The organism is Pseudoalteromonas marina, from assembly GCF_000238335.3.
GTDB classification, from domain to species: Bacteria; Pseudomonadota; Gammaproteobacteria; order Enterobacterales; family Alteromonadaceae; genus Pseudoalteromonas; species Pseudoalteromonas marina.
Window position 1 is genome coordinate 1211102 of the sequence record NZ_AHCB03000005.1, and the last position, 57671, is coordinate 1268772.

The window sequence follows — 57671 nt, forward strand, 5'->3', positions numbered from 1 at the left end:
ATTTAGCGTTAAAAAGCAAATTACCGATTTACTCAATAGTGATAATCAATTTGCGTTCAAGGCGTTTGAGATCACACCTAAATACGCAGTCAGGCTTGCTCAAGCAGCTGATTTAGTTAAAGAGCTTGAAAGCATTTCTATATTGCTAGTCGGTCATACCGACTCGATGGGAGAAATGGCCATCAACTATGAACTTGCGTTAAAACGCGCTGAAACGGTTAAGCATTGGTTAGTGGTTTATGGTGTGCCAGTGCAAAGTATTACAACGCTTACTCAGGGCAGCTTAAAACCTTACAGCGATGAGCCACAAACCGACTCAGTGCGTCATTCAGACCGCCGTGTAGAGGCCATAGTACTTGACGCCAACACCAATAATTTACAGGACAATAAAGCTAAATCGTTAGTGAGTTGGACCAAAATTATTAAAAGTAAGCAGGAGTAGGTTATGAGATATTTACTAACAATCGCATTATTACTTTTTTCTTTTCATGCTTTCGCAGCGACTAACGCTGATGACGATACGGTGCAGGTAGGCAATAAATTATTTTTGTATATTCCTGGAGAAGTCGATTTTGATAAAACCTTTGAAGTTGACAACAAAGGGCAAATTAATTTGCCCGAGGTTGGGCAATTTGTTGTAGCTAACAAAACTATTTCACAAGTTGAGCTAGAGCTTACTCCAGTGTTAGGTGGCTTATTTGTAGCAATGGATGACTTTTATGTAGAGATACGTAGCAGAGATATTTTTATTAATGTTATGGGCTACGTTAATACGCCATCGCAAGTGAGCATTCCTGCAGAAGGTAATATCCAAATGGTGATTTCGAAAGCAGACGGTTTAAGACCCGGGGCTCAGCTAGATAGATTGCAAATAAGACGTGGCGAAGAAATTATTGAGTTTGATTACAAAGCGTACCTAGATTCGGGCAATATTAGCTTATTACCTGCGCTTAAAAGCCAAGATACCGTATTTGTGCCCGTTTCACCGTTACTGGGTAATGTGCAAATAGACTTTGATGCCCAAACACTCAGTGCAACTGGAGATGCCAACGACGGTAATGCAGTGACTATTTTAGGCGAAGTACATAACCCGGGAAGTTTTTCATACAAAGAAGAAATGACTATTTTAGATGCACTTATGCGCGCTGAAGGGGTTACGCGTTATGCCGATGTTACTAAAATTAGGGTGATTGTAGATAAATCGCCGGTTATTTTTGATTTAAAAGCGTATTTAGATAAACCATCAGGTAGCACTATGCAGTTATTGCAGCCGGGTTCGACAGTATATGTGCCTATTATGGTTGATGATGTAAACACGACTTCTCGTACCGTTTATATTATGGGTGAGGTTCAAAAACCAGGTGCTTATGAAGCAGCAGACAGTACCAACTTTTTGGATATTTTAGCGAATGCTGGTGGCCCAACTCGATTTGCTGAAACCCGCCATATAAAAATACTAACGCCAGAAGGGGAAAGCATTTTATTTGATTTACAAGGCTACAGTGAAGGCATGGTAACCACAAAAGTGCCCGACTTAAACCCAGGCGATGTTATTTTTGTTCCAGAAAAAACAGACGTCAATGAAAAAAGCTGGCTTAAAATTCCGACCAAACGCGCCATTAAAATAATTGGTGCTATTACTTCTCCGGGCAGGTATGAGTGGAGTGATGAAATGGACTTTACCGATTTATTAGCACACGCGGGCGGACCTACCAAAGGCGCTAATATCAACGATATAAAAATACTTAGAAACGGTGATGTAACCCAGCGTTTCGACCTTGAAAAATACACCATAACAGACGGTGAAACACCATTGCCAAACCTAGTGGCCGGAGACACTGTCATTGTAGAGGAACTCCCCGTTGACCCTGCTGATAATAAATCGCAGTGGATACGTCAAGAGTCAAGCAAGTCTATTTATATTATGGGGCAGGTTGGTTCACCTGGGCGTTATTCGTTCAACGAAAACATGCATTTTATCGATATTTTAGCGGCTGCTGATGGCCCAACAGGGACTGCAGATATTCGTAATATTAGAGTAACTCACAGAAACGGTAATAGAGCTAAAGTGAGTAAGTTAGATTTAGCGATGTACTTTGAAACCGGTGACGAAACATTATTTCCTAATGTATTACCAGGAGACACTATTTTTGTTCCAGAAAAAAATAAAGACTGGCTACGCACACCTAAAGAACGCGTAGTACGCATTATGGGGGCGGTGCAAAAGCCTGGTAGATATAACTTTGACGACACAATGAGCATTTTAGATGTATTAGCTGAGGCCGGCGGCCCTTCAAACTCTGCACTCATTGATAAAATAGTTGTGGTTAATCATTCTTGTTGTAAAGAGCAATCAAGAGTGTTTGATTTAGAAGCCTTTATTAAATCGCCAAACTCAGCAAATATTCCAGTACTTAGAGCAGGGGATACATTATATGTTCCTGACAAAGGGCAAGATTTACTAAGCCAGTTTAAAGAAAATTTCCTCGATGTAATTACCATACTTGCGTTAGTGGTGGGCTTATGAAATTAATACCAAGTCAATATCATGAGTTAGAAGTGATATGTAATACCATGATTGATAACGATGCGCGATGCGTTACATTTATATCTTTATGTGGGGCTGAGGGGGCATCTACCGCATGTGTGAGCGTTGCAAAACGCTTACAAAGCCAAAATAAGTCGGTGCTTATCATTGATTTAAACCCAATTAATACATTTAACCCAGATGATAAGTTACCCGACACGTGCAGCCCGTGGCGCTTTGATGATATTTCGTGCCAGTTAGGTGTTACCAATTACCAAGAAGTAAATTTGCTCACTATTAAGCATTTAGCAGCTATTGAGCCTGCTAAAAACAAGCATGTGTTAAATGACGCGATAGCTCGCTTAAAACAAGAGTATGACTATATTTTAATAGATATGTCGCCGGCATTAAAACTAAACAGAAACAATGTACCGCTTCATTCACTAAGTTTGTGTAGTGAATTAACCTTTGTAGCCGTGGCACTTGGTGTAAATGACGAGGAGTCATTATGTAAAGGTATAAAAGAGCTAAAGCAAGCCGGTCATAGCAATATTAAATTACTAATAAGCCAACATAACTTTGCTCCACTGGGGGAGCGTATTATTAGTGTTTTAAATAAGCATAAAAACAAATGGCCTAAATTATGTAACAACCTTAAGTCGAAAATTAATAAACAAAGGTGGTTGTTCGAACACCATTGAGGGCAATATGGATATTTTATTTGAAAGACGTTTTGAATTGCTTTGGCCAACGCTTAGCGAGATCAGATTGGTTCTTAAGCATGTTTTAAGAGCACTTAACGTAAAAAAAGATGAAGTAGATGCTGCGGGTTTAGTTGCAACTGAATATTTAACTAATTTGATAAGGCACAACGAGGGATCAGAACAGCATATTTTTTTGCGCATAAGCCAAGCGCATAACGATGGTTATACACTCACATTTATTGATGAGCTTACGCCTTACAATTTATTTGAAAAAAATAACTCTCAGTGGAAACTAGGCTCAGGTAATTTGGTTGAAGGTGGTATGGGAGTTGAACTGATTCGCCACTACTTCAAAGAGGCCGAGTACGTATCAGATAAAGGTAAAAACTATTTTACTTTCCCACTAGAGCACATAGATAAACGACCCACAGTTATATACGTTGACGATGATGTTACCCAGCTCGCACTTATGAGCGCCTATTTAAAAGATCACTTTCAAGTTGTTCCTTGCGAAAGTATTGAAGCCGGCTGGCAAGCAATTTTAACTGCCGATGCACGAATATTGCTGCTGGACCACAAGCTAAAAAACGGAACGTGTGAGCCACTTTTAGAAAAGCTCAATCAGTCGAATTTAAAGTCACAGTTATCGGTTGTTATGCTAACAGGTGACGATAGCGAAGAAGTAATAAGTAAAATTAATCGGTTAGGTGTAGATGACTATTTAATTAAGCCAGTTAAAAAAAATAAACTGCTGCAGAGCATTGAACGAGTAACACACCGTTTTGCTTACTTATCGTATCAAACAACTTTTGAATCTACACCGTCTAAAATTCATTTACAAAATGATAAAAGCGCGCATCTTTTTGGGTCTATTAGCTTGGGAAACGGTGGTGACTTTTTTATGCCCATTAATGATGAGTGCAGTGCATTTGTGCTTGGCGATATGATGGGGCATGGCTTGCAAGCGCTTAAAGAAAGTTTTGCGATTAAAGGGTTTATAAGTGGTTTTTTGGCCACCGGTTTGCCTTATCAAAATATGTTAGCGGCGCTTAATAACGCTTTGTATAAGCAGCAACTTTGTAAGTCTAGTTTAGTCACGCTTGTTATTTGTTTTATTGAGAACAATAAACTATTTTGGTTAAATGCCGGGCACCCGCCGCCAGTTGTAATACTCAATAATGGCAAAGTACACCAATTAACAGGCACAGGACCACTGTTGGGCCTGTCAAAAGAGCATAACTACACACTATACGAAGCAGGGCTTGACGATGTTGAACATATTTTGTTGTACACCGATGGCTGGACTGAAAATCGTTTCACCGATAAAGATGAGATAGGTGAACTAACTAAAATTATTCCTCAAGATTGCAAAACGTCTGAAGAGTTTGCACATTGCTTGTGGAAAAACTCACAAGTTACCCTTTCTAAAGAAATTGACGACGCATCATTAATTATAATTAACTGAGTTTGCATTACTTGACACTTTATAGCTATATTAAAGGCATATATTCTATCTGTTTGAATTTATGGCAACTTGCCAACTGAGACGACTTTATGCCACCTACAGTTCTAATCGTTGAAGATACGCAGTCTTTAGCAATGATGTACCAATCCTACTTATTACCAACGGGTGTTAATACACTTGTGGCAAGTGATGGCCAAACGGCCATGGATATAATTAATAAGGTTCCCCCCGATTTAATTGTACTTGATGTTATGCTGCCAGATATGAATGGACTTGATATTTTAGCGACATTAGAACCCGATAACTCGCCTCAAGTGGTTGTATTAACTGGTCATGCAACAAAAGAAATGGCTATTCAGGCAATAAAACTAGGCGCGAGCGACTTTTTAGAAAAGCCAATAGAAGCAGACCGCTTTAGAATAACGGTTAACAACGCGCTTAAAATTAAAAACTTAAAGCAAACCGTTACTCAATACAAAAACAAATACGAAAACGGAAAGTACTTTGATTTGATTGGCAGCTCAAAGCAAATGCAGTCTGTTTATCAAATTATAAGTTCGGCGTCTGCCAGTAAGGCCACTGTTTTTATAACAGGTGAAAGTGGCACGGGTAAAGAGTTGTGCGCACGAGCTGTTCATCAAGCGTCTAATAGAGCGAATAAGCCTTTTGTAGCCTTAAATTGTGCAGCAATACCAAAGGATTTAATTGAAAGTGAAATTTTTGGGCATTTAAAAGGGGCGTTTACTGGCGCCATTGCTAATAGAGTAGGTGCTGCAGGGCAGGCTAACGGCGGGACGCTGTTTTTAGATGAATTGTGTGAGATGGACATTAATTTGCAAAGTAAACTTCTGCGATTTATTCAAACAGGGAGCTACCAGCAAGTGGGTAGTGAAAAAGAAGTAAAAGTTGATGTTAGATTTGTTTGTGCAACTAATAAAGACCCGCTTATTGAAGTTGAAAACGGCCGTTTTAGAGAAGATTTATATTACCGACTCCATGTTATTCCTATCGAGCTGCCACCTCTAAGAGCGCGCGGAACAGATATTATTGAAATTGCCGAAGCCTTATTTGTAAAATTAGCGTTAGAAGAAAATCATCCTTATAAAAGTATTTCAGAAGGCGTAAAACAGTTGCTTATGCAGTACAGTTGGCCAGGCAATGTAAGGCAGCTCGAAAATGTGATCCGTAATGTATTGGTACTTCATCCTGAACAATATATTGATACCGATATGATCCCCGCATTACCGGTCAGTACAAAAACGCAGGCGCAACACACGCCAATTATTACTGAGCAGCCAGTAAGTACTGAAACACCCGCCTTTGATATGGCAACATCACAAAGCGAAGTTAAACCCCTATGGCTTGCAGAAAAAGAATACATTGAGCACGTTATAAAAATATGCGTGTCGAATGTGCCTAAGGCTGCATCACTGCTCGATGTCAGCCCTTCTACACTTTACAGAAAAATTAAAAGCTGGGAAGAGCTCGAGTAACTTTATGTACCTGTGTAAGCTTTTTGCAAGAGCAAAAATTGTTGTTTTCCCGAAAATCGCTCCTCAAGGATGTTATACGCGTTATTGATAATTCTTTTAGTCTGTTCTTCAGGAAGTAAAAGCAGCTTTTCGACCTGATATTGGCAGTGCTGTGCATTAGCTTCTAACATTAAAAAACCTGTTTCATCGTGTTTGATAATGCTAGGAATGGCACCAACAGCACTGCTAATTATAAACTTTTGCTCAGAAATAGCCTCAAGCAATGCCATGGGAAGTCCTTCTTCCCTAGAGCAAATGAGCAACACATCAATTTTGCTCCATATATCATTACGTTCAACAAGGCCATGATACTGAAGATTGCGTAAGTTCGGTACCTCACCTTTTAATGGTCCATCTCCAAAAATATGAAACTTAATGTCTAAATCTTGCTGCATGTTTTCAGCTAATCTACAAAATATATCCGGTCCTTTTTCAAAAGATAGTCGCCCCACAAAACCAATATTTAAGGTTTTATTATCACACCGATTAAAGTGACTGTTAGAAGAGTTTATTGCGATGAAGTTTTCGAGCAAAGTGGCGTTTCTTAATGATGCTTTTATTTGCTCTGATACGGCAAAATTGGTCGATAATGGAGAAAGTAATTTATCTAGCTTATTGTAAATTTTTAACTTACCGGTACCCGCTTCGCCAGCATGATAGGTACTAATACAGCGATGCTTTGTTACTTTACATGCTAAACGGCCAAATATTCCTGCTTTGTAGCCGTGGGTGTGAACAACCGTTTTTGAGTCAAACGTTTTTAACTTTTTAAGTAAGCTGCTTAAGTTTCCTTTTAAAAATTCATACCTTATATTTTCTTTATTAAGCAGAGCATAAAATGCTTGATTTTTATGATCCTCATAAAACATAATGTTATTGCTAATGCGGTTTTGAGTAAGAAGCTTTGAAAGTTCAACGAGGTGTGTTTCTATACCACCGAGCATCGAAGAGTCGACAAATAAAACAACGTTGTAATCCATAACTGACCCCAAAAGATATATATGATTAATTACTCAACAATTGAACAGCTCAAAAGTGATGTAGGCAACGAGTTAGCAGTAGAGCTGCTAAAAACGTTTATAAACGAATCTAAAAAAACAATTGATATTTTGATCAATACACAAAACCTCAGTGAAATTGAAATTAGTGCGCATAGTCTTAAAAGCAGCGCGTACAGTTTTGGCGCTTCGGGTCTTGGAGACACGTGTAATTCAATCGAGTCCATTGTAAAAATTGAGCATAGCGCTGAGGAGCTCAACAGTTTGTTAAAAATAGCTGATGAGCAAAGCGCAGAGACGTTTAAACAGCTAGAATCCATTATCCAAAATATTTAAAAATGATTACTCAATTGAATGGGCATTTTTAGTAATCCAGAAAACACATTGTTTAGCTCATCTATGTCATGCAAATGAGCCCTGTTCTTAATGATGTTTTTGCTGCCCTGTAATATTTCTTCAATTGCAGAAGGCGGAATGCTCAAGTCGTACAACTTAAATCCTAGTTGCTCTGCAAGCCAATCCACACCAGCGGTTTGGGTGTTTTTCATTACGCTTTTTTCTTCTTTTGAGTTTTCAATAAAAATACGACACGCCGATGTTTTTTGAATAGCTGCCGCTATATCATTAACTAAAAATGCGGGTAAAATACTTGTGATAATGCTGCCTGGGCCAATAATAATTAAGTCGGCTTCTAAAATGGCGTTTACACAGCCCGGACCTGCAGGAACATTTTTTGATAGTGATACACTTTTAGGTAAAGAAGTCAGTGAATCAATTTCACATTCGCCCATTACTTTTTCATTGTTATTCAATTCAGCAACAAGGTCAGTGGGTACTTCTGTCATGGGTAAAACGGTTTCTGTATTGCCAAGCATAATATTAAAATGCGCAATGGCTTTGGTTGCAGATCCGGTCAGCTCCATTAAACCAAGTAGTGTTAAATTACCTAAACAATGATCAGCAAGTTGCCCTTGTGTAAATCTATGTTCGTAAATTGCGTTGAACGTAGATTTTTTACCTGCAAGCTGCAAGCAGCAACGGCGTATATCTCCAAGCGCAATGGTTTCTTGTGAAGCTCTAATTTTACCTGTGCTACCACCATTGTCAGTGGTTGCGACAATAGCGGTTATATTACTACTCATTGGCTTAATTGCGCTTAAAACCTGAGCTAATCCGTGTCCGCCACCAATACACACTATTTTCATTTTTGAGCCTTTGTATTTTTATTTATTTCACATGTAAGCTGCATTTATTATTCCAAAAGTTTTATAACAATTAACATGATGATTTATATTGTTTTTTAATCTATATTTAATTGAGCAAGGCCCGTTTAAAATTTCTCTTTTGCAAAACGCGATGCATATTGATGAGGAAAATGAGTGTGAATAAAACAGAACATCTGTGTGTATCTGAATTACAAAAACATTTAATAGATTTAGCTAATTGTGAGTACGGCGCTGATTTGTTGAATCTGTTGAGATCGGTATTTGAGTCAAGGCTTAAATATACTGACTGTATAATCATCAATAGTTACAAATATAGGTATTACGAGACAATAGCGACCACGAATGACCAGTTTAGTGACAAAATGTGGTCTGAGTGTTCTTTGTTTACACAAACAGCTGAGCACGGTTATGTTATATGCCAATACCCTCAACAAATTGAAGAGCTCGAGTTTTCGATTTTATATTCAATTCAAACATTAAAACTAAAAAATTCTTTATTGTTTAGTGTGAACACACAATTTGATAAAGGCATATTTATTTTTACAAATGTAGATGCACAGCAGTGCGAACAACTTGTTAATTCAGACACAATAAAAATATTGTTGCAGCAGGCGTTTTTTACGTTAATAAGTCAAATTAAGTTAGCTAAACAAACGGACAAAGCTTTATCGCTTATACATAAATTTACGACACTCTCTAGCCTATTTAAAGAGTATGGGTCAGAGTGGTTTTGGCGATTAAACCCGCTAATGGTATTTGAAAGTATTAATAATATTGAAACTATAGGGAATGTGTACGATCAGCTTTTTATTGGTCATAAAATTGAACACATCATTACAGATAATGAAAAGCAAAATACAGAAAAATGGCAGCAATTTAACCAGCTAATTGATGACCGTGACGATTTTCATAATTTTGAATTTGAGATTGAAGCCGATAAAAATTTTTGGGTCATATTAAGCGGTAAACCTCTTTATAATAAGTTAGGACACTTTTTGGGTTACATGGGGCTTGCAAAAAATATTACTACTTCTAAACAGCGCGAGTTTGAACTTCAGGCACAAACCTTAAAGGCAGAAGAAGCAAGCCAAACAAAATCTAAATTTTTGAGTGTGATGTCTCATGAAATTAGAACACCTATTCATGCCGTTATGGGTATGATTGAGTTACTACTTGATACAGAGCTTAGCCCCGAGCAACAGCAACTTGTTAATTATGCTAACTCTAGCACTGAGATCTTATATGGTCTAATAACTGATGTGCTCGATTTTTCAAAAATCGAATCAGGCACGGTTTCATGTCTAAAAAAACCATTTGATATAAAGCTACTAACTGAAAATATAGTAGGGCAGTTTAATATTATTGAAAAGTCAGATGATATTCTTTTTACAACGCACATCGATGAAAGCATCCCACAATACGTTGTTGGAGATCAGTACCGATTAGGACAAGTATTATTTAACATAATGAGTAACGCGTTTAAGTACACAACACATGGTCAAATAAATTTAAATGTAGTTTTACAAAATGAGCAGCTCGTTATTGAAGTGAAAGACTCGGGTATTGGTATAGCTAAAAAGCATTTAGATTTAATTTTTAAGCCATTTAGCCAAGTGAATGACAGCATAAACCGCAAAAGTGAAGGGGTTGGTTTAGGGTTAAGTATTTCAAAAAATTTATTGGGCATAATGGGAGGAGACATAACAGTAGATACCCAGCTTGGCTTAGGTAGTACGTTTACTATTTCTATTCCATTTGAAGAGGCCCACACAAGCGATATTGTTGATAATGTAATTTATACACAATCGGCACTGGCTATTTTAGTCGCTGAGGATAACAAAACAAATCAAGTCCTTATTAAGGCGTATTTAGAAAAGCTAAATCATAAAGTTACGCTTGCTAATCATGGGCGTGAAGCGATTGACTTATTTTCGCGTAAAAAGTTTGATTTAGTATTAATGGATATCATGATGCCTGAAATGGATGGTTTAACAGCAGCAGAATATATAAGAGATGAATTAGTCAGCGATGTACCAATTTACGCATTAACCGCTAATGCAGAAAAAGATAATAAAGCATCCTGTTTTAAGGTGGGAATGAATAAGGTGCTTACTAAACCAATTAAATTTCAAGAACTCGAAGCTGCTTTAAAAGGGGTATTTCCACGTTGAAATAACGTAATTGATGTGTAGACACTATAAAAAATAGAACTTAGGATAAGTTAAATTTTATAGTTTACGATGATTTGTATTTTTAGCTTTAGCCCAACCCACTATTTAATTATTAACTTGCTGTTTGCTAATAAATTTATAAGGAATATTATGTTTTTTGCCTTTTTCAGAGTTTTTATTTCAGCCCTTGTTATACCAGTTATACTCATCTTAACTGCAACCAAAAGCTATGGGGTGGGATTTGAAACGTTGCCTAAGAAACAATTTAATGTCCTTTTATTCACAAAAAACGAAGGGTGGCATCATAAGTCTAAAACTAACGCCGTTAAAGCAATTGAAGGTTTAGCTAACAAACATCATTTTAATTTAGTTTGGCACGAAGAAAGTCATTATTTTAATGACAAATATTTAGCTAATGTTGATGTCGTGATCTTTTTATTAACCACGGGAGATATTTTAAACACTCAAGAGCAAAAAGCATTTGAGCGATTTATAAAATCTGGAAAGGGGTTTGTTGGAGTTCATAGTGCGTCTGATACTGAGTACGATTGGCCGTGGTATCAAAGATTAGTAGGGCGCTCTTTTAGTTTTCACCCAGTTATTCAAACTGCAGTTTTAAGTAAAGTGGCCAATACTAGCTTTATTGGTTTAAATCATATGCCACAGCAAATGTTATGGACTGACGAATGGTACGAATTTGGTCCAGAGCTGAGTAAATTAAACTATTTACTAACGGTAGATGAGCAAAGTTATAATCCACATGTTGACTGGGGCAATAATAAAATAGGTAAAGGTATGGGGGCGTTTCATCCAATTTCGTGGTACCAAAACTATGACGGTGGCCGCTCATTTTATACGGCTCTTGGGCATACAAGCGCGGTTTAGAACAGTGAGTTTTTGACCGAACATATTTTTGGTGGCATATACTGGGCTGCAACGGGGAAAGGCTTAAATAAGAAGTAATTATCTCACGTTTGAAAGTTTGATGAGCTTCTTTGGCTGTTTATCCTTACAGCAGTTTGATTATTGCTTTAGTTTGGCGAAGTTAAATATGTATGCGGTTTTTATTTATTAGCTTATAAACATTAAACGATGATTTATGCTCTCACTCAATGCTTTGCTGCCGCCTGATAACGTACATATCTGTTCATGGGCTATTTTCAGTATTTTATAACCAAAGCTCCTTGTTCAAATCTAAAGTAATCTATAGCAAAAAACCTCAACGTTACTGTGTGTATTTTGGTGATTTTGCAATTGTGCATTCATAATAACGTAATTTTTTTAGATTATATGAACAACCAAAATTTAATTATTATCAACAGGTTAGGGTTTTTGGCAGCTGAAAAACGCCCGTCTCAATAACTATTGTGAATATTTCTGATCTGTGTGATTAGTTCTTAATAAAGTTTGCCTCGGTTATAAAACCGAGGCTATGTCCTTATACGTAGCGGTTAACAATATTCTCAAGCAGTTCTTGGCGTCCTGATACCTGCTCTGGGTTGATATTTTGTCCATGTACTAAGGCTGAAAGGCTCTCAAGTGATTGCTCACCATTAAGAATGCTTTGACCTAGCTCTTCTTTCCAGCCAGCGTAACGTTTTTCAACAAAGTCAGACAGCTCGCCACCTTCAATCATTGCTGCTGCATTGAGTAATGCTTTAGCCATTGTATCCATACCGCCAATGTGACCGATGAATAAGTCATCGCGTTCACATGATTGACGACGAAGCTTAGTATCAAAGTTAAAGCCACCTGTTGTAAAACCGCCATTTTTTAAAATTTCATACATGATGAGTGTGCACTCGGCTACATCGTTAGGGAATTGGTCTGTATCCCATCCGTTTTGCATATCGCCACGGTTAGCATCAATACTACCCATAATGCCTTCTGCGCAAGCAACGGCAATTTCGTGATGAAAGCTATGACCTGCAAGTGTTGCGTGGTTCGCTTCAATGTTTACTTTAATTTCGTTTTGTAAGCCATGCTTATGTAAAAAGCCTGCCACTGTTGCTGTATCGTAATCGTACTGATGTTTAGTTGGCTCTTGTGGTTTTGGCTCAATTAATAATGTGCCTTTAAAGCCAATTTTTTTCTTATGATCTACCACCATTTTTAAAAAGCGTGCGTACTGTTCGCTTTCTTGTGCAAGGTCTGTATTTAGTAGTGTATCGTAACCTTCACGGCCGCCCCAAAGTACGTAGTTTTCACCGCCTAAACGATGTGTAATTTCCATTGCATGTTTAACTTGCGCTGCTGCATATGCATACGTATTAGGATTAGGGTTTGTTGCACCACCTGCACAAAAACGTTTGTTTGAGAATAAGTTAGCAGTACCCCACAGTAATTTTACACCTGTACGCTGCATTTCTTTTTCGATAATGTTTGCTATGTGCGTTACGTTATCGTGACTTTCTTGAAGTGTTTTACCCTCAGGGGCAATATCAACATCATGAAAACAAAAGTAGGGAACGCCTAGCTTTTCGAAAAATTCAAAGGCTACTTTTACTTTTTGTTCCGCAAGTTCTAATTGGTTGCCGACAGGTTGGATCCAAGGACGGTCAAACGTACCTTCACCAAAAATATCAAACCCTGTAGAACAAAAATTATGCCAATAACACGCTGCAAAACGAAGGTGCTCTTTCATTGTTTTACCAAGAACGACTTTATTTTCGTCGTAGTAACGAAATGCAAATGGGTTTTTAGAGTTTTCACCCTCAAATTTAATTTTTTCTACGTTTTTAAAAAATTGCTCACTCATGATGTGCTCCATTAATCTTATAATCGTGTATTAAAAGTATGTTTTTAGGCTGTGGTAAAGTGCTTTGTATGTCGTGTATTGCTGTGCGTAAAAGTCTTGCATGATTGGATCTGGATCAATTATTTGCGTTACTTTGCCGTTAACACACACTTGTTGTGCTGGGAGTTGTGTTACTGCTATTCGGGCAAGTCTTGCAGCGCCAAATGCGGGACCAACTTCTGAGCCTTCTCGGTAAATAAGGGGACGATTAAGTACACTTGCGATGATTTTCCCCCATAGCGGGCTTTTAGCGCCACCACCAATGACGGTTACATCGTCAATTTGCGCACCAGCATCAAGCAGTACTTGTTGGCCATCGGCAAAGGCAAAAGCAACGCCCTCCAGTACTGCACGGCCAAGGGCAGCTGCATCGGTGTCGCTGTCTAAACCAAAAAAAACGCCTTTGGCATCGGGGTTATTGTGCGGTGTACGTTCGCCAGTTATATAAGGCAAAAATATTACTGAGCTTGGTTTGCTAAAATCGCATTTGCTTACTTGTTCGAGCAAGGCACCTTCGTTTTCAAAACCAGTTAATTGAGTAGCCCAGGTTAAACAGCTTGCTGCGCTTAATACCACTGACATTTGGTGCCAGGTGTTTTCAATACAATGACAAAAAGTATGTACAGCACCTTCAGGGTTGGGTAGGTATTTTTCGTTGGCAACAAAGTAAACGCCAGACGTTCCTAACGATAAAAACGCTTGTTTAGGTTTTACTACGCCAACACCGGCAGCGCCTGCGGCATTATCGCCACCCCCTGCAACAACGGGTACTTGCTCCATTCCCCATTTAGTAGCAACTTGGGCTGTTAATTTGCCTGTAATTTGTGTGCCCTCATATAGGGTAGGCATGTGTTGCTCTGTTAAGTCGCAAGCACTGAGCATTTTTTGAGACCATGTTCTTTTTTCTACGTCTAGCCACATTGTGCCTGCTGAGTCAGACATGTCTGATGCAAAATCACCGGTCATTAAAAAGCGTAGGTAGTCTTTTGGTAATAATACTTTGGCAACTTTTGCAAAGTTTTCTGGTTCAAGCTCTTTTAGCCACACCAATTTAGGGGCAGTAAAACCCGGCATTGCTATGTTGCCGGTAATATTACGAGAATTAGGTTCGCGTTTTTCAAGCTCTACACATTGCGCGGCACTGCGCCCGTCGTTCCATAAAATGGCGGGGCGAATAATATTATTGTTTTTATCAAGCAGCGTAGCGCCATGCATTTGCCCAGATAGACCCACAGCCTTTACCAATTTTAGTAATGCAGGGTGAGTATTTTTAAGCTCCTCCATTGCACTACATGTTGCAAGCCACCAATCTGTAGGGTTTTGCTCAGAAAAAAGTGGTGCAGGGCGTGAAACGCTCAAAGATCGACTTGCTTGAGCAAGCAATTGATCTTGCTCGTCTAAAATAATTACTTTTACACCTGAAGTGCCTAAATCGATACCAAGTAACATAATTGATGTACTTAAATGTTGTTTTAGTGTTAGCGCTAACATAGTTGATTTTATATTGTTAAGTCAAGCTAGTTTTTAAAGTATGCTTTATAATCAACATTTAAATTTGTTACATAGTTAGTAGTGATGAATTTCAGAATTCAAAAAATAAATTAAGGGAATAAATTTAAATTATTGGCTAAAGACGATCTAAACTCATTATATTTTCAAGGGGCTAGAGCAAAAGGCTATTAATTTATTCAAAATTAAATGTAATATTCTGTTCGGGTTTATTTTTAAGTGTGTTAATGAAAAGGTATTTGTTGTATTTTTACTGACTTTGTTGGCGCTAACATCTGTTTTTATTTTGATTCTGTATTAATAGTAATTATTTAAAACACAATGCAAACAATATTAGACTTCGCCATTATGTATAATAAAAAATTAAAGTTAATTATAATAACCGATTGATTGTGAGTAGGTAATAAGAAATGGCCGACCTTAAAAGAGCAAGAATACAAGATGTAGCTGAAAAGGCGGGCGTATCAATGATGACGGTTTCGCGCGTGCTCAACCAAGACAAAAAAGTAAGCGACAAAACCCGCGAAAAAGTAATGGCGGTTGTTGAGCAATTGAACTATAGACCTAATGTGTCAGCTAGGCGCCTTGCTAGCACTAAGTCATTCTTTTTAGGACTGTTGTACGATAACCCAAGTGACTCTTACATAAGCCAGTTTTTATTGGCTGCGCTTAAAAAATGCCGCGCATTGGGCTACCACCTTGTTGTTGACGAAGCGCATAGCGATATTGACAAAACAATTGAATCGGTAAAGCAACTTATTGATGTTACACAGGTTGATGGCATGATTTTACTGCCTCCTATGTGCGACAACGAACAGGTTTTAGATGTGCTTACTAAAGCACAAGTACCATTTGTAAGAATAACGCCAGATACAAAATTAAATCGCTCCCCTTATATATGCATGGACGATTACCAAGCAGCGTTTGATGTTACAGAGCATATAATAAATCAAGGGCATAGCAAAATTGCACATATTATTGGCGACACTAAACAAGGTGTAAGCCGTTTGCGTTACCAAGGTTATTTAGATGCACTGCGCTCTAATAAAATAATAACGCCTCCTGAGTATATAGAGCAGGGCAGCTTTACTTATCAATCGGGTATGGAAGCGGCAATGAATTTACTTTCGCTTGATGATAAACCTACAGCTATTTTTGCTGCAAACGATGATATGGCAGCGGCCGTGATCTCAATAGCTCAAAAACAAGGTATTAATATTCCAAGCGAACTGTCGGTTGTTGGTTTTGATGACACGCAACTTGCAACCATAGTGTGGCCAAATATTTCTACGGTAAAACAGCCCATTAATGAAATGGCTGAGCTTGCCATTACTTTACTTGCATCGGGTCAGTATAACGATTTAAGCAATGTAAAAAGCGTAGACTTAAGGCATATTTTAGATTTTGAATTAATAGAAAGAGAATCAAGCTCAGCCAATAAAAACAACTAAACAAGCGACTATTCAGCGTTATGTTGGCGATTTAGAAAAGTTGCTTAAAGTTAGTATTAATACTTTTTTTATGAGGCTCAACCAGAAAGAAGGCAATGCGTCTAATCAATTAACAGAATAGACGCAAAGGGTTGTAGTTCTAAGTTAAATAATTCATGACGGTAAAATTATACGTTTTCTAGTTTCGTTCCTTTGGTTTCTGTTACTAAATAAATAACAAAAAGTACTGATATAAAAGCAAAAAAAGCATATAGCGAATACGCAAGTGCAAGCCCTCCGCCAGCTAGCAGTATCGGAAAGGTCATGGTGACTAAAAAGTTAGCGAGCCATTGAGCAAGTCCTGCAACCCCTAAGCCTAATCCCCTTATGTTATTTGGAAATATCTCGCCGAGCATTACCCACATTACTGGACCCCATGAAAGATTAAAAAAGAATACATATAAGTTGGCCTGTACAAGTGCGGTAAAGCCCCAGTCGCCAAGTTGTAATTGTCCTTGAGGGTCTATAGTGCCGTTAGAAAATGCAACAACTAAACCGACAAGTGAGAAGGTCATGCCTAGTGATCCAATTAGTAAAAATGGCTTTCTGCCTATTTTATCTATAAGCGATAAGGTAATGAAACAGGCTACCAAGCTGATTACGCCACTAATAATATTGATAAAAAGCGCATCTGATTCTGAAAAGCCAACTGCTTGCCAGAGTACTGCTCCGTAATAAAACACCACATTAATACCGACTAGTTGCTGTAGTATGGCAAGCCCAATTGAAATATAAACTACAGGTTTTAGGCTAAAAGTACCTGCCTGAAATAAGTTAGTTATTTTTGTTTTTTCGCTGTTACCTAATGACTGCCTAATTTCTTCCCACATTGACTTGGCGTTTTTAGCACCAAATAACTGTGATAAAGTTTTTAAGCCTGCTTGTTGTTTGTTTTTCATTGCTAAAAAACGCGGGCTTTCTGGAATAAAAAGTAAAGTGACTAAGAACATAGTTGCAGGAACTAGCTCTATCCAAAACATCCATCGCCACGTATCAAAGCCAAACCAAAGTACGTCGGTGGAGTTACCAGATATTTGTACTAATGAATAGTTACTTAAAAAAGAGAAAAATAGTCCTAGAATAATAGCAATTTGCTGAATAGAAGTAAGCGTGCCACGTAAACGTGCTGGGGCAATTTCGCTTATATAAGCAGGTGTTATTATAGAGGCTGCACCTACTGCTAACCCACCAATTAAGCGATAAATTATAAACTCTCCCGACGCCCCTGCAATGCCTGAACCCCATGCACTGATAATAAAAAGAACAGCGGTCGCAAGTAATACCTTTTTACGACCAAAATGGTCGGCACTCTTACCTGCTATTAATGCACCAATAGCACAGCCTAAAAGCATACTTGCTACATTAAATCCTGTTACTACATTGTCTGAGTTAAAAGCACCTATAAGCCCATCAACTGTGCCATTAATTACACCGCTATCAAAGCCAAATAAAAAACCACCAATCGCAGCTACGCACGCAATAAAAAATATACGTAGCAAATTCTCATTTTCATTATTTGCTAATTTAATAGATGCACCACTGAGTGTGGGATCTGTTGCTGTATTTTCCATTTTATATTTCCTAAATTTTTATTATTTTTATAAAACAATGTTAGTCACTGTAAATTTATCTTTTGGTATTTTAATACCCTGTCCAGAGCCTACTGTTATAATTAAACGTCCTTTGTAGGCAACGGCAATGCCTTGCTCATTAATATAAGAGAGTTTATTTTTAGGAATAGTAAATTTAATATCGTTTTTCGATTCGTTTTTTAGGGTAATGTGTTTAAAGCCCACTAATTGCTTATTTGGTGTTTTTATCGGCGCATCAGGCATAGAGACATAAACTTGAACAACATCGTCAGCTGAAAAACTACTTTGGTTAGTAATTGTTGTTGTTAGGTTTAAATCTCCTGAGCCTGCATCTATTGAATGACGTGTGTTTTTGTATTTAAAGTCAGCATAACTTAAGCCAAAACCAAACGGGTAAAGTACCTCACCTTCATAGTACTTATAGGTACGGTTTTTCATTGAATAATCTTTGAAATCAGGTAGATCAGATACAGACTTGTAAAATGTAATGGGCAATTTACCTGATGGGCTATACTCGCCGTAAAGTAGGCTTACTAGCGCACTTCCGGCTGCTTCACCTGGGTAGAACCCTTGGATAATTGCGTCAATATTTTCATTTTCCCAATTTAATGCCATTGCACTACCGCTCATATTTACAAGTACAATAGGTTTTCCTGTTTGCTTTAGTTTTTTAAGCAAATTAAGTTGGCTTTTAGGTAAATTAATATTGGTGCGATCTCCATGAGAAAACCCGTCTATTTGCAGTGGCATTTCTTCACCTTCAAGATTGGCACTAATGCCACCTACAAATACAATTACATCCGCTTCATTGGCATTATTTAGTGCTTGTTGTGTAAGGCTTTGAGGGTTTTTCAACCATGTAAGACTCGCCGTTGGATTAATAACATTACTATGCCAAAAGTGGTTAAATTTAGATTCAGCGTTTAGCTGGTAACTTTGATTTTTTTCAAGTGTTATAGCGCCATTAACGCTCTGCCCATTAAGTGTGAAATCAACGTTGTTTGATTTAAAATGGTACTCAGCAGTTTCTTGGGGTTTAATGATTCCGGTCCATTTTACAGCAAATTCTTGTTCTATAGAGTTATCAATAGGGGAGCGCTCCCAGCTAAAATCTAGATTTTTTTCTATTTCACGCTTTACAGGTTGGCGGTCAAAATTACTTGAAGGATAGTATTGTGCAATTAATCCCGGTTGCATTTGATTATTATGATCTAGATGAAAAAAATGCTTTGCTTTAATAGGTTGGTAATGTGTATAAACTTCACCGGTAATACTTGAGCCTGCAGTATATGTAAGGTTATTTTTACCCAAACGTTGTTCAAGTGCTAGTTTTGGTGTTATTGGAACTATTGGCATACCATTGTAGTTGCCTAATAAGATAGCTTCGTTATCAGCATTTGGACCTATAAGGGCTACTTTTTCATTTCCCTTTAATGGTAATACTTGCTCATTTTTTAAAAGTACTAAAGATTTTTTAGCTGCTTCTTGTGTTAAAGCTAAATGCTTATTAGAGCCTACAATATCTATAGAAGTGTCTGAATAAGGCACATTTTCGGGATTGTCAAACATGCCAAGTTTAAAACGGGCATACATCAACCTTTTTAAGGCTTTATCAACATCTTTTTCCTCTACTAAACCTTCTTTTACTGCTTGCGATAAGTAACTGTATGTATTGCCATGATGGTCGCCGCAATTTAAGTCAGTACCGGTTTTAAGTGCCATTGCAGCTGCTTTAGCCTCAGTATTTACGATGTTATGTGACTTTACATCGTAAAAATCTGCAATAGCACCACAGTCCGATACAATATAGCCATCAAAATTAAATTCATCCCTTAGTTTATTTTGAATAAGCTCGTCGTTTCCACAAGCCGGCGTGCCATTTACGCTATTGTAAGCACACATTACAGATGCAACTTTTGTTTGTGCAATGACATCTTTGAATGCAGGGAGGTAGGTTTCAGCTAAGTCTTTCTTGGATGCTGTATAGTCGTCGCTATGCCTTGAAACTTCTGGGCCGCTATGTACAGCATAGTGCTTAAGTGTTGCAACTGATTTTAAATATTCAGTATTGTCGCCTTGCAAACCATTTATAAAATTAACTGCAATACGCGTTGTTAAGTATGGGTCTTCACCGTAAGTTTCTTGCCCGCGTCCCCATCGTGGATCTCTAAATATATTAATATTTGGCGACCAATAGGTAAGGCCTGTGTACATAGAACGGTTATTTTCGGCTAAAAAAGCATGATGTTTCGCTCTGCCTTCATCAGAAATTGCGGTACCAACTCTTAACATCAAGTCTTCATCAAATGTAGCAGCAAGACCAATTGCTTGCGGGAAAACTGTTGCTTTCCCCGCTCTTGCAACACCATGCAGCGCCTCGTTCCACCAATTGTATTCTGGTATGTTTAAGCGCTCAATTGCTGGGGATTTATCAAATAGTTGAGCAACTTTCTCCTCTAATGTAAGCCTTGTTACTAAATCGTTTACGCGCTCATCAATAGAGGCTGATTCGTTTAAATACAGTGGAGGGGGCTGCATCGATTGTTCATCGTTATCGCAACCTACTAATACAGCAAATGCTGTAAGTACAAAAAGACTTTTTATATTTTTATTAACCATTGTTATCAACTCTTTATTTGTGTGTGATAAAAATAAATTAACAAAGGAAATTATTAACGTCGTCTAAGTGTAAGTTAAATATGAATTTGAACGTATAGATACACGTATTAACGTAAATTTATACATCTCTTAAAGATAAAAACAGTTAATTTTGTTAATATATTGTTTATTTTAAGCTTTACTTTGTAAGCTATTGATTTTCATGGTTAATATATCAAGATGACAGTATTTAAACTCAGCGTCATGTTCAAATAAAAACTAATTTTGGCGTTCAAATAGATGTATTTGTGGTTAGTTAGGCGATTTTACCCGCTATTTATCTGATTCTAGCTTTGCATGATAACCACACACACTAAAAGGGTTGAAATTTAAAAAATACGATCAGTACTTTTTGAACTTCAATGAGGGAAATTAGAATGATAAAAAAACAGAACAGTACATTTAAGCTGTCCGTAATTGCATCTGCGATTATTGCAACGTCTTTATCCGGCAACCTATATGCAGCTCAAGAAGATGACAAAAAAAAACAACAAGACGAAGATATTGAAGTAGTAATAGTTCAAGGAACACGTTCAAATTTAATCAATGCACAGAATATGAAACGTGAAGCTGAAACCGTTCTTGATGCTATATCTGCAAAAGATATTGGGTCTCTACCGGATAGAAGCGTCCTTGAGGCAATAACCCGTTTACCGGGTGTTTCTATTGAACGATTTGCTGCTGCAAACGATCCTGATCACTACGGCGTTGAGGGAAGCGGTGTTGTTGTTAGGGGATTAACGCACACACGAAGCGAGTTTAACGGTCGTGATACGTTTACTGCCGATTCAGGGCGAGGGTTAAGTTTCCAGGATGTTCCACCTGAATTAATGGGTTCTGTTGAGCTGTTTAAAAATCAGTCGGCAGATATGATAGAGGGCGGCATTGCAGGCACGGTGAATCTAGTGACGCGAAAACCTTTTGATGCAGAAGGGCGTGTAGTTGCTTTTACACTAGATGCTAGTTACAGCGAATTTGCAGACGAAACAACGCCGTCATTTTCTGGCTTATACAGCGATATATTTGATTTAGACTCTGGCAGGCTCGGCGTACTTGTCAATTATTCGAACTCAGAGTTAAAAGCTCAATCAGACGGTGCACAAATAGGCCGGTACGAGCCACAAAATGAACTGGTCAATGGGCAGGCAGTGTTTGTTCCGCGAACAACACGTTTAACCAGAAAAGAAGATGATAGAAAAAGGGAAGGTTTTGCGGGTGCGCTCCAGTTTGAAAACGAAAGCAGAACGTTACTAGCAACAGCTCAATTTATACGTTCTGATTCGTCATTAGCATGGACTGAGCATGCGATTGAAATGGCAGATGATGCTGTAATCAACGATTTAGTTGCTCTTGAAGGAACCGAATTTGAAGTAACAGAACAAGGTTTGTTTGAGTCAGGTTTTATCACATCTAACGCAGGTTGGCGCGGAAATGATGCAGAGCGTCAACCATCTGGCGAGTTTGGTGCTCAGCATGCCATGGTTACCCGCTTTAGAGATCAAGATAATTTAGTTGACGATTATGGCTTTAATCTCAAATATCGACCAAACGATACATGGTCGTTTAATTTTGATGCCCAATATGTTGAATCCACTTCTGAAATTTTTGACTTTTCAATCATGGGAGCAACAAGAGCTGTAGTAGGCATAGAACAAAATGGTAATAATTTACCAGATATCACATTGCTAGATCCGGCTAATAATGACGACGCTGGTTTTTTTACTGACCCAAATAATTATTTTTGGCGCAGTGCTATGGATCATATCTCTGATAATGAAGGTGACGAAGTTGCTTTTGCAGCTGACACACAATATACATTTGATAGTGGCTTTTTTACCAGTGTTAAAGTAGGCGCTCGTTATGCTAAACGCGACCAAACAACACGCCAGTCTACTTATAACTGGGGCTGGTTATCAGAAGCATGGGCAGGTAATGGTAATGCATGGTTTGATGCCGAAGGTGATGAACTTGGTGCAAGCTTAAACAATAGCTATGAGCAAATTACATTCGATAATTTTGCTAGAGGTGGTGTGCTAAACGTAGCATCTGAAGGTGCCTTTTTGTTTCCTAGTGAATCTTTAGCTAAAGATTACGCTAATGCTGAATCAGCGTTTGCATCTTTGTCGCCAAATTGGCAGCGTTTATCAAGCCGCGGTGACACAATAGGTAACTTTTTAAATAACGAGATTAATGAAACCTCTGAAGTTAATAATGCTTTTTACATCAAGGGTAATTTTGAGGGTGAATTAGGCAGCATGTTTTACAGCGGTAATGTAGGACTTCGTTATGTAAAAATTAAAAATGAAACTGATGGTTTTTTAACATTTCCAGATACAGTGGGTGACGTTAATGACCCTTCGGATCCCGATAACTTTTTACCATCTGAACAAGCCGCCTTTGGTAATGCTGGATTTACTGAGCAAACAGCAAGCAGTGAATATACTAATATTTTGCCAAGCTTAAACGTTAAACTTAATTTAAAAGACGATTTAATTTTGCGATTTGGTTTTTCAGAAGCCATTGCATTACCTGATTTAGGAAACTTAAGAAACTTTGTAAGCATAACACCGGAAGATTTGGTGATTACTTATGATGAAAGCTCAAGTGATAGACAAATTACAGACGCTCGTTATTCTCGTTATACGGCAAATTCAGGCAATCCATTCTTAAAACCAATGGAGTCGTATAACTACGACTTAGCGCTTGAATGGTATTTTTCTGAGGGAGTGGGGTCACTTACAACATCTTTTTTCTATAAAGACATGAGTAACTACTTTATTAATGGTTCAGTGGATAGAGAATTTACTAATAATGGCGCAACACAGGTGGTACAAGTAAACGGTGCTACCAATGGTGATGAAGGTTCTGTGCAAGGGTTTGAACTGGCTTACCAGCAGTTTTACGACTTTTTACCTGGTGCCTTTAGTGGCATTGGTATGCAATTTAACTATACCTATATCGAGGAAGAAGGATCGCCAAATGCAGGGCTATCGCCAGATAAACCTGACTCAACAGAAGGCGATAATGTGGCATTTGAAGGATTACCTCTTGAAGGGCTTTCTAAGGATAATATCAATTTAGTCGCTATGTATGAAAAGTACGGTGTTAATGCGCGTTTGGCATACAATTGGCGTTCTGAATATTTATTAACAAGTAAAGACGTTATAACGCAGCTTCCCATTTATAATGAGGCAGGAGGCCAACTTGATGGGTCTGTCTTTTATAATATCACTGAATCGTTTCAATTAGGTCTTCAAGCCACTAACCTAACTAACGAGGTTGCTCGAACTTCAATGCAAATAGACAATGATAATAATCGAGTGTCTCGCTCTTGGTTTGCCAATGAGCGAAGGTTTAGCATTATTTTGAAAGGTAATTTTTAACCCTCTTAATAAAAGCACGCGTTATTTTTTATTTCGCGTGCTTTATTTTTTTTAGGTAAACATTATGAATGATTCAAATAATATAAAATCGATTGTTATTGTAGGTGGTGGTTCAGCAGGTTGGATGACCGCCTCTGCATTAGCTAAGGTAATTGGCTGCGATAATTGTCAAATCACTTTAGTGGAGTCTGCAGACATAGGAACTGTATCTGTGGGTGAAGCTACGATCCCACAAATTCAATTATTTAATACCATACTTGATATAGATGAAGCTGAGTTTATACGTTTTACTAATGCGACGTTTAAATTGGGTATAGAATTTATAGATTGGAAAGAAAAAGGACACCGTTATTTTCACCCATTTGGAAATTATGGCACTAATATGGAGGCACTGCCTTTTCATCACTTTTGGTTGAAAATGCAAAATGATCCTGAATTTTCCGACTTATCTAGCTACTCTCTTGCATCGGTTGGTGCGTATGCAAATAAATTTATGCATCCGTCAACTCAGCAAAACAGCGCGTTAGCAGGTATTAATTATGCTTATCATTTTGACGCAACACTTTATGCTAAATTTTTAAGAAATTATGCCACAAGCAGAGGAGTGTGTCGTATTGAGGGTAAGGTTGACGAGGTAAACCTAAACCCAGTTTCAGGGGAAATTGAATCGTTAGTTCTTAATGATAATACGGTATTAGATGGTGATTTATTTATCGATTGCTCTGGTTTCAAGGGCTTATTAATTGAGCAGGCTCTGAAAACTGGATACGAGGATTGGACTCATTTATTACCGTGTAATAAAGCGATTGCAACGCCGTGTTTATCAAAAAAGGCACTTAACCCTTATACTCAGTCTACAGCACAAAGTGCAGGTTGGACGTGGCGAATACCACTGCAAAACCGAGTAGGTAATGGGTATGTATATTCAAGTGAATTTATGAGCGATGATAAAGCACAGGCTTTACTTTTAAATACAATCGAATCTGAAGCTTTAGCAGATATTAACCAGCTGCAATGGGTAACGGGTATGCGCAAAAAGAGTTGGAATAAAAACTGTATCGCTATTGGTTTATCAGCAGGTTTTGTAGAACCGTTAGAATCAACCGGTCTGCATTTGATTCAATCGGCGATAGCGAAATTAATGACATTATTCCCTAGTAAAGATTTTACACAGTGTGATATTGATTTATTTAATCAGCAAACTGAGACGGAATATCATCGTATACGTGATTTTATTATTTTACATTATAAACTAACAAATAGAGATGACAGTGAGTTTTGGCGTTATTGCAAAAACATAGAAATGCCTGATTCGTTGAAGCAAAAAATAGAGATGTTTAGTGAAAATGGTCGTATTTTTAGACATGATAACGAGCTATTTAACGAAACATCTTGGCTTGCAGTTATGCACGGTCAAGGGATTAAACCTAAAAGCTATCATCCATTGGTTGATAGGCTATCCCGAGATGAAATAAAGCGTAGGCTTAAAAATATAGAGTCGGTTATTAGCCGCTCTGCTGATGTTATGCCTGATCATGAGGCGTATATTTTAAAAAACTACACGCGCTAGCTTTAGGGATTTAACTCGAATTTTTGTTTTGGCTTTCCCAATATTCTTTTCTAAATTGAGTGGGTGTTACGCCCACAAGTTTTTTAAAAAATGTATTGAAAGTTGCTTTGCTGTTAAATCCTGCTTTATCCATAATGTCTAACATGGTCACTGTTTTATTTTCTTCTAAAAGTAACAGCCGTTTACTTTCTTCAACTCTGTAATAATTTATAAACTCAAAAAAGTTTTTACCAAAGTGCCTATTAATTATAGATGACAAGTTTCTTGACCCCATACTTAACTGACTTGCTAGGTTATCAAGTGTGAGTAAATGGTTTAAATAAGGCTTATTTTGTAGCAAATAGCTTTCGATTTTTTGTATTTTTTCGGGTTCAAACGAATCTGGAGCTTTATGTTGTTCAGCTGTTAGTTCATCGTCAATACCCTGAAATATTCTTGAATTACCAGCACTAAAGTAGATTAAACTTGTGATTAATAAAAGAATTGCATAATTAGCTGTAAGCCCAAGTAATTCATGGTCAACTAGAATACCTATCTCGTAAGACATAATAATACCCAAAGAGACAAATATTGAATTTAGGTGTACTACTAAAAAACCAATCACAAGGAATTTAAGCCAAGTTAGGTCGACACTCTCAAGCTCTGCAAACTCATTTTTAATGTTTTTTTGGTATTTTTGTAACTCTAAAAAACATAAAACGCTAATTGAAAATCGAAAGCACTCCCGAAAAAAATAAATAGTACGGTCAATAAATGCTGTGGTTTCAATTGTGTCATTTTTAAGTACATCTAATTTGATGCTATTTTCTATCATAAGCCAATCAACAGTGAAATAAGCGGCATAAAAAATGAACGGTATGAATAATAGCGAATCGCGTTTTTTTAGCTGATAGTTTTTGTTAACTAACGATTTGATATAAAGCAGAAGCAAAGGGACTTCCAACCAAAAAGCTAATCCAAATGTGTAAAATAGATTTGGGGATAAACTCAACGCAAACGCTCGGAATGCCTCACCAAAGTTAATAAGGTTATCCGTAGGAATTGCAGCTTGAGTTAATAAAAAGCAAGCAAGTAAATAGTTACTAAGTTTATTACCCTTTTTTAATGTTACTAAAAATACACTAAATGATAAGCATATAAAAATGGTAAAAATTAAAGCGAGATCGTGAGTGTTAAAAAGTACTTCTTTCACAATTTAATACACCTTTATTAAAATTTTTGTTAGGTACACGTGTGTTCTCATTGTCGTTGTATGTTATCTAATAATCTCTAATATTTAAAATAGCCGGGCGTTCAAATAGAGTAAATTGCGTGCATTTATACGCTTAAAACCTCTATTTGAACGACATTATGCCGCGTTTGTTATAAAACTGTTTGCCACACTAACAAAGTATCAGGTTATTAGATTAATGAAATTAACTTATTCTTCATTTTTACTTGGCTCTTTTATGAGCTTTGCGTCTGTTAACACAGTTGCTAAAAACGATATAACACTTTGGCCAACTCTTGAACCAGCAATAAAAAAAAATGCAGAGTTGGAAACACGTATTACCCATTTAATAAGCCAAATGTCACTAGAACAAAAAGTGGGTCAAATGGTACAAGCAGAAATAACCTGGGTAACGCCTCAAGATGTAAAAAAATATCATTTAGGATCGGTTTTGAATGGTGGTGGAACATTTTTACACAATAACCGTAATGCGAGTGTATCTGATTGGGTGTCTTTTATGGACGAGCTTTATTTAGCCTCAATGGATACATCACAAGGCGGTTTAGCTATTCCCGTTACATATGGCATTGATGCAGTACACGGCAATAACAAATTTATTGGTGCTACTTTATATCCACATAACATTGGATTAGGTGCAACACGTAACCCAGATTTAATTTATAAAATTGGAGAAGCCACAGCGAAAGAAGTTTTACTTGCAGGTATAGACTGGACATTTGCCCCAACACTTGCCGTTGCAAGGGATGATCGATGGGGGAGAACCTACGAAAGTTATTCTGAAGACCCTGAAATAGTTGCCAGCTATGCTAAAGAGATGATTGAAGGCCTTCAGGGGAAAGTAAACACAGCTAACTTTTTAGATGACGATCATATTTACTCTACCGCAAAGCATTGGGTTGGTGACGGAGGCACTTATCAGGGCATTGACCAAGGTGACAACCAAGAAAGTGAAAGTGATTTAATTAAAAATCATGCGGCGGCATATTTGCCAGCTCTTAAAGCCGGTGTGCAAAGTATAATGGCCTCTCATAATATGTGGAATGGCTTGCGCTTACACGGCAGCAAATATCTCCTTACCGATGTTTTGAAAACGCGACTTGGTTTTGATGGTTTTATAGTGGGTGATTGGAATTCGCACAGTAAAATACCCGGATGTAGCAATGATAGCTGTCCGCAGGCTGTTAATGCCGGACTAGACATGTTTATGGTTGTAGAAGATTGGAAGGCTTTTATAGGTAATACAGTAGACCAGGTTAAAGATGGAATTATCCCTGTTGAACGTATAGACGATGCAGTTAGGCGTATTTTACGCGTTAAAATACGTTCGGGGCTATTCGATAAAGGGCTTCCATCAACACGTAAATATGCTAACCAAAAACAATTATTAGGTGCTCCTGAGCACAAAGCAATTGCTAGGCAAGCAGTTAGAGAATCGTTAGTGTTGTTGAAAAATAATAATAACCTTTTACCACTTAACCCAAATAGTGAGGTATTAATTGCGGGTGATGGTGCTGAAAATATGAGTAAGCAAACGGGTGGTTGGACAATTAACTGGACAGGCGAAGGTAATATTAAATCTGATTTTCCAGGGGGAACGTCAATTTTTGATGGTATAAAGCAAGCGGTAAACAAAGCGGGCGGCAATGCGGTGCTAAGCCCTGATGGTAGTTTTGATGTAAAACCAGATGTTGCCATTGTTGTGTTTGGTGAAAATCCGTATGCAGAGTGGATTGGCGATCTAAAATCAATTGCTTATCAGGCTCATTCTCACCGTGACGCCAAATTAATCGAGTCATTAAAATCACAAGGTATAAAAGTTGTATCGGTGTTTTTATCGGGCAGACCTTTATGGGTAAACAGAGAAATCAATGCATCAGATTCGTTTGTAGCAGCTTGGCTACCTGGTAGTGAAGGTGTTGGTGTAGCTGATGTTTTGTTTAAAGATAATGAGGGCAATATTCAATTTGATTTTAAAGGTAAGCTTTCCTTTTCATGGCCTAAATATGCATCACAAGTTGTATTAAATCGTTACGATGAAAACTATGATCCACTTTTTGCGTATGGATTTGGGTTAACCTATAAAGATAATGTGATGCTTAATAAATTAAGTACAAAGAATGACTTTATTTTTGAAACACCTGTCAACACCCCTTATCAAATAATGCAAGGAAGAGCGAAAGGGGACTGGAATTATCAATTGCAGTCGGGTGGACAAACAAAAGACATCCACACGCCATCAGGAAATATTAAAGGCTTAACGATGATTGAAGCCGATAAAAATATTCAAGGTGATGCAAAAGAATTTACGTGGAGTGGTGCTAATAATGCTTCTGTACTAATTACCTCATCATGGTACCGAGAAGATCTATCTCAATATTTGATCAATAAAAGCGCGCTAACCTTTGATGTGAGAGTCGAAACCCCTCCTAGAAATGAACTTTATGTTCAAATGGGATGCGCAAAAGGTAAATGTGCAGAGCTGAATATTTCGCCCATGCTAAAAGAGTTTAAATTGAACACCTGGAATACCGTTTCTATAGATTTATTATGCTTTGCTAAAAGTGGAGTAGAGTTTGAACGTTCGAGTGCCCCCTTTGTGTTAACAAGCGAAGGCGCAGCTAAAATACGAGTTGCTAATATTCAATTTGAACCCAATGCACAAAAAATGGCCACTTTAAAGTGCAGTGAATAATAAACAAGAGCACTTATTATATCTCAATAGTAAGTGCTCTATTTTTTTGCTTCGACATTATTTATACGAAAGGGTCATATGAAACATATTATTTTATCATTACTGCTACTGAATGTGCTTGCTCTGACCTCTTGCTCGGTATTAGTAAAAAAAAATCCTAGTAAATTAAGTAAGTTATCCTCAAATCAGCAAATTGCAATTAATCAATTAGGCTACCTAAATAAAAGTGAAAAAATTGCTGCAATACCGAACGTAACAGCTTCGCAATTTGATGTAATTAATGCGAAAACGAACAAGGTGGTTTATACCGCTCAGTTGAGCGCAGCTAAAATATGGACTCTTTCTGGCAATGATGGTCACAAGCTTGCCGATTTTTCTGAAGTTGTCACTTCGGGTCACTATTTTTTGCGTGTCAAGGGTGTTGCAGATTCTTCATTATTTCGAATTAGTGATGATGTTTATGATTCACTTAGTAAAGCCGCTTTAAGATATTATTATTTGAACCGCTCTAGTACTCCTATTGAAGAGAAGTTCGCGGGAATTTATGCAAGACCAATGGGTCATAAAGATGACATTATTGGTTATCATCCTTCTGCTGAGCCAAGGTACAAAGGCAAACGAATAGACTCACAAAAAGGATGGTATGATGCAGGCGACTATGGCAAGTATGTTGTTAACTCAGGTATTAGCACTTATACACTGCTTGCAGCGTTTGAACATTACCCTGATGTTTATAAAAAACAAACCCTAAACATACCTGAATCTGAAGATAACGTTCCTGATATTATAAACGAAGCCCTATGGAATCTTGAATGGCTGATCACTATGCAAAGCGATGATGGGGGTGTATATCATAAGCTAACAACTCGTGAATGGCCAGGGAATGAAATGCCACATGAAGATCAACGCCTACGCTTAATAATAGGGAAATCAACAGCAGCAAGCCTTAATTTTGCAGCTACGCTTTCGATGGCTAGCCGGGTGATTGAACCTTACTACCCCAATAAGAGTAAGCAATATTCAAATGCAGCCATAAAAGCATGGCGTTGGGCGCTTTTAAACCAAACACAATATTATGAGCAACCAAGTGATATTAAAAGCGGTGAATATGGAGATCATTATTTAAAGGATGAATTTGCTTGGGCCGCTGCAGAGTTATTTATAACCACTAAAAATAAAAACTTTTACACTATTTATAAAGAGATAAATATTGATTACGTGGCTCCAGCGTGGCGAAATGTATCGTACCTTTCTTTGAGTAGTTTGCTGTTCAAAGCAAAGGACTTATTATCTAAACAAGAATATGAAGCCCTTAAAATAAAGCAAAATGACTTAGCTGATATATATTTAAACCAACATAAAAGCAGTCCATACAATGTTGCTATGCAAAAATCAGACTTTGTATGGGGGAGTAACTCAGCCGCGTTAAATAAAGCGATGGTTTTGCTACAAGCCGCTAAGATAAATAAAAATAACGATTATAAAAATGCAGCTCATGGACTTGTCGATTATGTATTAGGGCGAAACCCTACGGGGTACTCTTTTGTTACTGGGTTTGGCACTAAAACACCTTTGTATCCACATCATCGAATTTCACACAGTGATAATGTTGTTGCGCCTGTACCAGGAATGCTTGTAGGTGGCCCTCATTCAGGACAACAAGATAATTGTAACTACTTATTCAATGAGCCAGCAAAATCATACGTTGACGATTGGTGTAGCTTTTCAACTAACGAGGTTGCGATTAATTGGAATGCGCCACTTGTGTATGTACTTGGTGCGCTCTCTGACTAGCAACTTTATAAATTTTAATTTGCACAACTCAGTTGATTCTATTTATTGACCCAAGGAAAGCGCTATAAAAGTAGGGAGAAGATTTTCTTGAGTTTATATTTTTTGAATTGGCACGACTGCCTGGATTTGATTTACAGACCCTTGAACCGGGTTATTAAGGATAGGTAGTGCTTTTTCTTGAGTTTATATTTTTTGAATTGGTACGACTGAGTTGATTTGAGTTACTGACCCTTGGACCGGGTTATTAAGGATAGGTAGTGCTTTTTCTTGAGTTTATATTTATTGAATTGGTACGACTGAGTGGATTCGAACCACCGACCCCTACCATGTCAAGGTAGTGCTCTAACCAACTGAGCTACAGTCGTACAATTTGAGGTTCTTAAATATAATTTATTCAATAAGTCAGAATAAATATTGGTACGACTGAGTGGATTTGAGTTACTGACCCTTGGACCGGGTGGTCAAGAGTAGGTAGTGCTCTTTCCTTCAATTGTATTTTCCATTAATGTTGGTACGACTGAGTGGATTCGAACCACCGACCCCTACCATGTCAAGGTAGTGCTCTAACCAACTGAGCTACAGTCGTATTACTATATTTAAGTAAGTGTTAATTGCTTAACAACGGCCGCTAATATATAGCGTGGCGGTTGGTGAATCAAGCACGTTTCGTGTTTTTAGGTTTATTTGCCGTTTTTTTATTCATATTGGGCTGATTTCACACGTTTTATAAAACTCTTGCCACCAAATGACATGCTGTTTAGCTGAGCTTTTCAATTGATTTAATAAATTAGTATTTGAGTTTGCTTTAATCAACTTATTAATTTCATTGGTCGTTACACGTTCTTGGTACCATAATTGATTTAATAATGGCTGAAGCACTTCAAGAAAACCAATGAGTTGTGCTTGGTAAGGCTGAATTTGTGAAAGATAGAACTTTTGAAATACATTATTCATTATTTTAGCTTTATCTTTGTTTTTACCCACTGGGCATAGGGTGCTTAAATTGATGTTATGCACCAACCCCGAGGCAATTTTATTTAGCCTAATTTGTTGCCTGACAGATTTAATTAATGATTGATTAAACCTATATTTATTAAGCGTTTCGAGTGCTTGGTATATTGCATCTGTGTTTATTTTGTCAAATTGAGCCTGAGCTAATTGCGCTTTAATAGCAGTAAGTTTACGCATAGCCTCAATTGTGTCGCTAAAGCCTGCGGGTTCTTTACTTAATTCTGAAGCGGTTAGTGACCACGTGCGGTTGAGCTCTGGTTCCTCGATAAGGGCTGCATTAAAGTAATGTAGTAAATCAGCTTGTTTTTGATTTTTTGCTTCATGTATTTTTTTATACGTTACTGAGGTTTTATCGAGCGAGGCTAAGCAGCTGTTGGCGTGTTGAATAAAGTCTATTTGATATTTTAAACGCCCTGCAGCGGTTGCCGTTTTACCTAGTTGGTTATTGTGCTCACTTATCACCACATTTAAGTTACAACTGCTTATTCCTGCAAGCTCAACTATACCCAGTGTTATTTTACTGTTGTTGAGTTCGGTTAAAGGGTTTAATTTGAGTGAGTTAAGCGCTGGAAGGTCTTCTGATTTGTTGTCGGTTATATTTTCAAGGCGTTTTATATAGGTGTTGTTTGTATTACTGGGGGCCTCTGTGCAAGCACTTAGCATAGTAGCAGTTAGTATTAGTAAAATGCACACTAATACTAACTGCTTTATGTTATTTAAATTAAGCTTGTTGGCTAATAAATGGTTCATGTTTAAAGCGCTTACTAACGGTTATCATTAACAAAATGGCTGCAACGGTGAGCCCGACAATTATACCAATCCAAAATCCGTGTGGCCCCATTGCCGGCACAATTATATCTGTTCTTGCCAATACGTAGCCTAAGCTAAAGCCGATTAACCAATACGAAATAAACGTGATGTAAGAAATAGGGGCTGTGTGTTTTAATCCTCTTAAAATGCCATTTGCTGCAACTTGCAGGGCATCGGGTAGTTGATAGATACAGGCTAAAATCATAATTGAGGTCGCAAGGGCAATAACCGCAGGGCTATCTGTGTATAGCTGGCTTATCACATCACGACCTATAAATGTTATAAACGCTAAGAACAGTGCGATTAATATAGCCAGTAGATAACTTGTCGATACGGCTATTTTTAACTGATCGAACTTATTCTGACCATACAAGTTACCAATTCGAATGCTAATGGCAATAGAGAGGCTTAGCGGCATCATAAACAGTAACGCGGTAACACTTGCTGCAATTTGATGCCCTGATACAGCAACCGCTCCTAAATGGGCAATAAAGAGTGGAATACATGCAAAAAGTGTTACTTCAAAAAAGGTAGCCAAAGAGATAGGAATACCTAATTTTGTAATAGTGGCGATAGTCGTTATATTTGGTTTTTCAAACGGTGTGAGTAGCCCTTTGGCATCTATCTTTTTACTCATTTGGCAATAAGTGACCTGTGCTAATGCCATCACTGTTAAAACAATAGCTGTTGCTATACCACAGCCAGCTCCGCCATAGGCGGGAAGGCCAAATAAACCATTTATGAAAATGTAGTTAGCAGGAATATTAACAGCTAATCCGAGTAAGCTAATATAAAAGGCTGGTTTTGTCATGCCCATGCCTTCGGTCATGTTTCGGTAAGTTGTAAAAAATAAAAATCCAAACACCCCCCATTTAACAAATTGGATATAGTCGAAAGCGAGGCTCGCAATAGCCGGGCTTGTATCTAGCTGTAATATTATAATGTTTGCCAAGTAGGCAATACTAAAGCCTGTAATACACAGTAAAACGGTTAAATATAAAGCTTGTTGAAAATAGTGGCTTATGCCTTTTTTGTCATTCGCGCCGGCAAATTGTGCAATTATTCCAGTTAGTGCTAACAAAATACCTTGCAACGCTAAAAGTAGTGGGTTCCAAATACCAGTAGCAATAGATAGCGCAGCTAGGTCGGTAGGGCTGACCTGACCTGCCATTATAGTGTCGACCACCGACATTAATATAAGGGTAACTTGTGCTAAAAAAACAGGCAGCGCGAGAGAAAGTAAACGCTTAGCTTCCCAATTACAAAAGGTCATAAAAACAGCTATTTAATAAGTAAGGCTGTAATTGTAATCTATTGTCTTTGAAATAAAAATCTAAGGAGTGAATGATTTTATAATTCGATACGTTAAACTAATACTTTGTCATAACTTAACGAGATTTTATGTTTACAGGTATAGTACAAACTCAAGCTACTGTGGTGTCTAAAAACCATAATGAGGGTGTGTTACGTTTAGTGGTGTCGGTGAGCGATGACTACGTAAAACACCTAGATTTAGGAGCCAGTATTGCGATTAATGGGTGTTGTTTAACAGTAGTAAAAGTTGAGCTAAGTAACCAAGATGTAGTCGCGCAAGTTCACTTTGACGTGATTGACGAAACACTTCAATTAACTAATCTAGGGCTTCTTGAGCTGGGCAGTTTAGTAAATTACGAGCGCTCTGTTACTTTTGGCACAGAACTGGGTGGGCATATTGTATCGGGACACATTCACTGTTCGGCTAAAATAAATCAAATAATTAATACTCAAAGCAACTGCAAAATTCAGGTAAGTTTACCGGTAAAGTGGCAAAAATATGTATTGTACAAAGGCTTTGTCGCCATTAATGGTGCTAGTTTAACAGTAGGCGAGATTGACGAGCAGGGCTTTTGGTTGCATTTGATCCCAGAAACATTAGCAATTACAAACTTAGGTAAAGCGCAAGTGGGTGATGAGCTAAATATAGAGGTTGATCAGCAAACTTACACTATTGTTAACACCGTAGAAAACTACCTGCGTCATCAAAATTAAAAAATTTGTTCGTCGTCACTGTCTACGTGTAGCTCTAATTTATTGTTTGCATGGTCTATGTGCATATTTAAATGGATTGGGTTGCAACAGGCAGTGCAGTCTTCAATATAGTCCTGATCGCCCATGCTGGCATCTAAATCCAAATGAATGTGGTGTCCGCAAAACGGGCAGCTAATACGTTGTGATAAAAAGTCTTTCATAATCACTCCAAATACAAATAACTTAAGCAGAGCTTGGAATGTTTTTATTCTAACCACGGCTTAATGACGTAAAACTGAACTCCTTAGAACCCTTTAAATATAGTCTGTTTAGCGTGTTATGACAGTTTATTTACACTTATTGCAGTAGCTTATCGATATGTTGTTTAGCTTCAGTAAGATAGTGTCCAGCAAAAATATTTGCATGATTTAAAATAGGGTATAGTTGGTAAATATGTTTACGTTTTTGATAGCTTGGTAGAAGAGGGTATTGCTTATTATAGGCAACATAAAATTCATCGGGTAGTGGCGCAAATAGCTCGCTCATTGCTATATCCACTTCTCGATCACCATAATAACAAGCGGGATTGAATACGGTCGGTACTTCTTTTAAAAAGCCCAAGTTGCCTCGCCAAAAATCACCATGTAACAAAGATGGGCTCACAACATGACTATGTAGTTGTGCTTTAACTTCATTAATTATGTGCTCGGGATTGGCAAATTTAATGCCTTTTTCGGCTAATAGTTGTAATTGCCACCCTATGCGTTCTTCGGCAAAGAATACATCCCACTTTTTGTGCCAACGATTTGGTTGAACTGTGGTAGCTAAGTGATTATCTATATCAAAGCCAAACATTGCCTGGTCATGCTTTTGGTGCATTTGCGCTAGTTGAGTGCCCATTTTTTGCCATTGGCAATAGGGCTGCTCATCAAGATCTAACCACGTAAGTACGATAAATGAAAATTCAATGTTAGCACCTGATGTAATGCAGGTTGGAACATTAAAATAACTATTATTAGCAAGCATCTGTAAGCCCCTAGATTCACTTTCTAATCGCTCAAGTTCGCTTTTGAGCGCAATTTTAACAAAGTAGCTTTGTGTGCCATTGCTTATATGAAAATATTTATCGGTTGTTGTGCTTTGCAGTTGTCGCTTTTGTGTGTGTTTAAAGTCAGTATTAGTAGCTTGGCTAATGTGCTCGTTAATTGCTTTCCACATAATAGTTGCTCGTATTTTATACAGACACTTAAACTATGGCAAAAAGGGATTAATTTAACAAACTAAACGTTGTAAAATTAGCGAATGTGTCGCACAAAGTGACGCTAACTGTAATGGAGTAAAAATGAACAAAAGTTTTATAACCAATTTACTAGCAAGTATTTGTGTAGCTGCAGGATTGATATTTGATCAGCCAGTAGTTTTGTCGGTGGGGTTATTTGCACTTTCTGGCGCAGTGACCAATTTATTGGCTATTCATATGCTATTTGAAAAGGTGCCGTTTTTATATGGGTCTGGCGTTATTGCGCTCAAGTTTGAGAGCTTTAAAGTTGCTATACGAAACCTAATACTCACTGAGTTTTTCTCCGAACAAAAAATTAATAATTTACTTAACAAGGCGCAGCCTAATATCGACTTTGAACCGATCATTAGTAATGTTGATTTAAATCCAGCTTTCGATAATTTACTCGAGGTTATAGAGCAATCGCAATTTGGTAGCATGCTGGGTATGTTTGGAGGCACTGCTGCAATAGAGCCAATGCGTGAAAAATTTATTGAAAAAATGCAACTTTCGTTGGCACAAATTTCTCAAACAGAAGACTTTAAAGCGTTAGTAACGCAAACGCTTTCACAAGGAAATAGTGCTCAAGGGTTGCACAGCACAGTTCTTAAACTTGTTGATGAACGCCTTGATGAATTAACCCCTAAAATGGTGAAAGAAATTATTCAAACAATGATACGCGAGCACTTAGGTTGGTTAGTTGTTTGGGGCGGAGTATTTGGCGGTTTATTTGGTTTAATTGCGGGTGTTCTTTAAGCAATAAAGTTAATAATAAAACTAAGCAGGTTATAGTTATGCCTGCTTAGCTATAACGTTTAAGCATGTTATTGCGGAGACGAAATAACAACGATGTCAGGTGACGACACCTTTGCTAAATCTTTAATTGAAGTGCGAGTACTGCTTTCAATATTTAAGTAATTAGCACTTTTATCTAAATTATAACGCGCTACAAAATCACCCATAGGTAAGTTATTACACGTTAGTTTATTGCTAATAATGCTTTTTTTAACGTTCAATGACTGCTGTGTTTTGCGTAGTACATATGCTTTATTAGACGCAACAGCCATACAAATTTGTGTGCCTGGCGTTGAGTCGGCTGCTACAAATTGTGTTGCTGATACAGGTGCTGCTAATGCTGCACTACCAATTACAAGTGTTGTACATAATGCTGTTTTAAATGTATTCATTTTACTTTTCCTCGTTGTTTGCGGTTGCAAGCTAATTATTAAACTAATTAATCAAAAAAGCTGTTAACCAAACGCAACAAGCTGTAAGCAAGTATGTTTAATGTACACACTTACTTATAGGCTCATGAAAAAGCATATTTTTAAGTGTGTTTTTTGACACACTTTCATAAAAATAATTTATTGATACTGACATATTTTTTTAGGCTGGTATTATCGCCCCTTAAATTGATGTGTAGATTTTTAGGATAAACAGTGAGTAAAGCGTTAGCCAGTTATTACCAACAAGCCTATGCCTGCGAACAACAACATTTTAATCAATGTTTTTATTGTGGCTGCGAAGCAACTGAACGCGATCATTGTCCGCCTCTTCATATGCTGCAAAGTATTATTGATTTAGGCGAGGATGCCGACTTTATTTCAATTCCTGCTTGTTATGAATGTTATGCGCTATTACATAACGAACGACTAATGACGATTGACGAGCGCTTTACCAAAATTAAAAAAAAGCTGTCTAATAAATACGCTAAAGCACTGCGTGTCTACAATATGTGGGAAGAAAACGAATTAAGTGACATGAGTGATGAGTTTGCTCACAGTATTCAGGCCGGTATGAAATTAGGAAAAGAAGCCGCAGAGCGATTGGCATTTACAGGTTTTAGTTACGCCACTGAAGAGGCACGTGTCACAGTGCGCGAAAAAACCAAAGAGTTTGATGTAGAAGGTAACGTGTTTACCGATTTTAAAGACGCACTGAATTTCTGCATTACCTCTTTAAATGTGCAAAAAAGTGACTTTTATAAAATTTTAGTTGAAGACTACAACGGCGATTTTAACAAAGCCCTTAGTCAGTACCGTCATCGCCACGACAAGGTAACAGCGGCTAAAGATGGTAATACTCTTATTAAAGATTTTTCTAAGTTACATAAGCAAAATTCAGATTTTGTAACCCGCACGGTCAAACATTTTATCAGCAAAGATCCGTCACTCACCACAGAGGGCGCACTAGAAAAGCTTTATAACAATTATATAAAAAAATAATCACGTAAATTCATCTTAATTTACCGCGTTTTCACCTGTTTTTTTAGCTTTATGCCCAAGCTTTCGCTAAAGTATTAAAAAAACAGGAGAACCAAACAACATGAATAAATTTGCTCCCTCTTTATTAGCAGTTGGCTTAGCCGCTGCACTTGTAGGTTGCCAAGAAAATGGCCCGCAAGATGATAAAATTACTATTAACAAAAACCCATACCCAAGTACTTACACGCCAATCTCTACAACAAGCACACTCATCACAAACGCGACTGTTCTTACAGGGACTGGCGAACGCCTAGATGACGCTGATGTACTATTGGTCGATGGTAAAGTACAGCAAGTAGGTAAAGACTTAGCTGTAAAAGCAGACACAACTATTGATGCACAAGGTAAATGGGTAACACCAGGTATTATTGATGTTCATTCACATTTGGGTGCCTATCCAAACCCATCGGTAGAATCACATCAAGATGGTAACGAAATGACCAGCCCAAATACGGCCGAAGTGTGGGTAGAGCACTCTGTTTGGCCGCAAGATCCAGGATTTAACCGTGCGCGCGAAGGCGGTATTACGTCTCTTCAAATTTTACCAGGCTCTGCTAATTTATTTGGCGGACGTGGTGTAACACTTAAAAACGTGCCTGCGCATACAATGCAAGGGATGAAATTTCCTGATGCACCGTATGGATTAAAAATGGCATGTGGTGAAAACCCAAAACGCGTATATGGTCGTAAAGGCGTATTGCCTTCAACACGTATGGGTAATATGGCTGGTTACCGCACTGCGTGGATTGGCGCGCAAGAATATAAGCGAGCATGGGATAAGTACGATGCAGAATACGCAGAAGGTAAAAACCCTGAAGCCCCGAATCGCGATATAAAGTACGATACATTACGCGGCGTTCTTGAAGGCGAAGTAATGATCCACAATCATTGTTATAAAGCTGAAGAAATGGCGATGATGATTGATCTTTCTAAAGAATTTAATTATCACGCGGGTACGTTCCATCACGGTATTGAAGCATACAAAATTGCAGATTTGTTAGCCGACAATGGCTCGTGTGCTGCATTGTGGCCAGACTGGTGGGGCTTTAAAATGGAAGCCTACGACATGGTTCAAGAAAACGTTGCCATTGTTGATGCGGTTAAAAACTCGTGCGCCGTTGTTCACTCAGATTCAGACACAACCATTCAACGCTTAAACCAAGAAGCGGCTAAAGTAATGTACCGTGCTAATGAAAATGGCTTTGATATTTCAGAAGAGCATGCAATTAAGTGGATCACCACTAACGCAGCAAAATCATTAGGTATTGACGATAAAACAGGCTCGCTAGAGGCAGGTAAACAAGGCGATGTGGTTATTTGGAACCAAAGCCCGTTTAGCGTTTACGCAAAAGCTGAGCAAGTTTTTGTTGATGGTGCAAAAGTTTATGATAGAAACGATAGCACTTATCAGGCAACCAGTGATTTTATGTTAGGTCAAAAATAAGGAGCACCCAGAATGAAAAATTTATCACGTTCGTTTTCGCTATCTTTGGTTGCTGCCGGATTACTAGCCTCTGGTGCTGTAAACGCACAGTCATTGGCTATTATTAATGCAACTATCCATACATCAACAGAGCAAGGCGTATTAAAAGGCGCAAGCATTGTTATGGATAACGGGAAAATTACAGCTATTAACCCGGCAGAAGTAAGTGCTGATGAAATTATTGATGCCAATGGTAAAATTGTTACTCCTGGTTTTATTGCAAGCAATAACCAACTTGGTTTAGTTGAAGTGGGTGCGGTTGCAGGCTCTCGCGATGCGGGTGACGACAAAGCGGGTATAGATTTTGATGTGAGCCTTGCATATAACGCACATTCAAGCTTAATACCCTATGCACGTAAAGGCGGCGTTACACGAGATGTAATTACCCCTTATGGCGGCGATAGTATTTTTGCAGGTTTGGCTAGTGTGGTTGATTTAAGCGGTAGCCTTGACAGTGACGTTCAAAAACAAGCAGCGTTAGTTGTGCATTTAGGTGAGCGAAGAAAAGGCTCGCGTGCTTTTACACTGCAAACATTAATTAATAAGCTTGATGCTCATCAAACTAAATTAAGCAAAAAAGATAAAAAAGACGACGATAAACCAAGTACTGAAGACAAAGTAATGGCTAAAGTACTTTCTGGCGACATGCCATTGGTTATAAGCGTTTCGCGTGCTGCTGATATTATTGAGCTTATTAAAGTGAAAGAGCAATTTGGTGTTAACTTAGTACTAAGTGGAGCACAAGATGCCGTTGTTGTTAAAGAGCATATTGCTAAAGCTAATATCCCAGTAATTATTAGCGCTATGGACAACTTACCAGGAAGCTTCGATTCTTTACACGCTAATTTAAATAATGCAGGTTTACTTGAAAAAGCCGGTGTTAAAGTACTTTTAACGGTTGGTGGAGATGCAAGTCACAATATTTATCAGCTTCGCTATGACGCAGGTAACGCTGTATCTTATGGCATGAGCCAACAAGGTGCACTGAAAGCTGTTACATCAAATGTTGCTGACGTATTCGGTATTAATGCGGGCAGTATTGAGGTGGGTAAAGCCGCTGATGTAGTGATGTGGACTAATGATCCGTTTGAAATAAGCAGTAACGTAAGTCGTATGTTTATTAATGGCACTGAGGTGTCTACACAGTCTCGCCAAGATAAATTACGTGACCGTTATACTACTGATTCAAACATGCCAAGAGCTTACACTAAGTAAATAGTAAGCGTTATATCAACCCGACAATAGGGATTTGATTGGGCGAGTAGATATTAACTTTAAAAGGTCGCATTGAGCGGCCTTTTTCATAGGTGTAAAAAAACCGCTTACTTTTAAAAGTAAGCGGTTTTATTTTTACTATTTATTACACTAATTTAGCAAGGATATCGTTAAATGTAGTGCTTGGACGCATTGCTTCAAAAGCGGCTGCGTCATTAGGCTGGAAGTAACCACCTAATTCAACAGCAGGGCCTTGAGCATCGTTTAATTCGTTTACGATCGCGTCTTTATTTGCTTCTAAATCGCTCGCAATTTGAGTGAACTGTGCTTTAAGTTCGCTATCATCATTTTGCTTAGCAAGTTCTTGAGCCCAAAATAAAGATAAGAAGAAATGAGAACCACGGTTATCAATTTCTTTAACTTTACGTGAAGGCGATTTGTTTTCAGCAAGGAAAGTACCCGTTGCTTTATCAAGCGTATCTGCAAGTACTTGAGCCTTGTTGTTACCCGTAGTTACACTTAAATGCTCTAGTGATGCTGCAAGTGCTAAAAACTCACCTAAAGAATCCCAACGTAAGTGGTTTTCTTTTTCAAACTGCTGAACGTGCTTAGGTGCAGAACCACCTGCGCCAGTTTCAAATAAGCCACCACCGTTCATAAGTGGAACAATTGAAAGCATTTTAGCACTTGTGCCCAGCTCTAAAATTGGGAACAAATCTGTTAGGTAATCACGTAGTACGTTACCTGTTACAGAAATAGTATCTTTACCTTCTTTAATGCGACCTAAAGAGAATAAAGTGGCTTCAAGTGGGGCTAAAATTTGAATATCTAGGCCAGCTGTGTCGTGATCTGGTAGGTATTTATTTACTTTTTTGATTAGCTGAGCATCGTGTGCACGATTTTCGTCTAACCAAAAAATAGCAGGAACGCCAGTAGCACGTGCACGGTTAACAGCAAGTTTAACCCAATCTTGGATTGGTGCATCTTTAACCTGACACATACGCCAGATATCGCCTTGCTCAACACTGTGCTCAAGTAGCGTATTACCTGCTGTATCAACTACACGAATAGTACCCGCTGCTTTTGCTTCGAACGTCTTGTCGTGTGAACCGTATTCTTCTGCTTTTTGAGCCATAAGGCCAACGTTTGGAACGCTACCCATTGTCGTTGGATCAAACGCACCGTGTTCTTTACAAAAATCAATAGTTGCTTGATAAACGCCAGAGTAACAACGATCAGGAATTACAAAACTTGTGTCTTGTAATTTACCGTCATTGTTCCACATTTGACCGCTTGAACGAATTGCAGCAGGCATAGATGCATCGATGATCACATCACTTGGCACGTGTAAGTTTGTGATACCACGGTCAGAATCAACCATAGCAATAGCAGGGCGGTCAGCATATACAGCTTGAATATCGGCTTCAATTTCAGCGCGTTTAGCATCGTCTAATGTTTGAATTTTAGAGTAAACATCACCTAAACCGTTATTAACATCAACACCTAGCTCTTCAAAAAGCTCACCGTGTTTTGCAAATACGTCTTTATAGAATACTTTAACAGCGTGACCAAATATGATTGGGTCAGACACTTTCATCATTGTCGCTTTCATGTGAAGCGAGAATAAAACGCCTTTTTCTTTAGCAGCATCAATTTCAGCAGCTAAAAAAGCCTGTAGCTTAGCAGCACTTATGCGTGAAGCATCAATTACTTCACCAGCTAGTAGTGGTGTGCTTTGTTTAAGAACAGTTGTATCACCGTTTGTAGCAACATGCTCGATGCGTACGTCAGTTGCTTCTTCGATAGTTGTTGATTGCTCTGAACCAAAGAAATCGCCTTCGCTCATGCTTGCAACGTAAGAGGCAGAGTCTTTGCTCCACGCGCCCATTGAATGTGGGTTATTGCGTGCGTACTCTTTTACAGAGCCAGGTGCACGGCGGTCAGAGTTACCTTCACGTAATACAGGGTTTACCGCACTACCTTTAACTTTGTCGTATGCAGCTTGAATTGCTTTTTCTTCGTCGTTTTTAGGCTCAACAGGGTAATCTGGAAGGGCATAGCCTTTTGCTTGAAGCTCTTTTATTACAGCGCGTAACTGTGGAACTGAAGCACTAATGTTTGGAAGTTTGATGATATTAGCTTCAGGTGTTTTTGCAAGCTCACCTAGTTCAGCAAGTGCATCACCAATACGTTGTTCTTCTGTTAAATAATCAGGGAAGCTAGCAATTACACGACCTGCTAATGAGATATCGCGAGTTTCAACTTCAACACCTGCTGCATTTGTATATGCTTGGATGATCGGTAGCAACGAGTAAGTTGCTAGTGCCGGAGCTTCGTCCGTTTTTGTATAGATAATTTTTGATGTCATCATCATTCCTAGATAGTCGGCCAATTGGCCTTATTCAACAATGCAAAGAAATCATTAAAGCTGAGAGAGTACATATCATAGTGTTTTAATATATACGTTCAGATAATGAATAGTTTGTTAGGTGTTGGTACTCGTGTAGCTTTACAGTTAAAGCAGAATAGTCACACCTGACGAACTGTGGTCATATTTATAGCTAAAAATATAATAAAAATAAATTAGCCTTTAGACTAGTATATTTTATGTGCTCAGCAAGTTGAGCTAGTTGCTATGTTTTGCTTAATTTTTAGCACCAAGAGTGTAACAAGCTTGAATACAAAGGGCTAGAGTTTGAGCCTGCTCACAAGCAGTTAAACGGTCAACTCTTAGAATATTGGGGTATATGAAATAAAATCAAGGATGAGGGTTGAAAATAAAGAAAAAGAAACAATTTATATCGGTGTGGGTAAATAGAAGTGTGAGGAATTAAGCGAGGAGCCTAATAGGTCGCTCGCTTTAGTCGAATAAAACAACCGTCACTCTAAAATGTCGCCGTCTAAGGCAATATTTTTAGCGTGCAAGCCCTTGGGGCCTTGTTCTAATTCGAATGTTACATCTTGTCCAGCTTTAAGCGTTTTATAACCGTCCATTACAATTGTAGAGTAATGGGCGAAAATATCATTCTCGCAGCCGTCTTCAACGATGAAACCAAAACCTTTAGCATTGTTAAACCATTTAACTTTACCACAAGCCATACTTCTACATCCTTCAATAAGTTGACTAATTTAGTTATTCTAAACCATATTATTTGCTAGACTGATTAAGGATTAATCAATCTATGTTTGACTGTAGTTTATTTAATCAATCAGTCAAGCTTTTTGAGCTATTTTTTAACATTTTATTTATTTTTTATTCAAGTTTGCTTGAGTTCCTAAGACAAGACTATATTTAATTATGAGTGGTATGAAAGATTCAGGTGTTATCGATACAGTTCGCGACAGTGAAAAGCAAAAGCTACAGCCGCCGCGAAAATACAAAGTTGTTTTAAATAATGACGATTACACGCCGATGGACTTTGTAATAGAAGTTTTAACGACGTTTTTTAATATGGATAGCGATAGAGCAACCGACGTGATGCTTCAAGTTCACGAAAAAGGTAAAGGCATTTGTGGCGTTTACAGCGCTGATGTAGCTTATACCAAAGTTGAACAAGTTAACCGCTACTCGCGTGATAACGAGCATCCGCTGCTTTGTAGTTGTGAGCAGGAATAAATACCAACTAGGGTGATCACACACCTGTTTGTTGTGGTATACATTATTATCTCAGTAAGGGGTTGCCAATGCTAAACAAAGACTTAGAACTTACATTAAATGCCGCGTTTCGTGAAGCGCGCACTCGCCGTCATGAGTTTATGACTGTCGAGCACCTTTTACTTGCGCTATTAGATAACCCTTCTGCTTCAGAAGCGCTAAATGCGTGTGGTGTTAACATTTCAGGCTTAAAATACGAACTGCTTGAATTTATTGATGAAACAACACCGGTTATCCCCGATTTAGAGGAAGAGCGTGAAACACAACCTACGCTTGGTTTTCAACGAGTACTACAGCGTGCGGTGTTTCATGTTCAATCATCAGGTAAAAACGAAGTTACCGGCGTAAATGTGTTGGTTGCTATTTTTTCTGAGCAAGAAAGCCAAGCCGTTTATCTGCTTAAGAAAAATGATGTTTCGCGCTTAGACATTGTTAATTTTATTTCTCATGGGATTTCAAAAACCGATGATGATTTAGGCGACGATACGGACGACATAAACGAAGAAGTGCAAGAAGTTCAAAATGAAGAGGTCAGCAAGCTAGACAGCTTCACTACTAACTTAAATGCGCAAGCACGCGATGGTAATATTGATCCATTGATTGGCCGTGACAGTGAAGTTGAACGTGCGGTACAAGTGTTGTGTCGTCGTAAAAAGAATAACCCATTGCTTGTAGGTGAAGCGGGAGTGGGTAAAACAGCAATTGCTGAAGGGTTAGCTTATCGTATTGTTAACGAGCAAGTTCCTGAAGTGATTGCAGATGCAGTGGTTTACTCGTTAGACATGGGCGCATTACTTGCTGGTACAAAATACCGTGGCGATTTTGAAAAACGTTTTAAAAGTTTATTAAAAGAGCTACAAGCAAAACCAGGCTCTATTTTATTTATTGATGAAATTCACACCATCATTGGGGCAGGCGCTGCGTCAGGTGGCGTTATGGATGCCTCTAACTTACTTAAGCCATTACTTTCAAGTGGTAAGCTCCGTTGTATGGGGTCAACTACTTACAATGAGTATAAAAATATTTTTGAAAAAGACCGTGCATTAGTTCGTCGTTTTCAAAAAATTGATGTACTTGAGCCAAGTGTTGCCGATACCACTAAAATTCTGAATGGCCTGAAAGATCGTTATGAAGAACACCATGGTATTCGTTACACACAAAAAGCGTTAAAAGCTGCGGCTGAGCTGAGTGCTAAGTACATTAACGAGCGTCACTTACCTGATAAAGCCATTGACGTAATAGATGAAGCCGGTGCAAACCAGCGTTTGCAGCCAAGCTCTAAACGTAAAAAAACCATTGGTGTATCAGACATTGAAATGATCATATCCAAAATGGCGCGCATTCCACCACAAAATGTATCGTCATCGGACAAAGAAACGCTTAAAAATATTGATCGTAATCTTAAAATGTTGGTGTTTGGTCAAGATCAGTCAATTGATGCACTTACATCGGCAATCCGTTTGTCACGTTCAGGGCTAACAAGTGAAGAAAAACCAGTGGGTTCTTTCTTATTCGCTGGTCCAACCGGTGTTGGTAAAACAGAGGTAACTAAGCAGCTTGCAAAGTGCATGGGTGTTGAGTTTATTCGTTTTGATATGTCGGAATATGTTGAGCGTCATGCAATTAGCCGCTTAATTGGTGCACCGCCAGGTTATGTTGGTTTTGAGCAGGGCGGTTTGCTAACCGAGGCTGTTATTAAGAACCCTCATGCGGTGGTTTTACTCGATGAGATTGAAAAAGCGCATCCAGACATTTACAACATTTTATTGCAGGTAATGGATCACGGTACATTAACCGACAACAATGGCCGTAAAGCTGACTTTAGAAATGTTGTGCTGGTAATGACCACTAATGCCGGCGTGCAAGAAACAACTCGCAAGTCAATTGGCTTTAGTGAGCAGGATCATACACACGATGCAATGGGTGAAATTAACAAAACATTTTCACCAGAGTTTAGAAACCGCTTAGATAACATTATTTGGTTTAACCATCTTGAGCGTGAAGTTATTTTGTTGGTGGTTGATAAATTTATTGTTGAACTGCAGGCACAGCTTGATAAGAAGTCGGTTAATTTTGAATTGACCTCTAAGGCACGTGAATGGTTAGCTGAAAAAGGCTACGATAAAGCGATGGGTGCACGCCCAATGGCGCGTGTTATTCAAGAAGAGCTCAAAAAGCCACTCGCAAACGAAATACTGTTTGGTAAGTTGGCTGATGGCGGCACAGTGAAGGTGTCGGTAAAAGATAAGAAAATCCGTTTTGATTACGAAAGTAGTTTAACACCAGCATAAACGGCATAAGACTCTAAATGGCTCGCTTGTAATACCGGGCCATTTTTTATTTTAGGCAACAAAAAACCCAGCAAAAGCTGGGTTTTTTGTTTATTAAATGTAATTGCTAGTCAAAGTCCATCAATTACATTTAATAAACGCTTAAAGCTAGTTATACACTAGCCAAAAACTAAATCTCGTTTACGCACTTACTTAGCGAGCACGGAATACGATACGACCTTTCGATAAATCGTAAGGAGTCATTTCTACCGTTACTTTATCGCCGGTTAAAATACGGATATAGTTTTTGCGCATTTTACCTGAAATATGAGCCACAACTACGTGACCATTTTCTAGCTCAACTCGGAACATTGTATTTGGTAAAGTATCAAGGACAGTCCCTTGCATTTCGATTACGTCTTCTTTCGCCATGTTTAGCGTAACACCTCTTTAATAGTTAAACGCTGCAGATTTTGCCCAAAATACACCAATAAGTAAAGGCGCAGGGGCTATATTTGCAAATTAAATAGCCACCCACTCATCATTAAGCTGTTTTTGTGCGGGTAAAAACTGAGTTTTATACTTCATTTTGGTGCACTCATCAATTTGATAGCCCAAATACACAAATTGTTTATTTTGCGCTTTAGCAAATTTTAGCTGCTCTAATATCATAATTGACCCTAGGCTATAGTGCTCAAAGTCAGGGTCAAAAAACGTGTAAATAGCAGAAATAGCGTTGTCCATACAATCGGTTACAGCTACACCTACTAAAGTGTCTTGATGCCAAAGTTCGATAAACGTAATTTCAAGCCAACTGCAAAATAAAAAGCTTTGAAATTGTTCAGGCTGTGGTGGATACATGCTGCCGTCTTGATGGCGCATAGTTATATATTTACTGTACAGCGGATAATACCCTGCTCGTTCGCTAGTAGAGTAAGTGACCGTAAACTGTGTTTTTGCTTTGTTTAGTTTACGTTTTTGTGATTTTGATGGCATAAATTCTTGCGCTAAAACACGAACAGAGTTACATGCACTGCAAACGGGGCAGTGAGGGCGGTATATTTGGTTACCACTGCGCCTAAAGCCGACTGCTAACAAAGATTCGAACTTTTCTGAGCAATAATAAGTGGGATCTAATATGACTAATAGTTGCTCGCGCCTGTTGGGCAGATAACTACACGCAAATTCTTGGCTTAAACCAACACGGGCTGTTAGGTTTTCATTCATAGATTGCAATAAGTTCCTGTGGTTCCCACATAGTAGGATTAACTTTATAGGTAAGTGCAGTGTTAAGTTTAGCTAAAAAATCAGTTCGAGGAATAACTTTTGCTCCCAAACTCATCAAATATGGGTTTTCGAGTTGGCAATCAATAAAATGAGCGTCATGGTTTTTTAACCAATTCACAAGCGCCCACATAGCTAATTTAGAACAATTAGTTTGATGATGAAACATCGATTCGCCACAAAACACACCATTTTGCATAATTCCATACAGCCCAGCTGCAAGCTCTCCGTTGCGCCACACCTCTAAGCTATGCGCTACGCCTGCATGATGAGCATTTATGTAAGCACTAAGCATATCAGTAGTGATCCAAGTACCGTCGGTATCAATGCGTTGGTCACGGCATGCTTCAATAACTTCAACAAAGGCGTTATTAACTGTCACTGTTACGGGGTATTTTTTTAGGTGCTTACGTAAACTTTTACTAACATGAAACTCATTTAACTCCACAATGCCACGTTCACTTGGTGACCACCACATAATAGGTTCGTTATCGCTAAACCAAGGAAATATACCATTACTATAAGCATTGCAAAGGCGAGCTAGGCTCAAGTCACCACCCACAGCTAGTAGGCCGTCTGGAGAAACTAATGCATATTCTGGATTGGGAAATGCTATATCTGTATCACTTAGTTGGTATAGCTGGTTTGTCATAACGTGTTTACTTTTTATAATTTGTTTTAAAAGTGTAACTATATTTTAGGCGTAAAAAAAGGGGCTGATTGATCAGCCCCTTTTGTGAAAAATAAACGTTATAGGTTGTCTAAATAGCGCTCTGCATCAAGGGCAGCCATACAGCCTGTTCCAGCAGATGTAATCGCTTGGCGGTAAATATGGTCAGACACGTCACCTGCAGCAAAAACACCTGGTACGCTTGTTTGCGTTGCGTTACCGTTAAGACCTGACTCAACAACTAGGTAGCCGTCTTTCATTTCTAGCTGGCCTTCAAACATATCTGTGTTTGGTTTGTGGCCAATTGCAATAAACACACCCGCCAAATCTAAATCTTCAGTAGCATCAGATGCTACATCTTTAATGCGAATGCCTGTTACACCCATTTGGTCGCCCAAAACTTCGTCTAGTGTACGGTTGTAGTGCATTACCACGTTGCCGTTTGCCGCTTTTTCAGTAAGACGATCAGCAAGAATTTTTTCACTACGGAAACTGTCACGACGGTGAATTACATGGACTTCATCAGCAATGTTAGATAAGTATAGTGCTTCTTCAACTGCGGTATTACCACCACCAACTACTGCTACTTTTTGGCCTTTATAGAAAAAGCCATCACATGTTGCACACGCCGATACACCACGACCTTGGAAGTTTGTTTCAGACTCTAAGCCTAAGTATTTTGCAGATGCGCCTGTAGCAATAATAAGTGCATCACATGTGTATGTACCTTGATCGCCAGTTAGTGTGAAAGGGCGTTTAGAAACATCAACTTTGTTTATGTGGTCAAACACAATTTCGGTTTCAAATCGTTCAGCATGCTCTTTCATGCGGTCCATAAGTGCAGGGCCTGTTAAACCGTGTGCATCACCCGGCCAGTTTTCAACTTCAGTGGTAGTAGTTAATTGACCACCTTGTTGCATACCTGTAATTAAAACAGGGTTTAAATTTGCACGGGCTGCATACACTGCCGCCGTGTAACCAGCTGGGCCAGAGCCTAAAATTAGTAGCTTACTATGTTTTGCTTCAGTCATGATATTTTCCTAAACGATTCTATACGGTCATTAATGCGCTCGATTCTAAGAAAAACAAGGCAGAAGTAAACAAAATCTGAGATTATTTTTTTTAGTAAATCGAAAACCTGTTCATTTTTATGTACTAAACAAACATATTTTTATGCCTTTCAGGGTAAACTAGCTCAATAAATAGACTAACAAGCAACAAAACGTCGTTAATTCATGACCACTTTGATTTTTTTTGTTATGTTTTACCTAATTTTGATTTGTCACTGATAGATTATGTGACCTAAATGAATAGGCAACTATGTTATTTTGGCAGGAAAAACCCGCATTTGGGTTGACTTCAAAAGACGTTAACGTCTTAACCAATGCGCAAGATTACCGCACACAATTACTTAATTTAATCGCTGACGCAAAAACGCGCATTTATATTACTGCGCTTTATTTGCAAGATGATGAAGCAGGCCGCGAAGTTTTAGAGGCATTACACAATGCGTCTTTAGCCAACCCTGCACTTGAAGTAAAAGTACTGGTCGATTTTCATCGTGCCCAGCGTGGGCTTATTGGTGCTGAGAAATCAGACGGGAACGCAAGTTTATACTGTGACTATCTAGAAAAATTTAAATCAAATGTACAAGTATTTGGTGTACCGGTAAAAGCGAAAGAGCTGTTTGGTGTATTACACCTAAAAGGTTTTGTAATAGACGACACGTTGCTTTACAGCGGTGCTAGCTTAAATAATGTGTATTTACAGCACAGTGACCGCTACAGGCTTGACCGTTACTTTTTAATTACGCAAAAAGGCCTGTGTGACTCTGTAATAGACTTTATTGAATCAAAGCTATTGAGTTCAGTGGCAGTGCCTCGTATCGACACGCGTCCGCTCAAGCGATTAATTGACTTTAAACTTGAACAAAAGCAATTAATGCGTGATCTAAAAGCAGCAAGTTATAAGTCGGCTGAGCAAGCAAGCAATAATGCGTTAAATATTCGTTTGTTTTTAGGGCTTGGGCGTCGTCATAACGAACTTAATCGTATGATCAAAGCCCTTTTTGATACAACAGAGCGTGAGTTAGTACTTTATACACCGTACTTCAATTTTCCTGCGCCGCTTATGCGTTCGTTACGCAGGCTTTTGAAACAAGGCAAACATATTACAATTGTTGTGGGTGATAAAACCGCTAATGATTTTTATATGCCACCTAGTGAGCCGTTTAGTAAAATTGGTGCGTTGCCTTATTTATACGAAACTATTTTGCATAAATTTGTTAAAACACAAAAACGCCATATAGATAACGGTAACTTAAATGTATACCTTTGGAAACACGACAATAACTCTTTCCATTTAAAAGGAATATGTGCAGATAGATCAAAGCATTTATTGAGTGGGCATAACCTAAACCCACGAGCATGGGGCTTAGACATAGAAAACGGGATATTAATTGAAGATCCTGAGCAAACTATTATGCAAGCAATTGATAACGAAAAGCATGAAATTCTTAAGCACTGTCGCCGACTAACAGGGCCAGACGATTTAGAAACCATGGAAGATTACCCTCAGCCAGTTAAAAAGTTACTTGGCCAAGCAAAACGGGTAAAAGTAGACTTTATTATTAAACGGTTTATTTAGATTGAATTTAAATTAGACATAAAAAAAAGCAGCTTTATAGCTGCTTTTTTATTGGTACAAACGCTTAATTAAGCGTTTTCAACCGCTGTACGTGGGTCAACGTAATCCATGTTAAATGCTTCAGCAACTTCTTTGTACGTTACTTGGCCTTTAATTACATTTAAGCCTTTTAGGAAGTTAGCGTCGTCTAGCAATGCCTTTTTGTAACCTTTGTTTGCAAGGTTAATGATAAACGGCAATGTTGCATTGTTAAGTGCAAATGTAGACGTACGAGGAACAGCACCCGGCATGTTAGCAACACAGTAGTGAACAACTTCATCAACGATGAAAGTAGGATCAGCATGCGTTGTTGCTTTAGATGTTGCAATACAACCGCCTTGGTCAATAGCAACGTCAACAATAGCAGCGCCAGGCTTCATTGCTTTGATGTGCTCTGCTGTTACAAGCTTAGGAGCAGCAGCGCCAGGGATTAGTACGCCACCAATTACTAGGTCTGCTTCTAGTACGTGTTTTTCAAGTGCATCAGCTGTTGAGTAAATAGCTTTAACTTTATTACCAAACTGTGCGTCTAGTGCACGTAGTACATCGATATTACGATCAAGTACTACAACATCAGCACCTAGGCCTACAGCCATTTGTGCTGCGCTACGACCAACCATGCCGCCGCCGATAACAACAACTTTAGCTGGCTCAACACCAGGTACGCCGCCTAGTAACATACCACGACCGTGGTTAGATTTTTCAAGGGCTTGTGCACCGGCTTGGATAGACATACGGCCAGCTACTTCACTCATTGGCGCTAAAAGTGGTAAACCACCACGAGAGTCAGTTACTGTTTCATAAGCAATACAAATCGCTTTGCTCTTAACAAGGTCTTCAGTTTGTGGAAGATCCGGTGCAAGGTGAAGGTAAGTGAAAAGAATTTGGTCTTCACGAAGCATTGCACGTTCAACTGCTTGTGGTTCTTTTACTTTTACAATCATTTCTGCGTTTGCAAAAACGTCAGCCGCAGTTGCTAAAATGTCTGCACCTGCTTGGGTGTAATCTTCATCTGTAAAACCAATGCCCATACCTGCATTCGTTTCTACAACCACTTGGTGGCCGTGATTTACTAATTCACGAACACTAGCAGGAACCATACCTACACGGTATTCATGGTTTTTGATTTCTTTAGGTACACCAATAATCATAACATTTGCCTTATTAAGAACGGATTGAAATTTTTCACTATTATATTCATGACAAGCCAGTGTGTCTCACCTTTTTTAAATGCCAAGCTAGTGTTATTATCTAAATAATATAAATAAACAGAATAAAAAACTAGTGAGCCTTATGCATCAGTTATTAGACAGAATAGACCGTAAAATTTTGATGGAATTACAACATGATGGGCGTCTTTCAAATGTTGAACTGGCCCGACGAGTTGGCCTGAGCGCCACGCCCTGCCTAGAGCGCGTAAAAAAGCTTGAGCGAGAAGGTTACATACTCGGATACAAAGCGGTGGTCGATCCGGCTAAGTTAGGGCAGGGGTTATCGGTGTATGTAGAAGTTACGATTACCAAAACCTCGCCAGACGTATTTGACGAGTTTAGTGCAGCCGTGAAAAAGCACGAAGAAATAATAGAATGTCACCTAGTGTCGGGTAATTTTGATTTCTTACTTAAAACGCGTGTTAATGATATGTCAGAATACCGTGGTGTATTAGGAGACATTCTTTTAAAATTGCCAAACGTGAGTGAAAGTCGCACCTATGTAGTTATGGAAGAAGTTAAAGGTGAAGATGGCGTAATTATTCGCCCTTACATTGCATAAGTTTAACTGTTAAAGGTAAACAGGCTTAAATTTATAAAAACGTGTTCATAATCAGGCCATACACATTAAGATAAAGTGCATCAAATTGCATTTCCTGCTAAGGTATTTGACTGCTGTTGAAGTGTAATAAATAGAATAATAAGAGGGATAGGAAGTTATGCGCCTAAACGGTGTGCAAAGACTATTAGAAACAGGGCTGATTATCAGTACCTTTGCTGCAATATTTATTTTATGTGCCTTAATCAGTTTTGATCCGGCAGATCCTTCGTGGTCGCAAACCGGCGAATTTAGAAACGTAAAAAATATTACAGGCACAGCCGGTGCGTGGGTTGCCGATATACTGCTGCTTACTTTTGGGTGGCTTGCGTATTTAGTTCCGGCGGCAATTCAGTTATTCGGCTATTTATTATTTAAACAGCCGCACCGTATTTTACAGCTTGATTACACAACATTAGCCCTGCGTATTATTGGCCTAGCCCTTTTTGTGACCTCTGCTACGGCAATTAGCAGTATTAACTTTGACGATATTTATAATTTTTCATCAGGCGGGGTAGTGGGAGATGTCATTGCGACAGCCATGATGCCGGCGTTTAATTTTACCGGCACATCCATTTTGCTATTGTGCTTCTTTTTTGCAGGATTAACCCTTTTAACGGGCGTGTCGTGGGTTGATTTTGTAGATTACCTAGGCGATTTAATGGTTAGGTTGTATCGCTTTATTACTTCGTACATAAAAGGTTGGATAAACAGAGAACGAATTGCTGCAAACACAAACAGTGACAATGTAGATGCTCAGTTTAACGACGACCTCACAGAGCAGCTTGAAGCGCCAGTAGAGGCAAAAAACGACGCACCTCAAAAAGCCATTAATAAACCGCAAACGCCTTTTACAGAGCCACAAATCAGTGACGACTACAGCCCATTTGATGAGCTTGACGATATACTCGATCAAGAAATTGGTTTTAGTGCAATAGATGATGAACCAATGGATACGGCAGCGGCATTAAACGCGCTTGATCAAAGCCAAGTTGTAGAACCTGAAAAACCAGTTACAACAGTGGTATCGCCAGCAAGGCCTATGCCTAAAGCAAAGCCTGCGTATCAGCCACCACCAACAGCAAAAGAAAAGTTTGAACAACTGCTTGACCAAGAGCCGCCACCAGGCCCACTACCGTCGCTTGATTTACTCGACAGACCCGATAAAGCTAAAAACCCAATTTCGCAAGAAGAGCTCGATGTTGTATCGCGCCTTGTAGAGACAAAACTTCTCGACTTTAACGTACAAGCCACGGTAGTTGGTGTATATCCTGGGCCTGTTGTAACGCGATTTGAGCTTGATTTAGCACCGGGAATAAAGGTGTCTAAAATTACCGGTTTATCAAAAGATTTAGCCCGCTCGCTTTCAGCGATTAGTGTACGTGTTGTTGAAGTTATTCCGGGTAAAACTTACATAGGCATAGAGCTGCCTAACAAACACCGTGAAATAGTACGCTTGTCTGAAGTAATAAATGCGCCTAAATTTGAGCAAAATCCATCACCGCTTACCATGGTATTAGGTAAAGACATTGCAGGGCAACCTGTGTGTGCCGATTTAGGTAAAATGCCACATTTATTGGTAGCTGGTACAACGGGCTCGGGTAAGTCAGTGGGCGTTAATGTAATGATATTAAGCTTACTGTATAAATCTGGCCCAGATGATGTACGTATGATCATGATTGACCCTAAAATGCTTGAACTTTCGGTTTACGAGGGTATTCCGCACCTATTGTGTGAAGTTGTTACCGACATGAAAGAAGCGGCTAACGCGCTGCGTTGGTGTGTAGGTGAAATGGAACGTCGTTATAAATTGATGTCAGCGTTGGGTGTGCGTAATTTAAAAGGTTACAACCAAAAAGTACTTGATGCCAAAGAAGCGGGCTACCCCATTATGGACCCACTTTTTAAAGACACAGACGGTATGAAGGACGGCCCCGACGAGCTTGAAAAACTACCAAGCATTGTTGTGGTAATTGATGAGTTTGCCGACATGATGATGATTGTTGGTAAAAAAGTAGAAGAACTTATTGCACGTATAGCGCAAAAAGCACGTGCAGCAGGGATTCACTTAGTACTTGCAACACAGCGCCCGTCGGTTGATGTAATTACAGGCTTAATTAAAGCCAATATACCAACGCGTATGGCGTTTCAGGTATCCAGTAAAATAGATTCGCGCACCATACTTGACCAGCAAGGAGCCGAAAACTTACTCGGTATGGGTGACATGCTTTATTTACCGCCAGGCACAAGCGTGCCAGAGCGTGTGCATGGCGCATTTGTAGATGACCACGAAGTACACGCAGTCGTTAACGATTGGAAAGCGCGTGCTAAGCCTAATTACATAGATGAAATTCTTAATGGCGATGCCACTGAAGATATTTTACTACCCGGTGAAGCAAGTGAAAGTGCAGATGAAGAGTCAGACCCACTTTACGACGAAGCAGTCTCATTTGTAATTGAAACAGGCAAGGTATCGGTTTCATCAGTACAACGTAAGTTACGCGTAGGCTATAACCGTGCAGCACGCTTAGTAGAACAAATGGAAACATCAGGTATCGTAAGTTCACCAGGTCATAATGGTGCTCGCGATGTATTAGTACCTAATGGAGCAAACCAATGAAAAAATTAAATAGTTTATTATTAGTATTAAGTGGCTTAATTGCCGCACCGAGTTTTGCAGACGACAGCCAAGCACTGCAAGACAAACTGGCAACACTTAAAAGCTTTAAAGCGCAGTTTGCACAAAAAGTAACAGACAAAGAAGGCCAAGCCGTAATGCAAGGCGAGGGTACAATCGCCCTTAAACAACCTATGATGATACGCTGGGAACAAACCAACCCAGACGACACCTTATTTGTATCTAATGGTGATAAAACCTATTACTTCGACAGTTTTGCTGAGCAAGTAACCATAATGAATACTCACAGCTTAATAGACTCAACGCCGTTTGTATTACTTACCTCAAAAGACCCTGCACAATGGGAAAAATACAGTGTTCAAGCAACAGAGTCTGGCTATAGTGTTACGCCAAATAAAGGCGTAGAAAGCCAAGTAGAGCAGTTAGATATTACATTTGTGGATAACCAAGCAGGCCTTGCAACATTAGTAGTGACAGATAACTCGGGCCAACTTTCATCGTTCACTTTTAACGATGCTAAAGTAAACACCGAGCTTGATGCCACAGTATTTGAATTTACACCGCCAGAAGGTGTTGAAATAGACGATCAAAGCCACGGTGAGTAATTTAGGCTTTAACTTTGGACCCGATGTACGCCCACTTGCGGCGCGAATGCGCCCAACAACGCTTGATGAATACATAGGTCAGCAGCATTTACTAAGTAGCGACAAACCTTTGCATCAAGCTATTGTTGCAGGGCGCTGCCATAGCTTAATTTTGTGGGGGCCGCCTGGGGTGGGCAAAACAACCTTGGCGCAAATTATTGCAAACCACGCCGATGCCGAGCTTATACAAATGTCGGCTGTGACCGCAGGCGTAAAAGATATTCGCGACAGCGTAACGCAAGCACATGATAACCTACAAAGCCGCGGGCAACGCACCTTAATGTTTGTGGATGAAGTACACCGTTTTAATAAATCGCAGCAAGATGCATTTTTACCTCACATAGAAGACGGCACGTTTATATTTGTAGGCGCGACAACCGAAAACCCCTCGTTTGCACTTAATAATGCTATTTTATCGCGTGCCCGCGTGTATGTTTTAAAGTCGCTTGCCGATACCGACTTATACACAGTAATAGAGCGCGCACTTGAGCAAGATGAGCAGCTAAACCAAAAAAACATTGTGATTGCTAATAACGCCAAAAAGGCGCTTTGCCAAGCAAGCGGCGGCGATGCCCGTAAAGTATTAAACCTACTTGAGCAAGCGGTTG

General features: G+C 38.7%; 44 protein-coding genes and 2 tRNA genes (2 of these 46 running past the window's edge). 25 read left to right on the forward strand and 21 right to left on the reverse strand.

Annotation, left to right across the window (positions count from 1 at the left end; translation table 11 throughout):
- From PMAN_RS05660 to PMAN_RS05680, 5 genes are all read left to right on the forward strand, one after another.
- Window positions 1-442, forward strand: the 3' portion of a protein-coding gene (locus tag PMAN_RS05660; RefSeq protein WP_010556346.1) for an OmpA family protein. The gene continues 413 nt to the left of window position 1, outside the view; only the last 442 of its 855 coding nucleotides appear in the window; the start codon falls outside the window, past its left edge; the stop codon is at window positions 440-442.
- Window positions 443-445: 3 nt separating this feature from the next.
- Window positions 446-2527: an SLBB domain-containing protein gene (locus PMAN_RS05665; RefSeq protein WP_010556347.1), complete on the forward strand. Its 2082-nt coding sequence runs from the start codon at window positions 446-448 to the stop codon at window positions 2525-2527.
- Complete coding sequence (locus PMAN_RS05670; protein ID WP_010556348.1) at window positions 2524-3228, forward strand: P-loop NTPase family protein; 705 nt, start codon at window positions 2524-2526, stop codon at window positions 3226-3228. The genes PMAN_RS05665 and PMAN_RS05670 overlap by 4 nt, the downstream gene beginning before the upstream one ends.
- A gap of 7 nt (window positions 3229-3235) precedes the next feature.
- Complete coding sequence (locus tag PMAN_RS05675) at window positions 3236-4696, forward strand: SpoIIE family protein phosphatase (protein WP_010556349.1); 1461 nt, start codon at window positions 3236-3238, stop codon at window positions 4694-4696.
- A gap of 89 nt (window positions 4697-4785) precedes the next feature.
- Complete coding sequence (locus PMAN_RS05680; protein WP_010556350.1) at window positions 4786-6189, forward strand: sigma-54-dependent transcriptional regulator; 1404 nt, start codon at window positions 4786-4788, stop codon at window positions 6187-6189.
- 2 nt (window positions 6190-6191) lie between these two features.
- On the opposite strand, the gene PMAN_RS05685 is transcribed toward PMAN_RS05680, so the two are convergent.
- Complete coding sequence (locus PMAN_RS05685) at window positions 6192-7208, reverse strand: glycosyltransferase family 4 protein (protein WP_010556351.1); 1017 nt, start codon at window positions 7206-7208, stop codon at window positions 6192-6194.
- A gap of 21 nt (window positions 7209-7229) precedes the next feature.
- Here PMAN_RS05685 and PMAN_RS05690 point away from each other — a divergent pair, with 21 nt between their 5' ends.
- Window positions 7230-7562, forward strand: coding sequence for an Hpt domain-containing protein (locus PMAN_RS05690; protein WP_010556352.1), 333 nt, complete (start codon window positions 7230-7232; stop codon window positions 7560-7562).
- Here the strand turns inward: PMAN_RS05690 and PMAN_RS05695 are convergent.
- Entirely contained in the window at window positions 7559-8431 is an 873-nt protein-coding gene (locus PMAN_RS05695) for a gluconeogenesis factor YvcK family protein (protein WP_010556353.1), read from the reverse strand. The two genes, PMAN_RS05690 and PMAN_RS05695, sit on opposite strands and share 4 nt — an antisense overlap.
- A gap of 176 nt (window positions 8432-8607) precedes the next feature.
- On the opposite strand from PMAN_RS05695, the gene PMAN_RS05700 reads away from it, so the two are divergent.
- Together PMAN_RS05700 and PMAN_RS05705 are read left to right on the forward strand one after the other, a co-directional pair.
- Complete coding sequence (locus tag PMAN_RS05700) at window positions 8608-10623, forward strand: response regulator (RefSeq protein WP_242032456.1); 2016 nt, start codon at window positions 8608-8610, stop codon at window positions 10621-10623.
- 150 nt (window positions 10624-10773) lie between these two features.
- Entirely contained in the window at window positions 10774-11508 is a 735-nt protein-coding gene (locus PMAN_RS05705; RefSeq protein ID WP_010556355.1) for a ThuA domain-containing protein, read from the forward strand.
- A 553-nt stretch (window positions 11509-12061) separates the two neighbouring features.
- On the opposite strand, the gene xylA is transcribed toward PMAN_RS05705, so the two are convergent.
- On the reverse strand, window positions 12062-13381 hold the full coding sequence (gene xylA, locus PMAN_RS05710; protein ID WP_010556356.1) for a xylose isomerase: 1320 nt from the start codon (window positions 13379-13381) through the stop codon (window positions 12062-12064).
- A 30-nt stretch (window positions 13382-13411) separates the two neighbouring features.
- Entirely contained in the window at window positions 13412-14869 is a 1458-nt protein-coding gene (gene xylB / locus PMAN_RS05715; protein WP_033035450.1) for a xylulokinase, read from the reverse strand.
- A gap of 470 nt (window positions 14870-15339) precedes the next feature.
- Here xylB and PMAN_RS05720 point away from each other — a divergent pair, with 470 nt between their 5' ends.
- Window positions 15340-16380, forward strand: coding sequence for a LacI family DNA-binding transcriptional regulator (locus PMAN_RS05720; RefSeq protein WP_010556358.1), 1041 nt, complete (start codon window positions 15340-15342; stop codon window positions 16378-16380).
- A gap of 167 nt (window positions 16381-16547) precedes the next feature.
- On the opposite strand, the gene PMAN_RS05725 is transcribed toward PMAN_RS05720, so the two are convergent.
- Both PMAN_RS05725 and PMAN_RS05730 read right to left on the reverse strand, forming a co-directional pair.
- Complete coding sequence (locus tag PMAN_RS05725; protein ID WP_010556359.1) at window positions 16548-17990, reverse strand: sugar porter family MFS transporter; 1443 nt, start codon at window positions 17988-17990, stop codon at window positions 16548-16550.
- 27 nt (window positions 17991-18017) lie between these two features.
- Window positions 18018-20630, reverse strand: a complete 2613-nt coding sequence (locus PMAN_RS05730; protein WP_010556360.1) for a glycoside hydrolase family 3 C-terminal domain-containing protein — start codon at window positions 20628-20630, stop codon at window positions 18018-18020.
- 416 nt (window positions 20631-21046) lie between these two features.
- Between PMAN_RS05730 and PMAN_RS05735 the strand changes: the two genes are divergently transcribed.
- Window positions 21047-24052 carry a TonB-dependent receptor gene (locus PMAN_RS05735; protein ID WP_010556361.1) on the forward strand — a complete coding sequence of 1002 codons (3006 nt, stop codon included), beginning with the start codon at window positions 21047-21049 and terminating at the stop codon, window positions 24050-24052.
- Window positions 24053-24116: 64 nt separating this feature from the next.
- Complete coding sequence (locus PMAN_RS05740; RefSeq protein WP_010556362.1) at window positions 24117-25622, forward strand: tryptophan halogenase family protein; 1506 nt, start codon at window positions 24117-24119, stop codon at window positions 25620-25622.
- A 10-nt stretch (window positions 25623-25632) separates the two neighbouring features.
- Here PMAN_RS05740 and PMAN_RS05745 read toward each other — a convergent pair whose 3' ends face one another.
- Window positions 25633-26814 carry a helix-turn-helix domain-containing protein gene (locus tag PMAN_RS05745; RefSeq protein ID WP_010556363.1) on the reverse strand — a complete coding sequence of 394 codons (1182 nt, stop codon included), beginning with the start codon at window positions 26812-26814 and terminating at the stop codon, window positions 25633-25635.
- Between the two features lie 217 nt (window positions 26815-27031).
- Between PMAN_RS05745 and PMAN_RS05750 the strand changes: the two genes are divergently transcribed.
- Window positions 27032-29545 (forward strand): glycoside hydrolase family 3 protein, encoded by a 2514-nt coding sequence (locus tag PMAN_RS05750; RefSeq protein ID WP_010556364.1) that lies wholly within the window; start codon window positions 27032-27034, stop codon window positions 29543-29545.
- Window positions 29546-29623: 78 nt separating this feature from the next.
- Window positions 29624-31339, forward strand: a complete 1716-nt coding sequence (locus tag PMAN_RS05755) for a glycoside hydrolase family 9 protein (protein ID WP_010556365.1) — start codon at window positions 29624-29626, stop codon at window positions 31337-31339.
- Window positions 31340-31627: 288 nt separating this feature from the next.
- Here PMAN_RS05755 and PMAN_RS05760 read toward each other — a convergent pair.
- From PMAN_RS05760 to PMAN_RS05775, 4 genes are all read right to left on the reverse strand, one after another.
- Window positions 31628-31704 (reverse strand) — tRNA-Val (locus PMAN_RS05760).
- Window positions 31705-31848: 144 nt separating this feature from the next.
- Window positions 31849-31925 (reverse strand) — tRNA-Val (locus PMAN_RS05765).
- A 113-nt stretch (window positions 31926-32038) separates the two neighbouring features.
- Window positions 32039-33100 (reverse strand): DUF3080 family protein, encoded by a 1062-nt coding sequence (locus PMAN_RS05770; protein ID WP_010556366.1) that lies wholly within the window; start codon window positions 33098-33100, stop codon window positions 32039-32041.
- Window positions 33072-34433 carry an MATE family efflux transporter gene (locus PMAN_RS05775; protein ID WP_010556367.1) on the reverse strand — a complete coding sequence of 454 codons (1362 nt, stop codon included), beginning with the start codon at window positions 34431-34433 and terminating at the stop codon, window positions 33072-33074. Before PMAN_RS05775 ends, PMAN_RS05770 begins: the two co-directional genes overlap by 29 nt.
- 128 nt (window positions 34434-34561) lie before the next feature.
- Here PMAN_RS05775 and PMAN_RS05780 point away from each other — a divergent pair, with 128 nt between their 5' ends.
- The gene (locus PMAN_RS05780) at window positions 34562-35188 is read left to right on the forward strand and encodes a riboflavin synthase (protein WP_010556368.1); all 627 of its coding nucleotides are present in this window, start codon (window positions 34562-34564) and stop codon (window positions 35186-35188) included.
- Here PMAN_RS05780 and PMAN_RS05785 read toward each other — a convergent pair.
- The gene (locus tag PMAN_RS05785; RefSeq protein WP_008128431.1) at window positions 35185-35388 is read right to left on the reverse strand and encodes a CPXCG motif-containing cysteine-rich protein; all 204 of its coding nucleotides are present in this window, start codon (window positions 35386-35388) and stop codon (window positions 35185-35187) included. The genes PMAN_RS05780 and PMAN_RS05785 overlap by 4 nt on opposite strands.
- 136 nt (window positions 35389-35524) lie before the next feature.
- Window positions 35525-36385, reverse strand: a complete 861-nt coding sequence (locus PMAN_RS05790) for a fructosamine kinase family protein (RefSeq protein WP_010556369.1) — start codon at window positions 36383-36385, stop codon at window positions 35525-35527.
- A 124-nt stretch (window positions 36386-36509) separates the two neighbouring features.
- Here PMAN_RS05790 and PMAN_RS05795 point away from each other — a divergent pair, with 124 nt between their 5' ends.
- Entirely contained in the window at window positions 36510-37202 is a 693-nt protein-coding gene (locus tag PMAN_RS05795) for a hypothetical protein (RefSeq protein WP_010556370.1), read from the forward strand.
- Between the two features lie 68 nt (window positions 37203-37270).
- Here PMAN_RS05795 and PMAN_RS05800 read toward each other — a convergent pair whose 3' ends face one another.
- On the reverse strand, window positions 37271-37633 hold the full coding sequence (locus PMAN_RS05800) for a DUF3718 domain-containing protein (protein WP_010556371.1): 363 nt from the start codon (window positions 37631-37633) through the stop codon (window positions 37271-37273).
- A gap of 252 nt (window positions 37634-37885) precedes the next feature.
- Here PMAN_RS05800 and PMAN_RS05805 point away from each other — a divergent pair, with 252 nt between their 5' ends.
- From PMAN_RS05805 to PMAN_RS05815, 3 genes are all read left to right on the forward strand, one after another.
- Window positions 37886-38671 carry a hypothetical protein gene (locus PMAN_RS05805; RefSeq protein WP_010556372.1) on the forward strand — a complete coding sequence of 262 codons (786 nt, stop codon included), beginning with the start codon at window positions 37886-37888 and terminating at the stop codon, window positions 38669-38671.
- Window positions 38672-38771: 100 nt separating this feature from the next.
- Entirely contained in the window at window positions 38772-40154 is a 1383-nt protein-coding gene (locus PMAN_RS05810) for an amidohydrolase (protein ID WP_010556373.1), read from the forward strand.
- 12 nt (window positions 40155-40166) lie between these two features.
- Entirely contained in the window at window positions 40167-41408 is a 1242-nt protein-coding gene (locus PMAN_RS05815; protein ID WP_010556374.1) for an amidohydrolase family protein, read from the forward strand.
- Window positions 41409-41553: 145 nt separating this feature from the next.
- On the opposite strand, the gene PMAN_RS05820 is transcribed toward PMAN_RS05815, so the two are convergent.
- Window positions 41554-43776, reverse strand: a complete 2223-nt coding sequence (locus PMAN_RS05820) for an NADP-dependent isocitrate dehydrogenase (protein WP_010556375.1) — start codon at window positions 43774-43776, stop codon at window positions 41554-41556.
- Window positions 43777-44288: 512 nt separating this feature from the next.
- On the reverse strand, window positions 44289-44507 hold the full coding sequence (gene cspD / locus PMAN_RS05825) for a cold shock domain-containing protein CspD (protein WP_006792879.1): 219 nt from the start codon (window positions 44505-44507) through the stop codon (window positions 44289-44291).
- A gap of 208 nt (window positions 44508-44715) precedes the next feature.
- Between cspD and clpS the strand changes: the two genes are divergently transcribed.
- Window positions 44716-45024, forward strand: coding sequence for an ATP-dependent Clp protease adapter ClpS (gene clpS / locus PMAN_RS05830; protein ID WP_021032429.1), 309 nt, complete (start codon window positions 44716-44718; stop codon window positions 45022-45024).
- Between the two features lie 68 nt (window positions 45025-45092).
- Window positions 45093-47354, forward strand: coding sequence for an ATP-dependent Clp protease ATP-binding subunit ClpA (clpA, locus tag PMAN_RS05835; RefSeq protein ID WP_010556376.1), 2262 nt, complete (start codon window positions 45093-45095; stop codon window positions 47352-47354).
- A 192-nt stretch (window positions 47355-47546) separates the two neighbouring features.
- Here the strand turns inward: clpA and infA are convergent, their stop codons facing one another.
- From infA to trxB, 4 genes are all read right to left on the reverse strand, one after another.
- The gene (gene infA, locus PMAN_RS05840; RefSeq protein WP_002962494.1) at window positions 47547-47765 is read right to left on the reverse strand and encodes a translation initiation factor IF-1; all 219 of its coding nucleotides are present in this window, start codon (window positions 47763-47765) and stop codon (window positions 47547-47549) included.
- A gap of 90 nt (window positions 47766-47855) precedes the next feature.
- Window positions 47856-48560 (reverse strand): arginyltransferase, encoded by a 705-nt coding sequence (locus PMAN_RS05845; protein WP_010556377.1) that lies wholly within the window; start codon window positions 48558-48560, stop codon window positions 47856-47858.
- Window positions 48553-49269 (reverse strand): leucyl/phenylalanyl-tRNA--protein transferase, encoded by a 717-nt coding sequence (gene aat / locus PMAN_RS05850; protein WP_010556378.1) that lies wholly within the window; start codon window positions 49267-49269, stop codon window positions 48553-48555. The genes PMAN_RS05845 and aat overlap by 8 nt, the downstream gene beginning before the upstream one ends.
- Window positions 49270-49367: 98 nt before the next feature.
- The gene (gene trxB, locus PMAN_RS05855; RefSeq protein WP_006792874.1) at window positions 49368-50318 is read right to left on the reverse strand and encodes a thioredoxin-disulfide reductase; all 951 of its coding nucleotides are present in this window, start codon (window positions 50316-50318) and stop codon (window positions 49368-49370) included.
- Window positions 50319-50607: 289 nt separating this feature from the next.
- On the opposite strand from trxB, the gene pssA reads away from it, so the two are divergent.
- Window positions 50608-51933 (forward strand): CDP-diacylglycerol--serine O-phosphatidyltransferase, encoded by a 1326-nt coding sequence (gene pssA, locus PMAN_RS05860; RefSeq protein WP_010556379.1) that lies wholly within the window; start codon window positions 50608-50610, stop codon window positions 51931-51933.
- Window positions 51934-52001: 68 nt separating this feature from the next.
- On the opposite strand, the gene ald is transcribed toward pssA, so the two are convergent.
- Entirely contained in the window at window positions 52002-53123 is a 1122-nt protein-coding gene (gene ald / locus PMAN_RS05865; protein ID WP_010556380.1) for an alanine dehydrogenase, read from the reverse strand.
- Between the two features lie 142 nt (window positions 53124-53265).
- On the opposite strand from ald, the gene lrp reads away from it, so the two are divergent.
- The 4 genes from lrp to PMAN_RS05885 form a co-directional block, all read left to right on the forward strand.
- Window positions 53266-53745, forward strand: a complete 480-nt coding sequence (lrp, locus tag PMAN_RS05870; protein WP_006792871.1) for a leucine-responsive transcriptional regulator Lrp — start codon at window positions 53266-53268, stop codon at window positions 53743-53745.
- A gap of 157 nt (window positions 53746-53902) precedes the next feature.
- Entirely contained in the window at window positions 53903-56401 is a 2499-nt protein-coding gene (locus PMAN_RS05875) for a DNA translocase FtsK (RefSeq protein WP_010556381.1), read from the forward strand.
- Complete coding sequence (lolA, locus tag PMAN_RS05880) at window positions 56398-57024, forward strand: outer membrane lipoprotein periplasmic chaperone LolA (protein ID WP_010556382.1); 627 nt, start codon at window positions 56398-56400, stop codon at window positions 57022-57024. The genes PMAN_RS05875 and lolA overlap by 4 nt, the downstream gene beginning before the upstream one ends.
- Window positions 57017-57671, forward strand: partial view of a replication-associated recombination protein A gene (locus PMAN_RS05885; RefSeq protein WP_010556383.1) — the 5' portion only. It continues 689 nt past the right edge of the window; only the first 655 of its 1344 coding nucleotides appear in the window; it begins with the start codon at window positions 57017-57019; the stop codon falls past the right edge of the window. Before lolA ends, PMAN_RS05885 begins: the two co-directional genes overlap by 8 nt.

Excerpts from the sequence above, each read along its gene's own strand:
- PMAN_RS05695 (WP_010556353.1), bottom strand. The coding sequence starts at position 8,431 with ATGAAAATAGTGTGTATTGGTGGCGGACACGGATTAGCTCAGGTTTTA.
- aat (WP_010556378.1), bottom strand. The coding sequence starts at position 49,269 with ATGACAAACCAGCTATACCAACTAAGTGATACAGATATAGCATTTCCC.
- PMAN_RS05775 (WP_010556367.1), bottom strand. The coding sequence starts at position 34,433 with ATGACCTTTTGTAATTGGGAAGCTAAGCGTTTACTTTCTCTCGCGCTG.
- clpS (WP_021032429.1), top strand. The coding sequence starts at position 44,716 with ATGAAAGATTCAGGTGTTATCGATACAGTTCGCGACAGTGAAAAGCAA.
- PMAN_RS05705 (WP_010556355.1), top strand. The coding sequence starts at position 10,774 with ATGTTTTTTGCCTTTTTCAGAGTTTTTATTTCAGCCCTTGTTATACCA.
- lolA (WP_010556382.1), top strand. The coding sequence starts at position 56,398 with ATGAAAAAATTAAATAGTTTATTATTAGTATTAAGTGGCTTAATTGCC.
- PMAN_RS05770 (WP_010556366.1), bottom strand. The coding sequence starts at position 33,100 with ATGAACCATTTATTAGCCAACAAGCTTAATTTAAATAACATAAAGCAG.
- PMAN_RS05670 (WP_010556348.1), top strand. The coding sequence starts at position 2,524 with ATGAAATTAATACCAAGTCAATATCATGAGTTAGAAGTGATATGTAAT.
- PMAN_RS05665 (WP_010556347.1), top strand. The coding sequence starts at position 446 with ATGAGATATTTACTAACAATCGCATTATTACTTTTTTCTTTTCATGCT.
- trxB (WP_006792874.1), bottom strand. The coding sequence starts at position 50,318 with ATGACTGAAGCAAAACATAGTAAGCTACTAATTTTAGGCTCTGGCCCA.
- cspD (WP_006792879.1), bottom strand. The coding sequence starts at position 44,507 with ATGGCTTGTGGTAAAGTTAAATGGTTTAACAATGCTAAAGGTTTTGGT.
- PMAN_RS05810 (WP_010556373.1), top strand. The coding sequence starts at position 38,772 with ATGAATAAATTTGCTCCCTCTTTATTAGCAGTTGGCTTAGCCGCTGCA.
- PMAN_RS05730 (WP_010556360.1), bottom strand. The coding sequence starts at position 20,630 with ATGGTTAATAAAAATATAAAAAGTCTTTTTGTACTTACAGCATTTGCT.
- PMAN_RS05720 (WP_010556358.1), top strand. The coding sequence starts at position 15,340 with ATGGCCGACCTTAAAAGAGCAAGAATACAAGATGTAGCTGAAAAGGCG.
- PMAN_RS05725 (WP_010556359.1), bottom strand. The coding sequence starts at position 17,990 with ATGGAAAATACAGCAACAGATCCCACACTCAGTGGTGCATCTATTAAA.
- ald (WP_010556380.1), bottom strand. The coding sequence starts at position 53,123 with ATGATTATTGGTGTACCTAAAGAAATCAAAAACCATGAATACCGTGTA.
- xylA (WP_010556356.1), bottom strand. The coding sequence starts at position 13,381 with ATGAGTGAGCAATTTTTTAAAAACGTAGAAAAAATTAAATTTGAGGGT.
- PMAN_RS05735 (WP_010556361.1), top strand. The coding sequence starts at position 21,047 with ATGATAAAAAAACAGAACAGTACATTTAAGCTGTCCGTAATTGCATCT.
- PMAN_RS05795 (WP_010556370.1), top strand. The coding sequence starts at position 36,510 with ATGAACAAAAGTTTTATAACCAATTTACTAGCAAGTATTTGTGTAGCT.
- PMAN_RS05685 (WP_010556351.1), bottom strand. The coding sequence starts at position 7,208 with ATGGATTACAACGTTGTTTTATTTGTCGACTCTTCGATGCTCGGTGGT.
- clpA (WP_010556376.1), top strand. The coding sequence starts at position 45,093 with ATGCTAAACAAAGACTTAGAACTTACATTAAATGCCGCGTTTCGTGAA.
- lrp (WP_006792871.1), top strand. The coding sequence starts at position 53,266 with ATGCATCAGTTATTAGACAGAATAGACCGTAAAATTTTGATGGAATTA.
- PMAN_RS05780 (WP_010556368.1), top strand. The coding sequence starts at position 34,562 with ATGTTTACAGGTATAGTACAAACTCAAGCTACTGTGGTGTCTAAAAAC.
- PMAN_RS05675 (WP_010556349.1), top strand. The coding sequence starts at position 3,236 with ATGGATATTTTATTTGAAAGACGTTTTGAATTGCTTTGGCCAACGCTT.
- PMAN_RS05755 (WP_010556365.1), top strand. The coding sequence starts at position 29,624 with ATGAAACATATTATTTTATCATTACTGCTACTGAATGTGCTTGCTCTG.
- infA (WP_002962494.1), bottom strand. The coding sequence starts at position 47,765 with ATGGCGAAAGAAGACGTAATCGAAATGCAAGGGACTGTCCTTGATACT.
- PMAN_RS05800 (WP_010556371.1), bottom strand. The coding sequence starts at position 37,633 with ATGAATACATTTAAAACAGCATTATGTACAACACTTGTAATTGGTAGT.
- pssA (WP_010556379.1), top strand. The coding sequence starts at position 50,608 with ATGTTATTTTGGCAGGAAAAACCCGCATTTGGGTTGACTTCAAAAGAC.
- PMAN_RS05680 (WP_010556350.1), top strand. The coding sequence starts at position 4,786 with ATGCCACCTACAGTTCTAATCGTTGAAGATACGCAGTCTTTAGCAATG.
- PMAN_RS05845 (WP_010556377.1), bottom strand. The coding sequence starts at position 48,560 with ATGAATGAAAACCTAACAGCCCGTGTTGGTTTAAGCCAAGAATTTGCG.
- PMAN_RS05750 (WP_010556364.1), top strand. The coding sequence starts at position 27,032 with ATGAAATTAACTTATTCTTCATTTTTACTTGGCTCTTTTATGAGCTTT.
- PMAN_RS05785 (WP_008128431.1), bottom strand. The coding sequence starts at position 35,388 with ATGAAAGACTTTTTATCACAACGTATTAGCTGCCCGTTTTGCGGACAC.
- PMAN_RS05690 (WP_010556352.1), top strand. The coding sequence starts at position 7,230 with ATGATTAATTACTCAACAATTGAACAGCTCAAAAGTGATGTAGGCAAC.
- xylB (WP_033035450.1), bottom strand. The coding sequence starts at position 14,869 with ATGTTACTTGGTATCGATTTAGGCACTTCAGGTGTAAAAGTAATTATT.
- PMAN_RS05815 (WP_010556374.1), top strand. The coding sequence starts at position 40,167 with ATGAAAAATTTATCACGTTCGTTTTCGCTATCTTTGGTTGCTGCCGGA.
- PMAN_RS05820 (WP_010556375.1), bottom strand. The coding sequence starts at position 43,776 with ATGACATCAAAAATTATCTATACAAAAACGGACGAAGCTCCGGCACTA.
- PMAN_RS05875 (WP_010556381.1), top strand. The coding sequence starts at position 53,903 with ATGCGCCTAAACGGTGTGCAAAGACTATTAGAAACAGGGCTGATTATC.
- PMAN_RS05790 (WP_010556369.1), bottom strand. The coding sequence starts at position 36,385 with ATGTGGAAAGCAATTAACGAGCACATTAGCCAAGCTACTAATACTGAC.
- PMAN_RS05740 (WP_010556362.1), top strand. The coding sequence starts at position 24,117 with ATGAATGATTCAAATAATATAAAATCGATTGTTATTGTAGGTGGTGGT.